We start from the raw sequence: 57,671 nt of genomic DNA, 5'->3' as shown, positions 1-57,671 counted from the left end.
CCTGCCGGCACATACCTTCCCGACCGACGATGGCGGAGTGGACATGAAGTGCCCGACCGAGATCGCGATTTCGGATCGTCGCGAGGCAGAACTGGCGAAAAACGGCATGATGCCTCTGATCCACCGTAAGAACAGTGATTCGGCGACTTTCATCGGCGCGCAATCGCTGCACAAGCCGGCGGAATATGATGATGCGGATGCAACTGCGAACGCCAACCTGGCCGCGCGTTTGCCGTACCTGTTCGCAACCTGCCGATTCGCGCATTACCTGAAATGCATGGTGCGTGACAAAGTTGGCTCGTTCAAAAGCCGTCAGGATATGGAATCGTGGCTGCAGGGCTGGATTAACCAATACGTGGACTTCAACGCCGATATCTCGGCCGAAGCGGAAAAAGCACGTAAGCCTTTGGCCTCTGCCGAAGTGGTTGTGGAAGATGTCGAAGGCAATCCAGGCTATTACACGTCCAAATTCTTCCTGCGTCCGCACTATCAGCTGGAAGGCCTGTCGGTCTCTCTGCGTCTCGTATCGAAACTTCCGTCCGAAAAAGCTGGATAAAGGTCAAAAAAATTGGCGGCATGTGATGTGTTTCACTGCCGCCGTCACGACCCTCCGGTAAACCGGGTTTAGAAACTAGAAAAGAGGAAGGCTAAAATGGAAAACGTATTTGTACAGATGGACTTCCCGGGCGAAGCACGGGAAAAGCAGCACAAAGATTGGATCGCGGTTAAGTCGATCTCGTGGGAGGTTGAGCGGACGCTGGACATGTCCGACATGGGCACCACACAGCGCGGCTATGCCAACGCGAATTTCGGCAAAGTGACCCTGAACACCGAGCTCAGCAAAGCGTCTGCCAAGATCATGACTTATGTCGCGTCGGGCAAGTCGAACTCGGAAATGCTCATCCACATGTGCCGGTCCGGCGATGACGAAAAGAAAGGCATGGAGCCTTATCTGATCATCAAGCTGCGTGACGCAATCGTGGACAGCTACTCGGTCGATGGTGGCGAAGACTCGATCCCGTCAGAAACCTGGACCGTCGCGTATCGCGGCATCTCGGTTAAGTACAAGATTGCCGATTTCAAAACCGGCAAGCTCAGCGACTGCAACGAGTTCCTGTGGAACCTGGAAACCGGCGACGTCAGCTAAGGTTTCAAACAACTACGGGTCCCGGTGGCATTTGCCGCCGGGGCTTTTGCACTTTTTCCATCCTGACTGCGCGAGGGTTACATGACGCCGGAAGAGCATCTTAAATCAGGCGATCTGGCGGCCACATTGGCCACTCTGCAAGATAAAGTCCGTGCCAATCCCGCAGACGCCAAGCTGCGGATTTTTCTGTTTCAGCTGCTCTGTGTAATGGGCGACTGGAAACGCGCCATCACCCAGTTGAAACTGAGCGCGGAGATGGATGAAGCGGCCACGATGATGGCCAAAACCTACCGCGAGGCCATAATTTGCGAGGTTTATCGCGAAAAGGTTTTCGCGGGTGAAAAGACCCCGATGATTTTTGGTGAGCCGGAAGAGTGGCTGGCCCATCTGATCGAGGCACAGAAACTGACAGCTGGCGGGCATTTCGACCAGGCCGCCGAGCTGCGCGCAAAAGCATTTGACGCTGCGCCCACGACATCCGGTACGGTTAATGGCGAAGCGTTCGAATGGATCGCGGATGCCGATATGCGGCTGGGGCCGGTCCTCGAAGTGATTGTGAACGGCCGCTATTTCTGGCTGCCCTTTTCCCAGATCGTGCGGATCGACATCGAACCGCCCAGCGACCTGCGTGACGCGGTCTGGACAGCCTGCACGCTGACCGTTGCCAGCGGAGGAGAACTCGCCGCCCTGATCCCAACACGTTATGCCGGTTCGACTGAGCAGGGCGATGATGCCGCCCGTCTGGCGCGGGCGACCACCTGGGTCGATGCCGGCGGCGAAACTTTTGTCGGGCTGGGCCAGCGTTTGCTGACGACAGATAAGTCCGACATCGCGCTTCTGGACATTCGCGAACTGGTTCTGGACGTGGCGACCGGTGCCGGGGAAACGGCGGGAGATGGCTGAGAAGACCCTTGCCGAACGCCTGCAACCCTCGCTTCTGGATCGGTTGACGGATGACGCGCCGGATCAGTTGAAAGAGGGGCGGGATTCCCGCGTGATTGACGTCGGGCGCCTGCGTGAGATTATACAGCGCGATCTGTCCATGCTGCTTAACACCACGGATCAATCCGATTTGATTGACGAGGACGTCTATCCTTATGCCTCCAAATCAGTCCTGAACTACGGCATCCGCCAGACTTCGGGCTCGTTCTCAACCTTGCGTCAGGCCCAGCGCATTCAAAAGTCCATTGCCGATTCTATCGAGGTGTTTGAACCACGGATCGTGAAAGGGTCGGTCGCGGTCGAATTGCGCTCGGAAAAGCAATCGGGCGAGATGCATGTGGATTATGACATCCGCGCCGTAATGTGGGCGCAACCCATGCCTCTGGAATTGTATCTGCGCAGCCGGGTCGACGTGACCACCGGCGAAGTCTCGATTGAGCGGAGCTAGGCGCGATGGATACACGGCTTCTGAAACACTACGAAACCGAACTGGCCTTCCTGCGCGAAATGGGGGCCGAGTTTTCAAATGCCTATCCCAAGATCGCCTCTCGTCTGGGGATGGAAGGGATCGAGGTTGTCGACCCTTATGTCGAACGTCTGCTGGAAGGCAGCGCGTTTCTGGCCGCTCGGGTTCAACTGGAACTGGACATGCAGTTCCCGACTTTCACCTCGAACCTGCTCGAGATTGTCTATCCGCATTACCTGGCCCCGACACCGTCGATGATGGTGGCGCAGATGGAGCCCGACATCGGGAATGCCGCCCTGAAAGAAGGCTACCCGATCCCGCGCGGCACCACTTTGCGCGCGCGCCTGGCCGAGGGCGAGCAGACCGCGTGTGAGTTCACCACGTCGTCCGACCTCACCCTCTGGCCGATTGAAATCACCGAAGCCGAGTACATTGACGGCCGGGGAGAGCTGGTGGCTGCCGGGGTGGCGCGCGACACCGACGCGCGCGCCGGTATTCGCCTGCGTTTGAACCGTACCGACGGCGAGCCGATGACCGAGCTGGGTATGGACAGCCTCGTGCTGCATCTGGACACCCAAAGCGGAAAGGCCTGGGCGCTGCATGAGTTGCTGGCCACCCAATGCGTTGGTCTGACCGGTCGTTCGACAGACCGCCGCGCCGACTGGACCACCCGGCTGACGACTGCGGATGTCGTGCCCAAAGGGTTTGACGCGGATGAGGCTCTGTTGCCAACCCCGCGCCAGTCCTTCGACGGCTATCGCTTGCTGCAGGAATACTTTGCGATGCCGGAACGGTTCCTCTTTGTGGAACTGACCGGCTTGCGGCCCGCGCTTGAGAAATCAGGGGGCACGGATGTGGATATCTACATCCTGTTGCAGGACGGGATGCGCGATGTCGCTCCCGCCGTGACCCCTGCGGCCTTCGCCCTTAACGCGGTGCCTGCAGTGAACCTGTTCCACCGCCGCTGCGACCGGGTGCATATCACCCAGATGGACACGCAGCATCATGTGGTGCCGAACCGTACTGCGGGTCTCGACTATGAGATTTTTGGGATTGAACGTGTCACCGGTATTCAATCGGATGAAGAGGGGGACATTCCCTTCCGCCCCTTCTATAGCGACACCGATCTGACGGCTGCGGGCGACAATCACTCGGCCTATTACACGATCAAACGCCGGATGCGGCAGCGCAATGAAAAGGAACGGCTGCGGGGCGTGCGGACCTCGTATCTGGGATCCGAGGTCTACCTGACCTTGGTTGACCGGGCGCAGGCACCCTATCCCGGATCATTGGAACAATTGGCGGTCGAGGCGCTTTGCTCCAACCGCGATTTGCCCCTCTTGCTGGCCGCAGGCGGCGATGACGTCTTTCACCTGCCTGACGGTGGTCCGGTAAAGACAATCCGGACGCCGGTGACACCAACGCGCCCGCACGCGACCTTGGCTCAGGGTGATGCTGCGTGGAAACTGATCAGCCATCTCAGCCTCAATTATCTGTCCATCGCAGGCGACGGGAAAGAAGGCGGGGCGGGCGCTTTGCGCGAACTGCTCGGTATTTATGCCCCACTCGGCAACCGCGTGACCGAGAAACAGCTTGAAGGCGTCGTCTCGGTCTCCAGCCGACCCATCGTGCGCCGGATGAGCGACGAAGTCCTAAGCACGGCGGTGCGCGGGTTAGAGATCACGCTGGGCTTTGACGAAAGCTTCTACGAAGGCACCAGCGTCTATGTGCTGGGCGCTGTGCTCGAGCGGTTCTTCCGCAAATACACCACGATCAACAGCTTCACGGAAACCGTGCTGAAAACCGAACGAAGAGGAGAGATTGCCAGATGGCGACCAGCGGCCGGACTGGGCAGGATCATCTGAGCCTGCTGGCCGCGCTGGCGGCTGATCCTGAAAGGCACCATGTCTTTCAGGCGTTACGGGTGATCGAAGCGCACTACACGGATGCGCCGCGTCTTGGTGAATCGCGCCGTCCGCGCGAGGATCGCGTGCGGTTAGGGCAGGACGTCTCACTGGCTTTTCCGCCCAACACGCTGACGCGGTTTGAACCAGCGACGGACGGTGCGCCGGGCAAACTCAACAACCTGTTCTTTGGCTTTTTTGGTCCGCAAGGCCCTCTGCCCCTGCACTTGACCGAGTTCGCCCGAGACCGTCAACGCAACCACCGCGACCCAACTTTCGTGGCGTTTGCCGATATGCTGACGCACCGGATGATGAGTCTGCTCTATCGTGCCTGGGCTGCCGCGGAACCCGCGCCTAGTTTTGACCGGGGTGACGATCCGTTTGAACAGCGCGTGGCGGCTTTGGCCGGGTTCAAGGGTGCAGACTATAGCGACCGCGATGCAATGCCGGATATGCTACGCCGTTTCTTTGCTGGGCATCTCGGGTCAGGGACGAAAACGGTCGAAGGCTTAATCGCGATCCTGTCGGACTATTTCGGGGTCGAGGCGCACGTGCAGCAGTTCGTCGGCTCGTGGTTGGAGTTGGAGCCGGACGACACTTGGCAGCTCGGCTCGCCCGCGCGATTGGGGCAATCGACCAGCATCGGCAACCGCGTCTGGTCACGCGCGGCCAAGTTCCGTATTCGCATCGGGCCACTGTCGCTGGAAGATTACAAACGCCTGCTCCCCGGCGGCGTTTCTCAGGAACGGATGGAGGCGATTATCCGCACCTATGCCGGTGACACCCTGGATTGGGAGGTCAATCTGGTGCTGGCCGGTGATGAGGTGCCGCGCGCCTCGCTGGGTGGAACGACGCAGCTGGGTCATACCAGCTGGATAAGAACCCGCGATGATCCTGAACAGAACCGCCCGGATGCGGATGATCTGATCCTGTATCCCGGATATGTATCACAAGAATTCGAGGCCGAAGAACTGGCCCATAACGAGAGGTATTGAAGATGACGGAAATCAGCCGTGTGTCGCTGTTCGGTAAGCTGAACAAGCTGGGCTATCAGGCCATCGAAGGGGCCACCGTGTTCTGCAAGATGCGGGGCAATCCGTATGTCGAAATCCAACACTGGCTGCATCAGATCCTGAACGGCCAGGACAGCGACATTCACCGCATCATCCAGCACTACGATCTGGATCCGGGCAAGATTGCATCGGAACTGACGCGCAGCCTGGACATGCTGCCGCGCGGGGCGTCCTCAATCTCGGACCTGTCCGATCATCTGATGGACGCGATGGAGCGCGGTTGGGTCTGGGGCTCATTGCTGTATTCCGACAGCAAGGTGCGGACTGGGTATCTTATCCTCGGCATGCTCAAGACGCCTGCGCTGCGCAATATTCTGGCCAGCATGTCGCCAGAACTGGCCAAGATCGGCGCCGATGATCTGGCCGACAGCTTTGGCGAAGCCACAGATGGCTCATCCGAGGATACGCTGGGTGCACAGGACGGTTCGAACGTGGGTGGCGGAGCGGAACCCGGTGAGGCCAGCGGCGCGATGGCCCCCGGCGCGATGGGCAAGGGTGAGGCGTTGGAGCAGTTTTGCACCGACCTGACCGAACAGGCCCGCAACGGTGAGATTGATCCCATCGTCGGCCGAGATGAGGAAATCCGCCAGATCGTCGACGTGCTGATGCGCCGCCGTCAGAACAACCCGATCCTGACCGGTGAGGCGGGCGTTGGTAAAACTGCCGTGGTCGAAGGGTTTGCTCTGCGGATTGCTCGTGGTGACGTGCCGCCTGCGTTGAAAGATGTGCGCCTGTTGGTTCTGGATGTGGGCCTGCTGCAAGCGGGCGCGTCGATGAAGGGTGAGTTTGAAAACCGCCTGCGTCAGGTGATTGATGAGGTTCAGGCCAGCCCGACTCCGATTGTGATGTTTGTCGATGAGACTCATACGTTGGTCGGGGCAGGGGGCGCTGCCGGGACCGGCGACGCGGCCAACCTGCTGAAACCGGCGCTGGCGCGCGGTACGTTGCGCACAATCGGCGCGACCACATGGGCCGAGTATAAGAAATATATCGAGAAAGACCCGGCTCTGACCCGCCGTTTCCAAGTGGTGCATGTGGAAGAGCCCGATATTCCAAAAGCGGTTCTGATGATGCGCGGCATCGCCTCGATGCTGGAAAAACACCACCGGGTGCAAGTGTTGGACGAGGGGATCGAAGCGGCAGTGACGCTTTCGGCCCGCTACATCCCTGCACGACAGTTACCGGATAAATCGGTCAGCTTGCTGGATACAGCTTGTGCGCGGGTCGCGGTGTCTCAGCACGCGGTTCCGGCCGAGGTCGATGACAGCCAGCGGCGGATTGAGGCTCTGACCACCGAATTGGAGATTATCGAACGGGACGAGACCGCAGGCTATGACGTTGCTGACCGCCGCGAGGCGGTGAATGCCGCGAAAGAGGCGGAAGAGGCGCGGCTGGAAGAACTCAACGGCCGTTGGGAGGCCGAGAAGAAAGTGGTCGAAGAAATCCTCGACCTGCGGGCCAAGCTGCGCGCAGGCGGGCAAGAGGTCGAAGGCACCGGCACCGCTGAAGGCGAAGCCGCGACCGAGGAAGCCCCTGAAACCCAGCCCATCGACCGCGAGGCTCTGCTTGCCGAGTTGAAAGCCAAGAACGCCGAGTTGGAAGAAGTGCAGGGCGACAGCCCACTGATCTTGCCTATCGTCGATCATCAGGCGGTGGCCAGCGTAGTGGGTGACTGGACCGGTATCCCAGTTGGCCGCATGGTCAAGGATGAGATCGAGACGATCCTGAACCTGGAAACCCGCCTGGCCCAACGTGTCATTGGTCAGGATCATGCGATGAAGATGATCGCCAAACGGGTTCAAACCAGCCGGGCGGGGCTCGATAATCCGAATAAGCCCATCGGTGTCTTCATGCTGGCAGGCACCAGCGGCGTAGGTAAAACCGAAACCGCGCTGGCCCTCGCCGAGGTGCTCTATGGCGGCGAACAGAACGTCATCACCATCAACATGTCCGAATACCAAGAGGCGCATACCGTCAGCAGCCTGAAAGGCGCGCCTCCGGGCTATGTCGGCTATGGCGAAGGTGGCGTGCTGACCGAAGCGGTGCGGCGCAAGCCATACTCGGTCGTGCTGCTGGATGAGGTCGAAAAGGCCCATCCGGACGTGCACGAGATATTCTTTCAGGTCTTTGACAAGGGCGTCATGGAGGATGGCGAGGGCCGCGTGATCGACTTCAAGAACACGCTGATCCTGCTGACTTCGAATGTCGGTACCGAGATGATCATGGACATGTGCGCCGATCCGGATCTGATGCCTGATCCGGAAGGTATGGCCAAAGCGCTGCGGGATCCGCTGCTCAAGGTGTTCCCGCCGGCGCTGCTGGGGCGTCTGGTGACGATTCCTTATTATCCGCTCAGCCCCGAGATGCTGGGGGAGATCACAAAGCTACAACTTGGGCGAATCAAGAAGCGCGTCGAATCTGCTCATGGTGTACCATTCGAATACACCGACGCCGTGGTGGACGAGATCGTCAACCGTTGTCAGGAGCTGGACAGCGGTGGTCGTATGATCGACGCGATCGTGACCAATACAATGCTGCCGGATATCTCGGCAGAGTTCCTAAAAAGAATGATGGAGGGCGAAGAAGTTTCCAAAGTCGTGATCGACGTCACAGACGGGGACTTCACTTACGGGTTTGATTGAGCGCAACGCATGATGCGTCTGACCGAGAAAGGGGACACTTTATGAAGGCGACTATGACACCGGAACTGGATCAGAAATGGTGGTCCAAGAACAAACCGAAGCTGATGAAGAAGACCGGCCTGGGAGATGCTTTGAAAGCATACCAGGTCGCCGAAGATCAGATGGATTGGGACAAGACTTTGAAAGCCTTGTCCAACGTCAAACGCAAGGTGGCCGAGGCTGTGAAGCTCGCAGGCAGCAAGCACTCGGATACTGTGACGGTCCTGAAAAAGTACCCCAAGATCATCGACAAGAAAGAAAAGGAACTCGAGGAAAAGAAAAAGGACGCAGCGGCTCGGGCCAAGTCGGCCTCGACCGATGCGCCCAAGCAGAAACTGGGTAAGTCGGTTGTCATCTGGAAGAAGGATCTGGGCACCGAGATTACCAAGAAGTACAAGCCCGACTGGCTGAAAGAGCTAAAGGGCTATGCGTTCCAGTTGAAGCTGAACGATGATCTTCTGGATGTTCTGGAAGATGAAGGCGACTATGTCACGCCGCAGCAGATGGTGGATGACGCCAATGCAGTGACCGACAAGCTGGTTGCCTTGATCGCCAAAGAGTTGATGGCGACGGATGCGGCGATCAAGAAGGCCAGCGACGCAAAGAAACGCGCGGCGTTGATCAAAGGGTTCGACGACAAGCTCGCGACCATCATGAACGGTGCCAAAAAGCACTATGAGTCGATCCCGGCCAAGCGCTGGCAGGCCTTTGTGAAGCGCAAGCAGCAGTACAAGGACTATAAGGTCAAAACCGGCTTTGACATCACGCTTGGCGTGTTGGGTGTCGTCGGCGGGGCCGCGGGCGTGGCCGGTGCGGCCGCAACAGGCGGCGCGTCGCTGGCCTTGGGGATCGTCTCGCTGGTGCGGGGCGTTGCGCAACTGGCTGATAAGATCAAGGACGCCGCGCAAGAGGCCGAGAAGGTCGAAAAGAACCTCAAAAGCGATCTGGACACGCTGCTCAAGCGGTATCGCACTGCGGAAGGCGAGGCCAAAAAGCAGGTTCAAGGCGGTGCCGAGGTTGGTGCTTCAGTCCTCAAGGGTATTTTGGGTACCGATACGCCGTTCCTGGCCACTCTGCCAAAATGCGACAAGAACTATGGTCTGTGGCAAAACAAGGTCGCCGGGCTTGAAGTTGGCGGGCGCAAACTGTCTCAGGCGATCATGAAAGGTCTGCAGGAATGCGACAAGCTTGAGAAAGCCATGAAACAGGCGGACGCGAAGAAGGCCGGTAAGTATCTGGATAAGCTCAAGAAAGCCCGTGCCTCGTTGCAGAAGGGTCTGGATGGGTGTTCGGATATGATGAAGCGGGTCTCGGACGCGGATAAGAACGCGCCGAACCTCAAGAAGATGCTGGATGCGCTGAATTCGAGCAATCCGAAATATGCGCAGATCTTCGACAAGGTATTCCCGGTTGTCGTCAACCTGACGCTGGCGGGTGCAAATGCCGGGGTTGGCTTCAAGGAAGCGTCCAGCACGCTCGACACGGTCAACACGGCGCTTGGGCTATTCAACGACATTGCCTCGGAAGGCAAGGATCAGCTGGAAGAAGCGATCGGCTAAGCGGCGGGGCGGCGCCCGTGGCCCAAAGCCACGTGGCGCCGACCTCATCCGGCAGGAACGAAACGGAATATAGGCGCGAAAAAAATGGCAAAGCAGACAGTTACACCTCACAAGTTTTACGTGGTCGATCTCATCCGGTCGAAGCCCAAGCTTCAGTATATTGAGATCCCCAGCTACCGCGTTGACGTCAAATTCGAAGTCACGGCCAAAGGTCCGGTGCCGTCGACCACGCTGAAACGTCTTGAAGCAGCCGGCATGAAAGAGCTGGAGCGCTATGAGACGGTGATCAGCCAAGAGGCCGTCAAGCTCGACAAGAAAGTCGCCGAGCTGATGAAGACGCCGGGTCAGAAATCTCAGGCTGAAGCCGAGAAGATGATCCAGGCCACCAACCAGATGATCAAGAACGCCCTGCGGTCGGCCGAAGGGGCCGCTCAGGTGGCGATCGAAAAGCAGATCAAGGTTGAGGCGAATAAGGACAAACTGCTGAAAGAGGCGCGGGTCAAGACCACGCTGAAGGTGACAGCTGGTGTGATCAAGATCGGCACGGCTGTCACGCGGCTGGTTGCGACCTCGGGCGCGGATGTCATGGCCTACAAGACCATTGTCAAACAGGTCTACGATCTGGGCAAAGAGGTTCAGCAGCAGTTGAAGGGTGAAGAAAAACTGCGCAAGGACCTGGAAGGCGCCATCCAGAAATACATCAAGCTACGCGGCACCTCGATCATGCAGGCGGCCGAGCGGCAGGGTATCACGGACACTTCGGGTATCTCAGTCAAGAAACCGATGGAGGCGATCAAGAAACTGACCGCCAAGGCCCTCGCCATGGGTGATGAGGTCACCAAGGGCCGGGACGCCAAGAAGATCGCCAAGGAAATCGCGGATTTCGCGATCAAGGGCTATCAGGTCTATCAAAAGGACTCGAACAAGAAACGCGCGCTCTATCGTGAGCATACGACGAAAACGCGCCACAAGGTCGATGATCTGGGCAAGGCCGCTGACAAGCTGATGAAGGCCGCGAAGTCGCAGAAAACCCTGAAAGAGGGCGTCAAGCTCGGGGCTGAATGCATGGCCGTCAAGCGTGAGGCCAGCGCTATGGCCGCCAAGCTCGAGGAACGTCAGAAGTTCCTGGCCGAGATGGAGGCTCTGATGGAAGGCAACGGTCTGAAAGTGGATGACACCACGATCATGGACAAGCTGAAGAAGCTGGACAAGATGACGGTTCTGAAAGAGACCAAGACAATGTTTACCTCGGTCAAAGGGGTCTACAAACTGGTGGACGGAATCAGCGACGTCGTTGGTTAAACACGTAAATCTTCGGGTGCGGTTCGCCGTGCCCGACACCCAAAGCAACAGGAGGTGTTGGTGGAACCCGGTATCGAGAAGAGCGAAACGCTCCGCGACACCGTGCGCGAGTTTGTCGAGCGTAAGGCTGTAACCAACACCATTCTTGGTGTGATCATTTTCAACGCGATCACGCTGGGGCTATCAACCTCTCCTTCGGTTCAATCGAGTATTGGCCCGACCCTGGTTGTGATCGACAAGATCGTGCTGGGCGTTTTCGTGGCCGAGCTGTTGATGAAATTCTATGCTTACCGGTTCAGCTTCTTCAACAACGCCTGGAACATCTTTGACCTTGTTGTTGTTACGCTGGGATTGCTGCCCAACCGCGACGGGCTGTCCGCGCTGCGTGGGTTGCGCGTCATCCGGGCGATGCGTTTGCTATCGGTCATCCCGCAGATGCGGGCTGTGGTCCAGGCCTTACTGGACGCGCTGCCGGGGATGGGCGCGGTGATCATCATGATCTCGATCGTGTTCTACGTTTTCGCCGTCATGGCGACGCTGATGTACGGCCCGGATTTCCCGGAATGGTTCGGTTCTTTGGGTAAATCGCTCTATTCGCTGTTCCAGATCATGACGCTGGAAAGCTGGTCAATGGGCATCGTCCGTCCAGTGATGGAGGTTCATCCCACCGCCTGGATTTTCTTCGTACCGTTCATCGTCATCACTGCCTTTTCAGTTCTGAACCTGTTCATCGGTCTGCTGGTCAACACTATGCAATCCGCTGTGGAGGACGAGTCGGTTGAGGAGTTCTCGCATCTGCGAGAACTGGTGCGCAGCGAGACTGATATCGTAGACGATCGCGTCAAGGAACTGCTGGTCGAAGTTCGCGCCCTGCGGCGTGAAGTGTCCGAGTTGAAAGGTCAAACCGATGGCTGACAGCTCTCAGAAATTCATTGCCCGCAATCGTGCTCCGCGCGTTCAGATTGAATATGATGTTGAGCTTTACGGGGCCGAGAAAAAGGTTCAACTGCCCTTTGTCATGGGCGTGATGAGTGATCTCTCCGGCAAGTCCTCGGTTGAAACGCCCGCAGTTTCGGATCGTAAATTCCTTGAAATTGATGTCGACAATTTCGACGACCGTATGAAGGCCATGGCCCCGCGCGTTGAATTTGCCGTGCCCAATACACTGACGGGTGAGGGCAATCTGTCCGTCGATTTGACATTCGAGAAGATGGCTGATTTCACCCCGGCCCAGATCGCGTCAAAAATCGAGCCTCTGCGTAAACTGCTTGAGGCCCGCACGCAATTGTCGACCTTGATGGCCTATATGGATGGGAAGACCGGGGCCGAGACGCTGATCGAAAAAGTGCTGGCCGATCCGGCCCTTCTGGGCGCGCTTGCGGGCAGTACGCTCCCCGAGCAGGACAATGAGGCCACGTTGGACGCCTTGCGGGATATGATGCCCGAGGATGCCCCAGCCGACAATTCTGTGGAGGATGCGCTTGCGTCTTTGCCCGAGGTTGAGGTCGTAGCAGAACAGGATCAATCGGCTGACATCTTGTCTGATCTTGCGGCTGACGCTCCTGAGGACGCGCCTGAAGATACAGCCGTTGCTGATGCCTTGTCCTCTCTGCCCAGCTCGGTTGAGCCCGAGGCGCCTGTAGATGACAGCGCAGATGTCCTGTCGAATCTGGCGGCGTCAGCGCCTGATGAAGCGGCTCAGGACACCTCTCTCTCGGACGCTTTGTCTTCGCTGCCGGAAACCGAGGTTACTGAGGTAGCCGACACGTCGGGCGATATTCTCGCGGAGTTGGCCGACGCGGCACCTGCGGATGAGGTCGAAGACACAGCCGCAGATGACATCCTGTCCAGCCTGCCAGATGTCGAACTTACGGCTGAAGAGGACGCGTCGGATGATATCTTGTCCGATCTGGCCAGCTCTGAGCCTGATGATGAGCCCGAGGATACGTCGGTCGCGGATGCTCTGTCTTCTGTTCCAGAGGTTGAACTGCCCGACGTTTCGGATGACTCTACGGGTGTTCTTGCCGATCTGGCCGATGCTGCGCCCGAGGCGACCGAGGTTGAGGATGTGACCTCCGATATTCTATCTGACCTCAGAGATCTGGAAACGGAAGAGGTCGAAGACAGCTCTGTGTCCGATGCCCTGGCGTCTCTGCCCGAAACTGATGTCGCGGATGAGATTGATGGGTCCAATGACATCCTGTCGGACCTTGCAGATGCTGCGCTGGATATTGAGGTCGAAGACGACATGCTCGGCGATGTTCTCGCCTCGGTGCCCGAGGTTGAGGCAGCGTCTGAGACGGATCAGAGCGACGATATCCTCTCGGAAATAGCCGATCTGGAACTGGAGGAGATGGAAGAGGACGGCGTACTGGATGCGGCGCTTTCGTCGCTTCCGGATGCCGATGAAGAGGCCGAGGAAGATCATTCGGACATTTTGTCCAACCTCGCCGATGCTGTTCCAGATGAAGTGGCGGACGACGTTGATCTGGACGGTCTGTTGGATGATCTGGCGGAGATGGCTCCCGAGGAAGCTGATGAGCCTGCCGCGGACGACATACTCGCCTCGGTGCCCGAACCGGACAGCACGGATGAGGACGATCCGTTGGAGGACATCCTCGGTGATCTGGCCAGTGACGATCAACCTGATCCAGAGGCAGATGCGTCCGGCCTGGATGATTTGCTTGCCGATCTGGCGGATTCTGCTGACGAGGCACAGACCGAGGAGGATGTTCTGGATGACATCCTCGGGGATTTGGTGGAACCCGAAGCTGATGAGGTCGACGAAGCCGACGTAGAAAACGTTCTTGCAGTTTTAGCCGAAGAGCCTGACGGCGATCTGGATGATCTTTTGAATGACCTTGGGTCGGATGAGGATACATCTGCACCGACGGATGAAGCGGCCGATGACCTGGAAGATCTGCTGGGTGATCTCGAAGAGACGTCAGATGATGCGTCTGACGATCTGGATGCGCTTCTGGGTGATTTGGAATCCGAGCCTGACCGCGACGCCGCTTCAGACGATTTGGGTGCCTTGCAGGGTGATCTTGAAGGCGACGATGAGACAGAAGATGCGGATACAGAAGATGTCGATGCGCTGCTGGCGGACCTCGGCGACGATGTTGAGGGTGAAGATGCTGGCGCGGGCGATCTTGACGCCTTGCTGGGTGATCTTGACGGCAGTGATGAGACCGAAGACGTGGATACAGATGATCTCGATGCGCTTTTGGCGGACCTTGGCGACGATGTTGAGGATGAAGATGCAGGCGGGGATGATCTGGATGCCCTGCTGAACGACCTGGGGTCGGATGAGGACAGTGCGTCTGAGGAGGGTTCAGAAGATGATCTGGACGCTCTGCTGGCGGATCTTGGCGACGATGAAACTGGTTCAGACGACCTTGATGATCTGTTGAACGATTTGGGCGCAGATGACGAAAACGAAGAATCCTCTGACGACGCAACAGATGATTTGGATGCCCTGCTGGGCGATCTAGACTTGGACGACGAGGGCGGATCTGATGATCTGGACGCTCTGCTGGGTGACCTCGATGCCGATGACGCGTCAGATGGCTCAGCGGAATTGGACGACGAGCCGCAATTGGCATTTGGCCGCATGAGCGCGGATCGACCTGACCCGGAACGGCTAAATCGCACCCGGTTCCGGATCGCGATCTTTGGCGATTTCTCAGGCCGCGCGGCGCGTGGGCAGATCGAGACCGGAGACGCCTTGGCTGCACGCAAACCTATCATTCTGGATCCCGATACGGTCGAAGAGGTGATCGAGGGCTTCGCAACCGATCTTGTGCTGCCGATTGGCAAGGACGGGGCCGGGATCGAAGTGAAACTGAAAGAGTTGGACGATCTGCATCCCGACGAACTTTATGAAAAGGTTGAATTGTTCGATGGCCTCTCGGGTCTGAAAAGCCAGCTGAGCGCGGGTGGGACTGCAGATCACGCCGCCAAACAGCTGATTGGTTGGGGGGAAGAGTTCGGGCAGGCGGTTGTGCCGCCACGCAAATCTTCGAGCGGTAACACGGTTCGTGCTGACCTTAAACTCAGCGATTTTCAGAAACTAATCGGCGATACATCGGGTGAACTGGCGCAGGCCTCACCCGTTGATGACCTTTTGAAACGCGTGGTCGGCCCGCATATCCGCAAACTGCCCAGCCCCGATGTGCAGGCGATGCAAAAGGCCGTGGATGAGGCGCTGAGCGCAGCCATGCGCATGGTTCTGCACCACCCAGAGTTCCAATCCGTCGAAGCACAGTGGCGCAGCCTCGATCTGATTGCGCGCAGCGTCGAGGATGACGATACGCTCGACGTGGTTTTGTATGACGTCTCGGCTGAAGAGATCGCGGCAGATTTGGCCGCCGAGGAAGATCTGGCGAAAACCGGTCTTGTTCGGTTGCTGACCGAAGAGCCGTTGGACGAAGAAAACGGGCGCGGCGGGTATTCAGCACTGATCGGGCTTTATACCTTTGAGGAAACGCCGCCACATGCGGAACTGCTGGGCCGTATTGGCCGCGTCGCGGCCCATGTTGATGCGCCGTTCATCAGTGCAATCACCCCGGCCTATCTGGATGTGAAGCCCGAGGACCGCCACCCACTGGTGGTTGAAGCCTGGGATACGCTGCGCGCGATGCCCGAAGCCGGGCATGTTGGCCTGGTGTCTCCCCGGTTCCTGCTGCGGCGGCCATACGGAGCGAAGTCCGAGCCGATCTATGAGTTCGACTTCGAAGAATTCACCGAGTCTGAAGGCCTGCGCGGCATGCTTTGGGCCAATCCGGCGGTTCTGGTGACGATCCTGTTGGCGCGGTCCTTCAAGCAAAATGGCAAGGCGATGAATTTGGGCTCGGTCATGAGCTTGGGTGGCATACCTTACCATTTCGTAAATGACCGCTATGGCGATCAGGTGGCGCTGCCCTGTACGGAACGCAATATCACGTTGGCCAAGCACGAACACTCGGTCCAGCGCGGCTATATGCCGGTACTGTCTGTCAAAGGCCGCGATGAAATCCGGCTGGGCTCGTTCAACTCGGTTGCCGGTCAAGAGATTCTGGGCCCGTGGTCCGGTATGCCCGCGCCAGCTCCGTCGCCGGATGTGCCTGCTGCGCCTGAGGCTGATGAGGATGACGATCTGGATTTGGATCTGGATCTTGATACAGGCGATGACGATGATTTCGACCTCGATCTGGACCTTGGAGATGACGACAGCGGCGATCTTGACGATCTGCTGGCGTCATTCGGGGATGATGATGACGGTGACGATAGTGATGATGAAGATATGGACCCCGAACTTGCTGCACTGCTGAACGATTTGTGACGGCGCGGTGAACGAGAATTGGAAGGAACGGTAAATGGCTGAGAGTCTGCAAAGTAAAGAGTGGCCGCTTCGGATAACGGGGTCGTATAGCTATGGTGAGGATGATCTTGTCATCAGGCGGGCCGTCGTCTCAGAAGAGCTTGGGAAACTGACCGAAATTCAGGTCGAATTCCTGTCGGAAAAGACCACGATTGCGTTGGACAAACTGCTGGGCAAGGTGATGACCATTCATCTGGCCGCCGATGGGGCCGAGCGTAAGTTCACCGGCACAATTGTAAGGGTGGAACGACTGGCGCTGCGCGACGGCTATGTACAGTTTCTGGCCGAATTGCGCCCGTGGTTTTGGTTGCTAACGCAGACCACTGACAGTCGCATCTTTCAAGAGATGACTGCCGTGCAGATTATCGAAAAGATTTTCGGTGAATACGGGCTCACGGATTTCAGAAAAAGCCTCCGCGCTACTTACCAGCAACGCGAATATTGCGTGCAATATCGCGAAACGGATTTCGACTTTATCTCGCGCCTGATGCAAGAAGAGGGCATCTACTACTATTTCGATTATACGAATGCCAAAGACAAGAATGAGACGCTTGTCATGTGCGACGGACCAAACGCGCATACGCCGATCGCCGGGGACGCAAAGGTCGAATTCCGGGGCGGGGATGATTACAGCCAACGTCTTGGTGACTCGGTCACCGAATGGGCCGCGTCCGAGACGATACGGCCTGGGGTAGTTTCGCTCGGCGATTTTGATTTCGAAAAGCCCAAAGCGTCACTGGATGCGCGGGCCAAAACGCCGACCGGCGCAAAGCACGGATTCAAGGACAAGCTAGAGCTTTACGATATTCCAGGTCACTACAAGGAAACCGGGCCGGGCAATACGTTGGCCAAGGTGCGGATGACGGCGGAGGATGCTCTGTTCGACCGGCGGCGCGGGCGGGCTTCGGTCCGGGCGCTGGAAACCGGGCGCAAGTTCACGCTGAAGGATCATCCCGACAAGGCGGAGAACGCGGAATACCTGATCACCAAGGCGCGGTATTTTCTTCAGACCACCGAAGGTTATGGATTTGCCAAGAACGACAAGGATCTGGACACCGGAGCACTAGAGTTTCCGGAGGACAGCAATGAGATGTTCATGGTCGAGTTTGAGGCCCAGCCCGGCAAAACCGAATTCAAATCATTGCGCACGATCCCCTGGCCAGAAATCTCGGGTCTGCATACGGCCATCGTGACCGGCAAGGCTGGTGAGGAAATCTGGACTGACAAATACGGTCGCATCAAGGTTCAGTTCCATTGGGACCGCGAAGGCAAGAAGGACGAAAAGACTACCTGCTGGGTGCGGGTTGTCACCCCTTGGTCGGGTAAGAACTGGGGTATGGTCAGCATCCCTCGGATTGGGCAGGAGGTTGTCATCCAGTTTGAAGAGGGTGATCCGGATCGGCCGATCTGCACGGGCATGCTCTACAATGCCGACACCATGCCACCCTATGCCTTGCCTGCAAACCAGACGCAAACTGGGATCAAGACGCGGTCCTCGAAACAGGGCAGCGCCGAGACGTTCAACGAGCTGATGTTCGAGGACAAGAAAGACGCCGAACTCGTGCGCTTTCAGGCGCAGAAGGATCACGAGAAGCTGGTCAAGAATATGTCCACGATTACCATTGGCTATGACAAGCTGGACAAGGGTGGCAATGGCGGTGACGGCTGCCTCAGCCAAGTGGTCAAGAAGAACGTGGATGAGACGATCAAGGAAGGTGACCATACCTTCACCATCGAGAAGGGTAACCAGACGGTCAGCATCAAGACTGACCAGACCGAGACTATCGAGGGCAAGTCCACCCGCACCGTCACCGGCAATCACGCCGAAACGATCAAGGAAGGCGACAAATCCACGACGGTAAAGATGGGTGACATTCAAGTCGATGCCAAAATGGGCAAGATCACAATGACCGCAATGAAGTCGATCGAATTGAAGGTTGGTGGCTCATCGATCAAACTGGACCCGACAAGCATTACGATCAAGAGCACGATGATCAAAGTCCAGGCCAATGCCAAGCTGGATGCAAAAAGCCCGATGACGACGGTCAACGGTGACGCCATGCTGACCCTCAAGGGCGGCCTGACAATGATCAACTAAGGGGGCAACGCGATGACAGACCGATTTTCCGGAATGACCAAAACGCCCCAGATGCCCGCTGCGCGCATGCTGGCCGATGCCAATGCCCGCCTGAGCGTCAAGCTAGAGGCCCCGGCCAGTGCGCCTTTGGATGTGGTGTTGACTGAATTGGAAGAGAAAGGCGCAGTGATCGATATCCTACGCCTTCTGGGGGTGGCCTTGCCTGCCCGAGAGCGCGTGTGGTGGTCTTGTCTGGCCGCGCGCGACTATATCGGTGAGGCCCCGGACAACAACACGCCCGCACTGGCGGCGTCTGAGGAATGGGTGTTTCGCCCTACGCCTGAAAACCGCGACAAGGCGGGCGCGACGATTGATCTCGCCGAACCAGACGATGAGACGGTAAATTGCGCCATGGGCGTGTTATACTCGGACGGAACCTTGGGTTCGGGTGATCTGGCCAACGTTCCGGCCCCTCTCGGTGCGGCCGAAGTTGTGGCCTTTGCGATGAATGTTGTTGCAATGGACAAACATGAAGAGGATTTTGACTCCTACGTGCAGTTGCTGATTGACCGTGGGGTCGATATTGCTCGGGGTGGAAATGGTAAGCTGGACCGCGAGAAGGCCAGCGCTGAGACAGAGGAGTAAGCATGGGATTCCCGCAAGCACGAATCTTGGACTTGCATGCGTGTACGCTGCCTGCTCCTCCGCCAGCCCCGCCACCGCCAGCTCCGGTGCCGATGCCGATCATGCCGCCCTGCTGTACGACGGTTCTGGTGGGAAAACTGCCCGCAGCGCGTCTGTCAGATATGGCGACACCGGCATTTCCGCACCCGATCATCAAGGGTTCGGCCACCGTTCTGATCGGCAAGCTGCCTGCGGCCCGTGTGACGGATACCTGCGCCTGCGGTGGCCCGATCATCAAGGGCGAGTTTACCGTACTGGTCGGAGGATGAAGACAAACGAATGACGGTCACTTTGAAATTCCAATCCACCGGCGTGGTACCGGGCGACGGGCGCCCGGTCTCGATGCAGGGGGGCTCTTTGACCGTGGGGCGTGGGCCGGCCAATGACTTGGTCCTGCCTGACCCTGAAAAGACGCTTAGCAAAAGCCATTTCGTGATTGAAGATCACAATGGAAACGTGGTGATTGTTGATCTGTCGACGAACGGAACTTTTCTGAACTACTCGAAAATACCTCTAGGCCGGACACCGACGCCGCTCAACAATGGCGACGTGCTGGTTGCGGGTGGGTACGAGATGGTTGTCGAAATTGGGGCGGACCTGCCCAGTTTCGAAGAATCGATCCCCCAGCCTGCGCAACAGGCGGGGGTGTCTCCGGGTATGTCCCAGAACGCGCCGGATCCGATGGCGTTGCTGGACGATGCCGCTCCAGGCGGGGATTTTCTTGATGATCTTTTGGGCGGTGAAGCCAAAGGGCCCGGGCAGATTTCCACGCCCGACCCGATGGATGAACTGCTGCCGCCCTTGGAGGATGACGATCCGTTCTTTGCCAAGCCCAAGGATTTGCATGCGGATATGGGCGCAAGCGATGCGATGCATAACCCGTCGGCCAGCGACGCGTTTACCGCACCCTCCGCAGGCGGAGCGAACCTGATCCCAGATGACTGGGATGATGATCTGCTGTCGCCCGCGGGCGGCTCTGCCTCGGACCCGTTTTCCGCGCCTGAACCGGCGCGTCCGGAACCCACCGCGCCGCCTCCGATCAAGCCAAAGCCGGGCGGCCAGGCCGATGTGGCTCCGCCCCCCGAACCGGTTGAGGCAGAGAAACCCGTTCCGACCGGCGGTGGCGATCAATCCGCTGCCCGTGCCTTGCTGGAGGCGTTGGAGGTCGACGATCTGCGCATCGACGATGCCGATTTGCCTGCCACAATGGGCCGTATGGGCCGTGTGTTGCGGGTGATGATCACTGGTTTGCGGGAAATCCTGATGACCCGCACCTCGATCAAGTCCGAGTTCCGTATCGAACAGACCATGATCAATGCTGGCGGCAACAACCCGTTGAAGTTCTCGATCAGCCCCGAACAGGCGATTGAGGCGTTGGTCAAGCCGCGTGTCAAAGGCTACCTAGCCTCGGAAGAGGCGACCGAACAGGCGCTGAACGACATCAAGGCGCATGAGGTCGCGATGGTCACGGGCATGGAGGCCGCTCTCAAGGGCGTTCTGGCCCGGCTTGACCCCGAGGTGCTGGCAGGAAAAATTGAAGGTTCCGGCAAACTTGGGTCACTTTTTAAAGGTAAAAAGGCCCAATACTGGGAAGTTTACGAGAAGATGTATGCCGATATCTCGGATCAGGCAGAGAATGACTTTCACGATCTCTTCAGCCGAGAATTCGCGCGCGCGTATAAAGAACAGCTGGAAAAGCTGAAGTAACGCCCCATTGCGGGCGGCAAGAGCAAGGGAGGGCAGCCATTGTCCTGGGACAGCAAGGTGCTTTGGACCGAAGGGTTGTTTCTGCAGCCCCATCACTTCCAGCAGGCGGATCGGTATACCGAGGCGCTGGTGGCCGGTCTCGCACGCCGGGTCACGCCTTATGCGTGGGGTGTCGGTGCGTTAGAGATCGATGATGAAGTGCTTAAGGTCGGTCAGTTTGCCTTGAAATCCTGCTCGGGCCTGACGCCGGACGGACAGGTATTTCGCGTGCCTCAGGCCGAAGATCACCCGCCTGCGCTGGAAGTGCCCGAGACGATCAAGGATTGCGTTGTTTACCTAACGGTTCCTCAACGACGGCAGGGCGCATCCGAGGTGGATCTGAGCGGGGCCGAACAATCGGTCAGCCGACTGCGTCCGGCCGAGCAGGAAGTCACCGATGTGATGAGCCAGCAGAAAAAGCCTGTCACGTTGGGTGTAGGCAAACTCCGCTTGCAGTTCGCGCTGGAAGTGGATGATTTGGCGGATAAATTGGCGATCCCGATTGCCAAGATCATCGAAGTGCGCCCGGATAAAGAGATCATACTGGATCGCGGTTTCATCCCATCTGTGCTGGACGTACGCGCCGCCGCTGCGCTGGCCGGTTTCATGAATGAGCTTGAGGGGATGCTGTCTCACCGCATGCAGGCCTTGGCAGGGCGTCTTTCGGACGGTGGACCGGCAAAGGGGGCTGCCGAGATTTCGGACTTCCTGCTGCTGATGACCATCAACCGCAACCTGCCTTTGGTGCGCCATTTCGCCAATATTGAGAACGTGCATCCCGAACATGTCTACCGTGTCTGCGCTGCGCTCGCCGGTGAGCTGGCGACCTTCATGAGCACCGAGAAAGAGGCCGTGCAATTCCCGGCCTATCAGCATGACGACCTGACCGCTTCGTTCGCGCCTGTCATTCGGACCCTGCGGCAATACTTGAGTTCCGTGTTGGAGCAGACGGCGGTCTCAATCCCGCTGGAGGCGCGGAAATATGGCATCAGCGTGGGCGTGATTGCCGACCGCAAGCTGATCGGCAATGCCGGTTTCGTGCTGGCCGTGAACGCAGATATCCCGGCCGAGGACGTGCGCCGCCATTTCGCCGGGCAAGCCAAAACCGGCCCGGTTGAGGAAATCCGTCAACTGGTGAACTCGGCGCTTCCCGGTATCACTCTGCGCCCGTTGCCTGTCGCTCCGCGGCAGATTCCGTATCACTCCGGTGTCGTCTATTTCGAACTGGATGCCGCCAGCCCATACTGGGGCAAGATGACCACCTCGGGTGGGATCGCGGTTCATGTATCGGGGCAATATCCGGGACTTGAGATGGAGCTGTGGGCGATCCGCAACCAATAAGAGTGAACGTGATCACTGGCGGCGCCGAAACAATTTGATAGGGCTTGATATGTGGGTCACACTCGTGACGCGGAAGCCTTAGGGGAACAGGTCAAAGAATGTCCGACAAAGATCCATTTGCCGAACCGGACGACACCGACAAGACGGTCATTCGCCCCAATCCTGGTGGGCGACGTCAGGCGGGTGGAATGCAGCAACCGCCGGCTCCGCAGCAACCGGCCGGATATCCCGATCCGATGCAGGTGCCACAGCCCGAGCCCATGGCACAACCGGCGCCGGGCGGCGCTGGATACGGGGTGCCTCAATCCCAGACGCCCCAATCCCGGCCTGCGTCCGGTGGGGAAGAGGTCGCGACTACGGGTATGAACCGGCTGAACGCCTGCGCGGCATCACTGTTTTCGTTGATCAGCCGCATTCGCAATCGCGCGCAGCATATGGATCCGGACAAGCTGCGCCAAAGCGTTGTGGCCGAGGTGCGCGCGTTTGAAAATGCCGCTTTACAGGCGGGTATAGCAGCGCAGACGGTCAAGATCGCGCGCTATGCTCTGTGCGCAACCCTGGACGATGTTGTGTTGAACACACCGTGGGGCGGCCAATCCACTTGGGCGACCCAATCGCTGGTCGGCACCTTCCACCGAGAGACCGTCGGAGGTGATCGCTTCTACGACCTGCTGGCGCGTCTCGAGCAGGACCCGGCCAACAATATTGAACTGTTGGAATTCGTCTACATGTGCCTCTCGCTTGGGTTCGAGGGGCGTTTGCGCGTCGAACAGGGCGGGGCGGACAAGCATATGCAGATCCGTCAGGGTCTGGCGCGGATCATTCGCGCTCAACGGGGTGACGTGGAACGGGATCTCGCTCCGCATTGGGAAGGGGTCGACAAACCCTACCGTGCCCTCAGCCTTTGGAAGCCCGTCTGGATCGCAGTTGGCGTGACCGCTCTGCTGCTGTTGATCGAATTTGGTGGCCTGTCTTATCTGCTGTCCAACAAGACGGAAAACCTTGTGGGGCAGATGTCGGTGATTGATGCTGGTCGGGTGACAGAGCTGCAGCGCCGCGCGCCGCCGCCTCCGCCGCCACCGCCGCAAGCCCAGCCGCAGGTCGAAAAGGTCGTGGCTTTCCTGCAGCCCGAGATTGACGAAGGGCTGGTTGAGGTCTTTGAGAAGGGCAACACGCTGATTATCCGGATCAAGGGATCGGGCATGTTCGGGTCGGGTTCGGATCACCTGCAGGACAAATTCAAGGAGCCGGTGCGCCGCGTGGCTGTTGCGCTAGACAGAGAACCCGGAGGGGTCATCGTGACCGGGCACTCAGACAATGTGCCGATCCGCTCATCGCGCTTTCCGTCCAACCTCGCTCTGTCTCTGGCACGGGCCAAATCGGTGATGAACCAGATGGCGGGTGAGATTTCCGATCCCGACCGCCTAAGCGCCGAAGGCCGTGCCGATAGCGAACCGATTGCCGACAACTCGACCCGCGAAGGCCGGGCCACGAACCGCCGGATCGAAGTCCTGCTGGTTCAGGAGGAGAACTGATGATCCGCCGCGTTTTAAGATATGTTTTCATGTCGATCTACACCGTGCTGTTCTTCACGGCGACGGTACTGGCTGGGTGTCTGTACTATTTCGGCCCGTGGATCGGCTCGGATGAGTGGCGGCCACTGGACGGGGTCGGAACCCGCCTAATCTGGTGCGGGGTGATCTATCTTGTTTTCTTCCTGATTGGTCTGACCATCTTCCTTCTGCGCCGTCGACGCGAAAAGAAACTGACGGAAGAGATCACTGAGTCCGTCGCCGATGGTGGCGACATGATAGACAGCGAGATTTCCGAGCTTCGCGGCAAACTGAAAACGGCGATGGCGGCATTGCGCAAGTCCAAGAACGGGCGGCGCCATCTGAATGAGCTGCCCTGGTACGTCATGATCGGCCCTCCGGGCGCTGGCAAAACGACGGCGATTGTGAACTCGGGCCTGAACTTTCCGCTGGCAGATGAGCTGGGCAAGACTGCGATTGGTGGTGTTGGCGGCACGCGCAACTGTGACTGGTGGTTCACCGAGAACGCCGTTCTGATCGACACGGCCGGGCGCTACACCACGCAGGAAAGCGATGCCGAGGTCGACAATGCAGCCTGGATCGGGTTCCTGAACCTGCTCAAGAAATACCGCAAAAGGCAGCCGATCAATGGTGCGATGATTGCGATTTCGCTGTCTGACCTGTCCTTGCAGGACGAGGTCACGCAGAAAGAACACGCCAAAGCTGTCCGTCGCAGACTGGAAGAGCTGCGTGAAAAGCTCGGTGTGCGGTTCCCGGTTTATATCCTGTTCACCAAGGCCGACCTCATCGCAGGTTTCGCCGAATTCCACGACAATCTGGGCAAAGAAGATCGCGAGCAGGTTTGGGGCTTTACACTGCCATTGGACAAATCGCGCAGCGAACAGTCTCCGGTCGCGGCTTTTGATGAGGAGTTCGCGCTACTTCTGGGTCGTCTGAATTCGCAGTCCTTGGAGCGGATGCAGACCGAGACGGACCCGCAGCGCCGGGCGTTGATTGCCGGGTTCCCGATACAGGTCGCCTCGGTTCGCAAAGTCGCGCATGAGTTCCTGACAGAAGTTTTTCAGGACAGCCGCTATCAGCACCGCCACATGCTGCGCGGGGTCTATTTCACCTCTGGCACGCAAGAAGGCACACCAATTGACCGACTGATGCTGGGCATGGCACGGACCTTTGGGATTGGCCGTCAGGCTATCGGCTCGGGGCAGGGGTCGGGTCGGTCCTATTTCCTGACGCGCCTGTTCGATCAGGTGATCTTCCGCGAGGCTGGGCTGGTCAGCGCCGATGACAAGGTGGAAAAGCGCTACAAGATCACCAAATGGGCCTCGATTGCCGCGACTATTATTGCCGCCGTCACGGTCGGAGCTTTGCTCGTGCGCAGCTTCATGGGCAATACCGATCTGATCGCCGAGGCGCAGGAGGGTGTGTCCGCCTATCAAGCCGCCGCTGCGACTTTGCCACCCAGCCCCGTTGGAGACACCGATCTCGTTCCGGTCGTGCAAGCGTTGAACACTCTGCGCGATCTGCCGGCCAACCCGACGCTATCGGATCCTGAACCTGAAACACGTCTGACCTACGGTCTCTATCAGGGCGACGTTATCGGCACACAGGCGGCGCAAACCTATCGCGCGGCGTTGAACCAGCGCCTGTTGCCGCGTCTTCTGCTGCGTCTGGAAGAGCAGATGAGCGCCAATATCAATAACCCTGATGTGCTCTATGAGGCGCTGAAGGTCTATCTGATGCTGGGTCTGCAGGGGCCGATGAACCAGGATTTGGTCAAGGAATGGATGAACATTGACTGGAGCGTGTCCTTCCCCGGCCCATCGCGTGAGGAATTCCGCGCGGATCTGAACGATCATCTCGACGCCATGTTGAGCCAGCCGATGCAAGAGATCGCTCTGAATGGCCCAATGGTGGATCAGATTCAGGGTATCCTTTCGGAACTCCCGCTGGCGCAGCGTGTCTATAACGGCATCGTCTCCAGCCCTGCGGCCACAGCGCTGCCAGAGTGGCGGATCACCGAAGTGGGTGGCCCCGCTGTCGGGCGCGTTCTGGTACGGTCCTCCGGGAAACCTCTGAACGACGGGATTGAAGGTATTTTCACCTATAATGGCTTCAATAACGTCTTCCTTGGTGAGGCGATTGGCGTCGCCAAACGCGTGCAGAAGGAAAGCTGGGTTTTGGGACCCCGAGGTGAGGCCGAACAGACGGAGCAGGCTCTTGCTGCCCTCAGCCGAGATGTTCTGGACCTATATTACAACGACTACATTGCACGCTATGACGCTATGCTGGGCGATATCGACATCGTCCCGATGGAAAGCCTCAGCCACGCGGTTGAGGTCACCAATGTGCTGTCAGGTCCGACTTCACCGATCGTGAATGTCCTGAATTCGATCTCGGATGAGACGAAACTGACCGAAAACCGGTCAATTCTCTCGGGCAATGATGCGATCAGCGAAGGCGTTTCCGGTGCCGCCGCGATTGAGCTGCAATCCGCGACCTCAGCCCAGACACAGATCCTGTTGGAAGCCTTGGCCAAAACCAGTGGTGTCAATGCCGGCGAACCCGTGCAAGCGCCGGGGCAGTATGTCGAGGACCGCTTCGACTGGTTGCATCAATTGGTTGAGCGGCAAGAGGGGCAACCTTCGCAGCTGGACATGCTGATGGGGTCGCTTACGAGCGTGTATCAGGAGCTGAACAAAATGTCGTTCAGCGGTGTCTCCGGTGGTGAAACCGGGCAGGCCTTGCAGCAGTTCCAGCAGGAAGCCGCACGAATTCCCGGCCCTATGGAACGCTGGGCCCTTCAGATCATCGATGGCTCGTCCGGGATTACTTCGGATAGTACCCGTTCGTCCATCAACGCGCGGTGGCAATCGACCGTTCTGCCGTTCTGCGAGCAGGTTGTCGGGGATCGCTATCCGTTCAACCGCCGCTCGGGCGCGGATGTCGCGATGGGTGACTTTGGCAAGTTGTTCGGTCCGCAAGGTCTGATCGACTCGTTCTTCAATGAAAACCTCGCCAAACATGTGGATATGCGCACGCGACCATGGTCGTGGAAGTCCGGGGTCAATGCGACCGATCTGGGCATCAGCCAGGCGGTTCTGACCCAGTTTCAAAATGCCGCCGAGATCAAGGAGGCGTTCTTTGCGGCAGGCCCGCAGCCGCAAATCCAATTCCAGATTATGCCCGAGGCACTGGACCCAAAGGCCAAAGGCGTCAAGCTTGAGATAGATGGCCAAGTGCTGGAGTTCCAACATCGCGGCGGCTTGCCGTCACCCCTTGCGGTGACATGGCCGGGCTCGGTTGGGCTGGCGCGCGTCAGTTTTGAGCCGGAAAAGCGCAATATCGAAAGCGTTCTGTCCAAGGACGGACCCTGGGCCTGGTTCCGCTTGCTGGACGCGGCCGAGGTACGGCGCACCAATGTGTCTGACCGCAAGAAGGTGATCTTCAATGTTGGTGGTCGCATCGCAATCTTCCAATTGCAGTCGGGTTCGGTCATCAATCCGTTCGCTTTGCCGGCGCTGCAGAAATTCAGCTGTCCCAAGTCGTTCTGATGCAGGCAGGCGGGTTTGGTGCATTCGGCAAGATGCCCTCGGTCGGAGACTTCTTCCGCCTCGGAGTGTCTCAGGCGTTTGTACAGCCGTGGGATGAGTGGATTCAGCGCAGCATGTTGGCTGCGTCAGAAGCTTTGGGTGAGGCATGGGATTCCCGCTACATGTCTGCTCCGATCTGGCGGTTTTGCCTGTCTCCGGGGCTGGCTGGGCCGCAAAAAATGCTGGGGGTTCTGATGCCTTCGGTGGATCGGGTCGGACGGCGGTTTCCTTTGACCCTGGTTGCCGGGGTCTCGAACGAAGGGTCTGCCGCGTTGGCGCATTTTCGGGCAGCTGAGGTCTACCGACAGCTTGAAGATCTGGCGCTTGCCGCGCTCGAAGATGACATGACCCGCGACAAGCTGGCCGAAGGTCTGGCCGCTTTGCCAGCCCCAACGCAGCAACCGACGGCGCCTGTGCGCGCGCATGGGAACACGATGGTTCTGACCCGCGGGGAAGTTTCCGACAGCTTGCTACCTGATCTGGCGGCGGGGTTGATGTCGCAAAGATATCGCACCCCAAGCGTTTGGAGCACTGAAATCGGCGGCGTCCCCCGAATGATGATCTGCGAAGGTTTACCGGATGGGGCAAACATGCAAGGCTTGTTCAACCTACACGCCGCATTGTGGACCGAGGCACGACCAATATGAATTCAAGTCACCGCGTTCGGTACAGCGCACGCAGCCATGTGGGCCTCAGGCGGAAGGTCAACGAAGACGCGGTGCTGGCGCTGCCCGAGGAAAGCCTCTGGTTGGTGGCTGACGGTATGGGCGGGCATGACGCGGGAGACTATGCCAGCCGATTGGTCGCGGATATGGTTGCCGCAATCCCGCCCGGTTTGGCCCCTGCAGATCGGTTGACCGCATTGCGAGACGCGATCCAACGCGCCCATGCCGTGATCCGGCAAGAGGCCGCTGCCCGAGGTGGCGGCACGATTGGTACGACGGTCGCGTGCATGATGCTCGCTAATGGGCACTTCGTCGGGCTTTGGGCCGGTGACAGTCGAATCTACCTACTGCGTGAGGGCAAGATCCAGATGCTAAGCACGGATCACTCGGTCGTAGCGGATCTGGTTCTGGCAGGACAGATGAGCTGGGATGAGGCCGAGCAGCACCCTCAGTCCAATGCGATCACACGGGCCGTGGGCGTTGGAGAAGTTCTCGAACTGGATAAGGTCCGTGGCGAGGTTCAGCCCGGCGACCGTTTTCTGATCTGCTCAGACGGCCTTAGTAAATACGCAACGTTCCCGATGTTGGAGAAAGCGCTGTCGGATATGCCGATCGAGACCGTCTCGGATCAGTTGATACAGGTGGCGCTGGATGGAGGCGGGGCCGACAACATTACCGTGATTGTCGTCGACATCCTTTAACTTCACATTTTGACGCAGGAACGCCGCCGGAGCCTATTGCTCCAGCGTTGTCAGAATGCGGCTGTCCAGAGATAGAATTTGCGTTTCAACATTGCGGTCCTGCTCGCGCAAGGCCTCGGCATAACCTGCAGCGGATTCTGCCGTTGGGCGTATGGTGCTGAACAGTTGATTGTCGGTATGCAGAACGATCACCTTGCTTTTCCCCAGCGCGGTGTCATCGACCTGAAAGGCGATGCCGCCATTGTCTTGGCTTTCATCAATCGAATAGGCCACACGGACGGAAATTGGCCCGGACTCTCCGTCGCGCAGAGAGGCGATATCGTTGTCTTGGCGGGTGACGTTGGGCAGCAGGTGGAACACGTTGCCTGACACATCCAAGACCGAGACGGATAGATACCCATCCTGAACATCATCGGGCAGGTCGACATCGATGACCGGGTTTTGCCCGACAATGAAGTCTCCGGTCGGATTGGGGGCGTTGCCTTGCTCTCCGTTGAAGAACGCGATCGAGATATCGCTGGTAGGTGCCGAGGGCAGGAAATTCTCGATCAGACACAGGGTCGGGTTCAGTAGCGTGACCTGTTCAAGATCGATAGGGCGTGAACCAGCGAGGGCTGTCAGCGCGGTGTCCAACCCGACCAAACTGTCCCTTGAGGCCAGCGTTCCGCCAACCTTGATCGGTGTTTCGGGGCCGTAGCCCGTGCTGGGTGCGTCAATCAGTTTCAACGCGCCGCAATCGGCCAAGCCGGACAGGATGGGTCGGACCTCATCTGCGGACAGGAACAGCGATTCCAACTCGATATCTGCGGTCCCTTGTAGCCCAGCGGGCAGACCGGCGGAGTAGAGCTGCTCTAGCTCGGCATGCAGCGCCTGATCGGTGGTTTGTCCGGTCAGCCGGGCCTCATTGCCTTCGACCACGAAACGCCACTCGTCCAGATCCATGGCGGCGTCGATGACGCCAGTCACCGCTGTTCCCCAGGTGTCGGAAATGTCGCCCGAGGCCAATGTGAGATCAACATCGCCCCCTTCGGATGTGATCTCACCGGTCATGGCGTCCCTCACAGTCTCGGACGGAACAAAGCCTACGGCACGCGGGGCCTGACCGGGGCGCTTGTCAGCCACCAGAGTATAGGGTGATACGGTCGGGTATTGCGGTGCAAGGAAGCTGTCAAACAGTCCGCCGAAATAGCCACCGGCACCAATGCCAACGACCGCAAACGCGCCAACTATAGCCACCAGGCCTCCGCGTGAGGATTTAGCAGGCTCTGCTTTGGCGGGGGTGGCCTTGGGTTTCGGGTCCGGTTGCGTAACCGGGGCGACGGATGGCGCAGCGGCAGGGGCTGCGCGCGGGGCGATTACGGTCGCATCGTCCAGATCGTCTTGAGGCGTGGCCGATCCGTTCCGGGCCGCCGCCAGGGCGCGCAGGACATCGCTAGCGCTTTGGTACCGATCATCCGGGTTCGGAGCCGTCATCTTGTCTAGGATCGACTTCAGCGGTTCCGGTACGTCCTGAGTATTCAGCGGCTCTTTCTTGTTTTCGACCACTTCCAGCAGGTTGCGCCCGGCATCGGCTTTTTGCCCCCGGAAATTGGCCAGCAGCAAGGCGCCCAGTGAATAGATATCGGTGCGCTGATCGGTTTTGCCCGAAAGCTGCTCCGGCGCGGCATAGGCGTATTTCCCGGCAAACTCGCCGCCCACAATGGTTTCGGCCCCGGGGTTTGTGTCCTTGGCGATACCGAAATCAATGATCACGGCCTGCGCCGGATCGCCATCGCGCAGAATGATATTGTCTGGGCTCAGATCGCGGTGAACGATGTTGCGAGCATGGGCGGCTTCAAGCCCCTCGCAGACCCGTTTGCACACAGTCAGCACATCGCCCGCTGACATCGGCCCGGTTTTGAGTTTCTGGTCGAGGCCCGGCCCGTCCACATAGTCCATCACCAGATAGACATGCCCGTCGGCTGTTCGGTTGTTTTCAGAATAGCGGACAACCGCGTCGTGGCGGATGTCGCGGATTTCTTCCTCGCGGGTCAGCAGGACCAGATAGTCATCATTGCTGGAAAACTCCGCTTTCAGAACCTTCAAAGCGGCAAGCCGCCCCGAAATCTCGGAGCGGGCTCGATAGACGTCAGAAGTACCGCCCCGCCCAAGTATCGCTTCGATCCGATAGGTATTGTTCACCAGATCGCCCGGCTGAAACAGGTCGCCTGCGCGGGAGTCCGTCATGCTGTCCTCGGTTTAGTTAGAGTGGTGGTGTAATCAGCCGAGGGCCTGGAATTCAACGCGACGGTTTTCGTCGGCGCGCGGATTGTCCTTGTTCAGAGGTTCGGCTTCGCCCACGCCCAGCACCTCGAGCCGCTGTTCCGAGATACCGCAATCGCCGACGAGGAAGCGTTTGACCTCTTTGGCGCGCAGCAGCGACAGGTTCTGGTTGTATTCAGCCGAGCCTGCACTGTCGGTATGGCCGATGATCTGGAAGACGTTAACGTCCACGTTCTTCATCGCCTGACACAGCGAGGAAAGCTTGGGCTTTTCATCCTCGCGCAGCGCGGCAGAGGCGAAATCGAAACGGATCTGGATGTTGACCTGATCCTCGCTTGCGACCGGCTGGTATTCGGTCGGAGCGGCGGCAACGGTGGTTTCAGCTTCGGCCTCAGCCGTTTCGCCGGAATTCGACGGAACGATGACAAGGCCGCGCGTCTTCTGCTTGTTGAACGCGTCGGTGATTTCGTCTGCCGTCAACTCGCCTGACTGCGCCAGAGCAAACTGAGCGGTACACAGGACGGCGAATGCCGAGGTCCCGATGAACTTCCATGATGCAAATGCGGACATAACCCTAACCTTTCCGTGTTTGAGGGGAAGATTAGCCCCCCACCAGACGACCGACAATGAAGAATGTCACACAAGCGCTGGACATTTTTAGGTCAATAGCGTGACATCATGCGCCCAGCCTTTTAAGTTCATCTTATAAGGTGGCAGAATACAGGAAACATCAGGCAAATGCGCATCGTTCCGGCGATCATTCTGGGAGTGGCCATCATACTGGCTCCGATCATCTGGTACGTCTTTCCTTTGGTCGTTCCGCTTGACGAGAATTTCGAAGGTCCCGCCATCGACTCAGGCGCCCGGATCGAGATCGAGATGCTCAGCCAGCAGCTGGACGACATGCGCGAGCAGGTCGAACGGCTTTCGCTTGAGGTGTCACGCACCCAGAATGGTGCCGGGATCGTCCCGCAAGACAATTCGGCGGCGGATGACTATGGGTTTGATCGCTCGTCGCCCAATGAGATCATTGACGCTTATGCGCAGGTCGTCCTGATCGCCAACCGCAACAAAGTAAACCGGGAACTGGACTTGGCCGGGTCGTCCTTCTTGCGCGAAACATTCGGGCTACCGCGCGAGGATCTGACGGATGAATGCCAGTCGATGACCAACCCGCGGCTTGAAGAGCTTCTGGTGTTGGAAGAGGTCGGGCCGGTTCGGGTGCGGATGCTAAAACCTGCGGTTGATTCACTGCGGGCTGTATTCGAGAACATTCAACGCACCGACCCCGACCTTTATGCGCGTATCAACACGGCCGGTTCTTTGTGTGTGCGCCGTATTCGCGGGGCGACGTCTTCGGCCTCGGCTCATGCCTATGGACTTGCAGTTGACCTGAATATCGACGGTGTTCTTGATACACTGGGCGACGGTAAAACCCAGTTGGGTCTGACGATCCTCGCCGATTTCTTCCGGGAGGAAGGCTGGGTCTGGGGTGCTGCCTGGGGCCGTGAGGACTCGATGCATTTCGAGGTTAGCCGCAACAAGATCGAAGAGTGGCTCGAGGCCGGGATGCTCTGACCGCGCCTTTCTTGCGCTTTGTGAAGTCCGTCACAGACGCAATAGGGTGCAAAGTAAATAAAGCGCTATCTATTCCAAAGGGGGCTGCGGAATGTTGAGAACGACCTTGCCATGGTCCCTTCGATGGGATTTCCTCGATACGTTTCTGGCTCATTGGTTCGGACCGGTACGGGTAAAGGGTGTTTTTCTAGCATGACGCGGATCTGTCGTTTTCTGGTTTTGGCGTCCTGCGTCGCGATCGCGTCGACTGTGTTTTCCACGGTGGCGCAGGCGCAAAGCGCGTCGAACCTTGCCCCGTCCACCTTTCAGCCTCAGAACCAACGCAGCACCGGACCTGTGACCGTAGCGCGCGATCCGGGCGCGCCGGTGCCCGAAGGCGCAGACAGGCTGTTTGTGACTGTTGGTCAGGTGCGGATCGAAGATGGTCTGCCCCAGATGGAGGCGGCAAATGCGGCCTTCATTGAGCGCCTGACCGGCAAACGCGTGGCCGTGTCCGAGATTTTTGCCGCCACCAACCGATTGGAAAGCGCCTATACCAACGCGGGTTTTGTCCTCAGCCGGGTGGTCCTGCCGCAGCAGACCCTGCGAGATGGGGGCACGCTGCGCATCGTCGTGATCGACGGGTTCATCGAACGCATTGATGCCGAGAAAGTGCCGCAGCAGGCGCGTGAGCGGGTGGTGATGATAACCAAACCTCTGATCGGCAAACGGGGCATCAAACTGCAACAGATCGAACGTGCGCTATTGCTGGCCGGTGATACGTTTGGCGTGCGACTGGCCTCGACCCTGTCGGCGGGCGATGCGCGGGGCGGTACCATACTTACGCTGGATGGTGAGTTCAAAGAGATCACCGGCTCTTACGGCTTTGACAACACACTGTCGGATGAGCTTGGCCCGGGCAACCTGAACCTCGGCCTTGAGGTCAACGGCGCGCTGGAGATGGGAGAGACCTTCTATTTCCGCGTCGGCGGTTCGCCCAAGCGGTTCTTCTCAAGCGATGCGCAGTACCGGATCGCGGCAGCGGGGACGGTTTTTCCGATCGGTTACGATGGGATGACGTTCAACGCCGAATACACGCTGAGTGAGGCGCAACCGGATGCCGAGCTGGTACCAAATACCAGTAAATTCGAACGCTTTTCCCTGCGTCTCTACTATCCTTGGGTGCGCACACGGCGTCACAATCTGTCGTCGCAACTGATCCTGGACCGGATCAGCGACTCGCAGGATCTGATTGCCAGCTCAGGGTCGCTGCCGGTCTATGACGATGACCTCAGCGTCTTGCGGGCCACACTGGATGCAAGCTGGACCTATGACAATGGCGCGTTTCTGTCTGCCGGGGCAGTTTTGTCGCGCGGGTTGGACGCCTTCGGAGCCAGTGCCTCGGTCGGGGCGGGGGATACCCCTTTGTCACGGCAAGGTGCCAGCGCGCAATTCACCAAGCTTGTACTGTCCGCGCAGTATCAGCGCCCGTTGAATGCCAATTGGTCCGTGAACTTGAATGGCCGGATTCAATCCAGCTTCGGCGATCCGCTGGTCACGTCGGAACAGTTCAGTGTTGCCAGCTCCAGCGAGCTATCGACCTTCGACGCGGGCGACCTGCGCGGAGATGACGGCTGGGTCGCGCGGGCCGAGCTTGGCCGGTCGCAGCAGACGCAAGTGGCCGGCTTTCCGATCCTTTTCAAGCCCTATGTTTTTGGGGCCTACGGCGTGTTAGGTTTAGAACAACCCACTGTTCTTGAACAAGGCACAACCCGGGCATATGCCTACGGTTTGGGCTTTGATGTGTTTACGATTGAGGACTCGACCTATCGGTCCGGGTCAGTACGAGTGGAATATGGGAGGGGGGAACGTGATGACCTCGGGGAAGATGGAAACCGGTTCAGCATCACTGCCAGCCGCCGCTTCTGATGGTAGCGCAGCCATGACAGTCTCACGCCGCATTCTTGTGTCGGCCTCGGCCGTGCTATGGGGCACGACCGCGCTGGCGCAATCCCTCCCGACGGGAGGGACAGTGGCTGCGGGTGATGTTGCGATCAGCCAACCTAGCGGCAATCAATTGAACATCACGCAGGGGTCCAATGCGGCCATCGTGAATTGGAACGGGTTTTCGATCGGCTCCGGCTCGACCGTGAATATCAATCAGCCGGGTGCGCAAAGCGTGATCCTGAACCGGGTGACGGGGAATACGACGAGCCAGATCCACGGCCAACTGAACGCCAACGGGCAGGTGCATCTGGTCAACCCGAACGGCATTTTCATCGGTCCGAACGGCCATGTGAATACTGGGGGCTTTGTAGCCTCGACCCTGAACATCACGGATGATGACTTTCTGAACGGTCGTTATCACTACAACGGCAACGGAGCCTCAGCCGGGGTCGAGAATGCGGGTACGATTCAGGTTGTGCCCGGTGGCTACGCGGCCTTGATCGGCGGTAAAGTGTCAAACTCGGGTGTGATCCGCGTGCCGATGGGCAAAGTGGGACTCGGCGCGGGTGAGCACGTTACGCTCGACGTGTCCGGCGACGGGTTTCTACAGGTTGCGGTTCCTTCGAACAGTGATGACGCCGCGATGGAGGCTCTGGTCACCAATTCGGGCCGGATCGAGGCGGATGGCGGTGTCGTTCACCTCAAGGCCGCCAGCGCCCGTGATGCAGCGCGTCGGGTCGTGAACATGTCTGGCGTGATCGAGGCGCGCTCGGTCGGTGGCGTGTCTGGAGCAGTTGTTCTGGGCGGCAGCGGCGGGGCCGTACAGGTGACGGGCCGCATTGATACCTCGGCACGGGTGACACTGGTCGAGGCCTCTCCGCGCCCGGTGGCTCGAGATCAGAACGGTGGGTCGATCACAATTACCGGTGAAGCCATCGAATTGGCAGGTGCGGCTCTGAGCGCAGACGGTGCGGGCACTGGAAATGGCGGAGAGATCCGCGTCGGCGGTGACCTGCAAGGCGGCGGTGATCTGCAACGGGCCAGTACGACGCTGGTCGACAGCACAACGGTAATCAGTGCCAATGGCGGAGATCAGGGCGATGGCGGTCTGATCATCGTCTGGTCGGATGACTACACATCGTTCTCGGGGTTCAACTCTGCGCGCGGAGGTGATCTTGCCGGGGATGGCGGTTTTGTCGAAGTGTCGGGCAAGCTGGCCCTGAATTACGATGGCCTGACTGATACGCGGGCACCCTTTGGTGCATATGGCACGCTGCTGCTGGACCCCACGAATATCACGGTGTCTGACACGGCAACCGGTCCGGGTTCAGTCACGCCGGGTACAATTGAAACGAACCTTGGCTTCGGCAACGTCACTCTGACGACCGCAGGAAGCGGCACTCTCCAGCCGAACGGAGACCCTATCGACCTTGGTGGCGACGATTCACAGGTTGGCACGATCACCGTCGACGATCCGATCACGTGGGGCAACGGCTCTCGGCTAACGCTGCTTGCCAATGATTCGATCACGATCAATGCTGCAATCACCGCGACAAGCGGGGAGCTAGAGCTGAACGCCGCCACAACGATTGGTACCGGCACAGGTGGTACAATCAACGTCGATACCTTTACGCTTACGAATGGAGCCTGGTCACAGGTAAGTTCTACGCTTCCGAGTTTCTCGGCGGCAACGCTTGATATTGCGTCCGGCGCAACATTCACCCGTGCGCTCGGTGGCACTGGTGCCGCCGGGTCGCCATTTCTCCTGACGGATGTGTTTGGCCTTCAAGGCATTTCGGACGGCAACAGCTACGCCCTGGCCAATTCTATCAGTGCCGCGCCACTTAGTTCGTTCGATCCAATCGACTTTGCGGGTGGTACACTTGAAGGCAACGGCTTTTCGATAAACGGCCTCACCATTTCGACCAGTTCGTTCGGTGGCCTGTTCAACAATCTTGATGGCAACGTTCAAAACCTGCGCATCAACGGGGCCAGCGTTTCCTCTGGGGGCGGTGGTATCTTAGCGGGCACAAACGGCGGCACAATTTCCGGCGTTTCGGTATCCGGAAGCTTTTCCAGCAGTGACGAACAGGCCGGTGGTCTTGTTGGTTTCAACGATGGCACAATCATCGACAGTTTCTCGACAGCCAGTGTGACCGTCGCCACGACCGAGGCCAACTTGGTCGTCGCGGGCGGTTTGGTCGGCGAAAACAACGGAACCATAACTCGGTCTCACGCTACAGGAACCGTCAGTGGTTCTACGGCGGGTGATTTTTCCGTTGGTGGCTTGGTGGGTGACAACAACGGCCTTATTCAGGATTCCTATGCAACCGGAAGTGTCTCAGGCAGCAACCAGAGTTCAGCGCCCGGAGACTCGGCGACGCTCGGAGGCCTCGTAGGCTTCAACAATGGCGGCACAGTTGCCCGAAGCTATTCAACGGGCGGTGCCAGTTTTTCAGGTCCCAACACACCAACACTCGGTGGGTTAGTCGGTTCAAACTCTGGATCTGTTTCAGGTTCCTTCTGGAATACCGATACCTCTGGTCTGGCCACCAGCGCCGGGGGCACAGCACTCACCACAGCGCAGCTTCAGGATACCGTTGGGTTCTTTAACCTTGCGTCGGCTCAAGGTTGGGACTTTACCAACACGTGGGCGCCTGGAGCGAGCGGGTCAGAAGGCGGGACAAACCCACTTCACTACACGACCTCACCAGTCTTGTTTGTGGTGCCTGACACGCTTCTCATCCCCGAAGGTGAGGCTGAAACGACGACCGGCACGGGTACAATTTCTGGTGGCCCGTCTGTCTTTCGGTTCGGGCCGTCGGGTGACTCGCTGGATACGTCGCCGATCTTTGAGACTTTGACGTTTGCCAGCACCGAAAATGGGACCACGACTTATACCGTGGATACAAGTTCCCTCCTGAGTATCTCGGAGGTGTTCTATACCGTTTCCGCGCTGCCTGGCACGGCAATCATCGGGAACACTGTCATTCCGACCCCGCCGACCCCAACCATTGAAATCACCCCGACCGTGGATACAACCATCACCGGCGGCGGAGGTGGCGGCGGTGGCACTACGACCACAACGACAACCGAAGCAGAAGCGGCGCTAGGCACGGTCGAGAATGCGTCGCAGGACTTTGACGAGGTAATCTCTTCCTGTGCGGAACAGGGCAACAATGTCAGCGCCTATCTGGCCTGTATTGCCGATGCGATGGACGAATACGCCTCGGACCTCGATGCGATCGTTCAGGGTTTGCCGCCGGGTCTGGAATCCGTTGGCGATATCATCCGAGGTGCTAGTGCTGGTATTCGCGCAGCGGGCGAGGATGCGAACCGTCGTCTGGCACTTGCCACCACCGCTGAGGAGCGGGAGACGATCCGCCGCGAGGCAGTGCAGGAAGCCCGCCGTCAAATCCGTCAGGCGCAGCGCGAAATCCGCAAGGCGATCACATTGATACGAGCAACCGACCCCGAGCTTGTCAGTATCCAGAACCAGCAGGTAGATACAATCGTGGCAGCGGTTGGTCAGGCCGAGATTGGCCTGTCGCGCGCCATCGGTCTTTAACCCCATGGAGGCTCTGCGCCCATGTTCCTGATCCGTCTTTGCGCGGCCATGCTTTTGACCCTGTTCAGCGCTGTTGCGGCGCTGGCAGACAAACGTGTGGCGCTAATCATCGGGAACTCGGATTACCAGACCGTCGGGGCGCTCGACAATCCGATCAACGACGCCTCGGATCTGGCCATCGCGCTTGAGGGGCTTGGGTTCGACGTGTTCCTGGGTACAGATTTGACTCGGGATGAGATGCTGTCTCTGGCTGAATCCTATGGCGCGACGGCTGCGGATTCCGATGTCTCGCTGCTGTTTTATGCAGGGCACGGGTTTCAGGTGGACGGGCGCAATTATCTGGTTCCGGTCGATGCCAATCTGACCAGTGCCGCGGATATTCCGGAGCAGACCGTTGCGATGGAGGAGTTCGTATCGAGGATGGAGCGGTCCGACGGTATTCGTCTTGTGTTTCTCGACGCCTGCCGTGACAACCCGTTCGAAGACGGTGTGCTGAGCGTTGACGAAGGGCTAGCCCGTGTCGGCAGCGCGGCGGATTTTCTGTTCGCCTACGCCACGCAGCCTGACAACGTGGCCTTTGATGGCACCGGGCGGAACAGTTTTTTCACCGAAGCCCTGTTGAGCCATATTTACACGCCGGGACAGGATATCTCGGACCTGCTGATCTCGGTCCGCAAGGATGTTCTGGCGGCGACTGGCGGGCGGCAGATCCCGTGGGACAATTCCTCGCTGACGCGGCAGTTCCGGTTTGACAACAGCCCGGTGACGGCATCGGAAGAGACATTGCTGTGGCAGGTGGCGGCCAATGCGCAGGATGCCTCACTGATGCAGCTCTATATCGACCGCTACCCACAGGGCGCGCATGCCAATGAGGTTTTTGCGTTTCTGGATGAGGCCGGGCAGGGCGGCACCCAGACCCGCGCGCTGAGCGTCGAAGATCAGGACGAACAGGCCGAGCGTCTTTGGAAGCTGGCTCAACGCAGTCGGATGCGGCCTCTGCTTGAATTCTACCTAGAGCAATACCCCGATGGTAGCCACGCCGCGCAGGCGCAGCGGCTGATCGCCTCAATCCCACGACCCGAGGACAGCACGCCGGGCGGCATTTGTGAACGCCTCGCGACCCATCCCCGCGACCGCACGGCCAGTATCACGGGCGTTCCTTTCAGCCGGTTGCAGGAAAATGCGCTGACGGCCATTCAGGCGTGCAGCGCGGCGGCGGCCCAGTCGCCGGAGCTGTCGCACTATGTGGCGCTACTGGCGCGCGCGACGATTGCTGCGGGGGATGTGGAGCGTGCCGTGACCCTCTACAAACAGGCTGCTGCCGAAGGGGATTTACGGGCGATGGTGTCTTTGGCGCAACTGCATGAAAGCGGCACCGGCGTCCCTCAGGATATGGGTGCAGCGCTGGACTTGTACGAGCGCGCGGCGGCAGGGGGCAGCGCGGATGCCATGATCAACCTCGCCGTCACCCTGTTTGAAGGCCAGATCGTTCCCAAAGACGATGCGCGCGCCGTCGCGCTTTTGCAGCAAGCCGCTGACGGTGGGTCGGCCAAGGCGACGTTCAATCTTGGGGTGCTGGCGCAAGATGGTGCCGCAGGTGAGCCCGAACAGGCATTGGGCTACTTCCAGAAAGCTGCGCGTGATGGCGAATATCAGGGCTATCTCGCGGCCGCGATCCTTCTGGACGAAGGGCGCGGCGTGCCTCGTGATCCGTTGGAGGCCGCGCGCATGCTTCTGCGCGGCGCTGCTGAGGATAACGGAGCGATCCTCGATCAGCTGTCCCTCGCCTCAGACCAATGGTCGCGCGATACCCTGATGGAGGTTCAACGGCTGTTGCAAAAGGCAGGCTATTACAACAGCACCATCGACGGTGTGCCGGGGCCGAATTTCATTTCGGCCCTGCGGCAATGGCGCAGTGGTGGGTTCGACCCGATCATTCTGGCCGAGAACTGAGTCTAGTTTACCGGCACAAACTCAATCCGCCGGTTGCGGCGTTTGCCGTCTGCGGTGTCATTCGACACAACCGGGCGGCTTTCACCATAACCAACCGTCAATAGACGTTCGGGCGCGATCCCCTGATCGACCAGATAGGTGTTGACCGCCTGCGCACGACGTTCACTGAGAACGCGGTTAGCCTCATCCGAGCCATCGCTATCCGTGTGTCCGCCGATCTCGATCTTCAGGTCCGGGCAACGGTCGACAATGTCATGCAGATTGCTCAGCAGCGGGATCGAGTCATTGGTCAGCCGCGCACTGCCCGAGTTGAAGTAGATATTGCCGGTCCGCGACAGGATCTCCATCCGCCCCTCACAGGCCTCACGATCCAGATCACCTTTGGTTTCCAGCGCAGCAGCCCCCGGTGTCGCCGAGGCGACCTCAAGCTGAGGCGGCGTGCCGGGTTGGGCGCGGTCGAAAACGAAGCCAAAACTGACAAAGCCGAAGGGCAGGATATCTACACCGGCGGCCTCTTCGAGCTTGCCGCGTCCTTCCTCAAGGTTGAAGTCGGGCAGGGCAATCGCAATTGGCGTCGTATTCGCCACGGCCACCCGGTCATTGTCGACCAGAGTGATGGCCACCTGCGCCACGCTGTCTTTTGTCACCCCATGCAGCGACAGGCTATAGGGCAGGTCGATGATCTTGTGCCGGGCCTGGTGCAGATCAACCAGCTGCTCGGGCGGCAATTGGGCTGTGATCACAGCCTCGGGGAAGTTGAAGGTCTCGAAAAACAGGAACCGCATGCGCACATTGCGCAGGTCAATCTTGGTATCAACGCTGTCCATCTGAACCCGAATATCGGCGCCACCTTCAGGGCTGATAACGCCCGTCAGGGTTGCAAAACCGCTGTTTTCGGCAATCGCGTTCTTCTTGACCGACAGAAACTGCAGCTCCGAGGCTTCGGAGTCCAATTTCCAGCCATGCTCAAAAGGATCGGCGCTTTGACCCCACGCCGTGTTTGCAAATACCAGTGCCGTCATAGCAAAAGCATTTCGCACCAAGTTTAAACGCGGCATGTGTGAACCTCTTCCTAGTCTTGATACTTTAATTGGGATATTTCAGGCCACGGCCATAAGAAAGCCAAAAAACAATATCAGAATATTTCGGGGCTGAGTGGTGCCCAAGGGGTCACGGACCATGAGACCAGAAAAAGGCAAAGAACCAAAGGTGCAACGCGTACTTAGAACCCTTATTGCGATGATCGCTATGCTCTGGACCGGTTCGGCTTGGGCCGAGCCGCGAATCGCGCTGGTGGTTGGAAACTCCGACTATGGTTCGGTCTCGGCCCTAGACAATCCAATCAACGATGCGCGGCTGATGGCGGAGAAGCTGACCGCGCTCGGGTTCGAGGTGCGGCATCTGTCCGACAGCACCCAGATCGAGATGAAACGCGCGATTGCCCAGTTCGGGCGAGATCTGCGCAAGGGCGGCGAAACCGCCGTGGGCCTGTTTTATTATGCGGGTCACGGGGTTCAGTCTTTCGGATCGAACTACCTGTTGCCCGTGGATGTTTCGCTGTCCGATCCGGCCGATCTGGATCTGATGGCGGTTGAGGCCCGTTCGGTCCTGCATCAGATGGCCTCGGCCAACAACAAGACGAATATCGTCATTCTGGACGCTTGCCGGAACAACCCGTTCGAGGATCTGGCAGATATGGATGACAACGGTCTGGCCGAGATGAAAGCCCCGACCGGCACTTTTCTCGCCTATGCCACCGATCCCGGCGGCGTTGCGCTGGATGGCGAAACCGGCAACAGCCCATTCACGCTGAGCCTTGCGCAGCATATCGACACGCCCGGCATGGCGATCGAGCAATTGTTCAAGAAGGTGCGCGTTGATGTTCTCAGCGAAACGCGTGGGTTGCAAACGCCTTGGGATACCTCGTCCCTGACGCAGGATTTCGCCTTTGCGCGCGCGAACGAAACCCTGATCGCGAAACCGGAGCAAACCGAAGAAGAACAGTGGCAGGAGGCTGTGAACAGCCGCGACCCGGTGAAGATCATGCTGTTTCAGCGGGCCTATCCAGACAGTGTTCATGCATCGCAGGCCAATGATCTGCTGCAGACGATTTTGGCCGAGTCCTTTGGAACTCTGCCCACGCCAACGCCATCGCAAGAGGCCCCGGAAGCGACCGAGACGGACCGTCTGATGTATGAACTGGCGCAGGTCGACGATTCGATCCATTCTTATGAGGTTTACCTGCACAGCTTTCCCAGTGGCGCATTCGCCGATCAGGCGGTCGAGCGTCTGGCGGCCCTGCAGTTGGAAAGCGAGACCGTGACTCGCAAAGCCGAAGCCAATGTCGAGACACCCGAGGCGCAGAATTCGGGCAGCATCGACGCCGGCGCAGCGGTCACCATGAAATCCATCCTGACTTTTGGCAACACCCATGTCCGGGGCAAGTCGATCGAGGAACTGGTCGCGGGTTCACCTCAGTTCCCGCCGATTGATGGGTTGCCGGATGAATTGTGGAAAGATCAGAACTGTTCGAGTTGCCACCAGTGGACGCATGAGGCCCTGTGCGATCAGGCGCAGACCTATGTCAAACGCCCAGCGGCAGGCAATGTGGCAAAGCAGCACCCGTTTGGCGGTGGTTTGAAGGTCAACCTACGCCGGTGGGCGATGGGCGGCTGTCAGGGTTAAGTCTGCCCTAAAGTCTAGATCAGCGACCGGACTTGGATGCCCGGCCTTTCGAGAAGATTTTCCCATGCAAGTTGGGAAAGCTAGTCATCCAAATGGAAAACCCCTTGTGAGTGGTCGGAAATAGCCGAAGAATGCGGGTATGAAGCCCAAACCTGTCACATCCGATCCCGATGATGAGGCCGAAGACCTCGGGCCGCGCAGCATCTATGATGGTGACCCGGAGGATGAGGATGATCTGTGGTTTCTCCCGCCCGAGGATGACTCGCCACAGGATGATTTCCTGACCCCTGGCCCTCGGGCAGATCAGCGGCAATTGTTCGATCCCAGAGAGTGGCAGGCCGCGCAATCCGGGCTGTCATCCGAGCTTGCCGATCTGGCGGTAACCTTCGGCGCATTGGATGAACGGCTGCGGGCAGGACCAGACGGGTGGACCCATCGTCTGGCCTTGATGGATGTATCCGATCTGGGCTGGTGGACGGGTGACCGGATCAGTGTCGAACGCTTGGCGCTTTGGACAAGTCTGCGGATCGGCGCGACCGGCGATGACGTGCAGTCCCTGTATCGGGCAGGTTGGGCGGTGCGCCGCCTGTCATCGGGCGCGGCCCCTTCCCATGACGGATGGGAGGCTGGTTTGACCGCCTTTCTGGACCGGATGGCGCAAGGGATCGAAGAGGTGCCGGAGGCCATTGCAGACCTGTCGGACGTGATGCGCAGCGTCGAGGCGCTGCACCCCGTCACTCAGGCCGCGATCGCCTTTCATGCATGGCGGGCCGTGTCGCAAGGACCCGGTCAGGATACGGAAGCAGCTGTTGTTGCCGCCCGGCATGCGGCCTCGATGGGGCGGGGCGGGGCGCTTTTCATGCCGTTGGCCCTGTCCGGGCCGGGCGCGCTGCGTGGAGTCGGATCGCCTGAGGAAAAACTGTCCGCCTGGATTCGCGGGGCCGGACAGGCGGCGCTCGCAGCCTTGTTGCATCTGGACCGGATCAACGCGTGGGAGGCGCGGGCGAAGGAGGCAACAGCCGATCTCAGCGGTCGAACGCCGCCTTTGCTGATTGAAGCGCTGCGCGCCTGGCCAATGGTATCCGCCCCACTTGCCGAAGAACTGACCCAAGCCTCGCGCGCTGCAGTACAACGCAACATCGACCGCTTTACCCGCCGCGGTTTGGTCCGCGAAGTCACCGGTCAGGGACGATACCGCGTTTGGACGGCAGCGCTGTAGTCCAGCAGCCAGTCGCGAAACAGGCAAGCCGGCCGGCGCAAATCTGTACGAGAGGGATAGATCAGGTGATAAGCCTCTTGCCCGTTGACCTGCAGGTCGGGCAGGCAAGGCACCAGTCCTGAGCCCTCCATAATACGGTCAGATGCGGGCGCGCGGGCCAATGCGATTCCAAGTCCGCTGGCGGACAGCTCAGCCGCCATGATCGAGTTGTCGGCAAAGAAGAACCGGGCCTGTCCGGTCGGCAGACGCAGCGCTTCGAACCAGTAGAGCCAGCTGGCACGGTGGGTCGAAACTTCGATCAGGGTGAAACGCAGCAGGTCCTGCGGTGTGTGGATCTGGGCTGCAACCTCAGGCGGGGCGACGGGAAACAGAACCTCGCGCAGCAGTTCATCTCCTTCGGTGCCAAATAGCGCAGGGTTGCCAAACACGATCTGTAGATCGGTGAACTGGTTGGTGAAATCCGAATTCGCATTGCCGGTGGTCAGCGAAAGATTGATCTGAGGATGCGCGGCCTGAAACGCGGGAAGGCCTTTGGCCAAGACGCCATGGGCAAACAACAAAACCGACTGAACGTATAACCTCTGTTCCCGCGTCTCCCCGAACAACCCGGTGGTGGCCGTTTCCAGCATCAGAAGGGATTGCTGAACTGAGGGCAGATAGGCTCGCCCCGCTTCTGTTAGCGTGACGGCATGGGCATGGCGGTGAAACAGAGGTGTGCCCAGCCGGGTCTCAAGCGCCTTGACCTGTTGGCTGACGGCCGCTGGTGACATGTTCAACTGCGATGCGGCCCGGGAAAAGCTCTCTGTACGGGCGGCTGCTTCGAACACGCGTAGCCAGTTGAGGGATGGGATGCGGGGCAACATGTAGCGCAGGCTAAGCTAGACTTATTCTGACAGGCAAGAGGTTTGGTTTTGACCTGTCTCTCCTCGCGGATACCCTTTGCGCATAGAGCGAATAGGTGACCCCATGGCGACGACGTTAACGCAGCAACAATCCAACCAGTATTGGGAGGATGGCTATCTCTTTCCCCTCTCCGTCTTTTCCGAAGCTGAGGCTGCTGGTTTCCGGACCGAGTTGGAACAGATTGAGAGCGACTGGCTGGATGCGGATCTGCCCTTGCCTTTGAACACCTATAAGCGGGTCAATGCGCATCTGGTCATGCCACTTGCGGCGCGCATCGCTCAGGATCCCCGCGTTCTCGATGTGGTCGAGGGCGTTCTGGGCCCTGATATCATGATCTGGTCGGCCGAGTTTTTCATCAAAGAGGCCAACACCGTGCAAACTGTTGGTATGCATCAGGATCTCACCTATTGGGGCATGGGGGAAACGCCGGATCAGGTCACGGCCTGGATTGCTCTGTCCCCCGCGACAGAGCGCAGCGGGTGCATGGATTTCGTGCGCGCCAGCCACAAGAACCCGATCTTGCCGCATACCGATACATATTCGGAAACGAACCTGCTTTCCCGCGGGCAAGAGGTGGCTGTCGAGGTTGCGGAGACCGACAAGACCCATATCGAGCTCGCGCCAGGTCAGATGTCGCTGCATCACGGGCTGACGATCCACGGTTCGGGGCCGAACCAGTCCGAGGACCGGCGGATCGGGTTGGCTATCCGCTATCTCAGTCCCGGAGCACAACAGCTGGTGGCGGACCGGGACTATGCGCTGCTGGCGAGAGGCTCGGACAAACACAGCAATTTCGTGCCGGTTCAAGCACCTACAGAATTGTTCTCATCCGATGCATTAGCAACGTATGAGCAAGTGCGGCGGGATCAGAGCAAAGCACTGGCCGAAGGGGCAGACGCGTCGGTTCCGCTCTATGCAGATTGAGGCGGGCGGTTAACGCCCGACCCCCACATAGGTTTCAAAACCCGCTTTTTCGACACTGTCCTGAGAGTAGACGTTGCGCAGATCCACCATGCGCGGCGTCTTCATCGCTCCACCAAGTTCGCTTAGGTTCAGGGCGCGAAACTCGTTCCATTCGGTCAGAAGAACAACGACGTCGGCATCTTTGGCCGCCGCGTATGGGTCATCAAACCAATCAACGCCTGGCAGCAGCGCCTCGCCCTCAGCACGGCCTTGCGGGTCGACCACGCGTACTTTGGCCCCACCACCGATAAGGGCTGGAATGATGGTCAGGGACGGAGCATCGCGCATATCGTCGGTGTTGGGTTTAAACGTCACCCCCAGCACGGTCACGGTCCTGCCGTTGAAACTGTCATCGCAGGCGTCGCGGATCTTTTCAATCATTCGCTTTTTCACACCGTCATTGACGCGGATCACGGTCTCGGTGATCTGCATCGGATGCGCGTGTTCCTGCCCGATCCGAGCCAGAGCGGCGGTATCTTTGGGAAAGCAAGAACCGCCATAGCCAGGTCCGGCATGTAGGAATTTATTTCCGATCCGGCCGTCCAACCCGATCCCGCGGGACACCTCCTTGACGTCGGCGCCCACTTTTTCACAGAGGCCGGCGATCTCGTTGATGAAGGTGATCTTGGTCGCGAGGAACGCGTTGGCGGCGTATTTGATCATTTCGGCGCTTTCCAGATCGGTGGTCAGGATCGGAAAGTCTCGCAGATAAAGCGGGCGGTAGATCTCGGCCATCACCTCGGCAGCGCGGTCGTTTTCCACGCCGACCACAACCCGGTCAGGACGCATGAAGTCGTCGATCGCGGCTCCTTCACGCAGGAATTCCGGGTTCGAGGCCACATCGAACTGCGCATTCGGATTTGCGGTGGTGACGACCTGCTGCACCTTGCGGTTGGTGCCGACGGGCACGGTAGATTTTGTCACGATCACCGCATAGTCGGTCAGCGCATTGGCGATCTCTTCGGCTGCAGCCATGACATAGGTCAGATCTGCGTGCCCGTCCCCGCGTCGCGTCGGTGTGCCGACGGCGATGAAAACCGCATCCGCTCCGTCTACCGAGTCTTGCAGGTTGGTCGTAAAACTAAGCCGCCCGGCGGCCACATTCTTGGCCATGAGGGTGTCCAGCCCCGGCTCATAAATCGGAACCTCACCGGCTTGCAGCAACTGGATTTTATGCTCGGACTTGTCGACGCAGATCACATCATGGCCGAAGTCCGAAAAACACACTCCTGACACCAAACCCACATAGCCGGTGCCTATCATCGCTATACGCAAGCTCGAATTCCTCTTTTTGTCTCGGCCGAAATGCGCCTGCACAATCAAAGAAATCGTGGTCAGGTGCAATGCCAGATTGTCGCCTTGGGTTGCATTCCATACGCTCTTACTGTTTTTGAGACTTCGAACAGAAGCATTTGTGGAAACGAGGCACAGTTATGACCAAAACGGCATTGATCACCGGCATTACCGGTCAGGACGGATCGTATCTGGCCGAGTTCCTTCTGGAAAAAGGCTATGAGGTGCATGGGATCAAGCGGCGTGCCTCCTCGTTCAACACGCAGCGGATCGACCATATCTATCAGGACCCGCACGAGCCGAACCCCAAGCTGCATCTGCACTATGGTGATCTGAGCGACACGTCCAATCTGACGCGTATTATCCAGCAGGTTCAGCCTGATGAGGTCTATAACCTTGGGGCCCAATCGCATGTGGCGGTTAGCTTCGAGTCCCCTGAATACACGGCTGATGTGGATGCGATTGGGACGCTGCGCCTGCTCGAGGCGATCCGGTTTCTGGGGCTGGAGGAGAAGTGCCGCTTCTATCAGGCCTCCACGTCCGAGCTTTATGGGCTGGTGCAGGAAACGCCTCAGCGTGAGACGACGCCGTTCCACCCGCGCTCGCCCTATGCTGTGGCCAAGCTTTATTCCTACTGGATTACCGTGAACTATCGTGAAGCCTACGGGATGTATGCTTGCAACGGCATCCTGTTCAACCACGAAAGCCCGCGTCGAGGAGAGACATTTGTGACCCGTAAGATCACGCGCGGTCTGGCGAATATCGCTCAGGGCCTCGAAGATTGCCTTTACATGGGCAATATCGACAGCCTGCGGGACTGGGGCCATGCAAAGGATTATGTCCGCATGCAGTGGCTGATGCTGCAGCAGGACGCGCCCGAGGACTTCGTGATTGCGACTGGGGTGCAATACTCCGTGCGCCAGTTCATCGAATGGTCCGCCGCCGAACTGGGCGTGACGCTGGAATTCACCGGCGAAGGCGTAGATGAGATTGCAACCGTCAAGGCGGTCGAAGGCGACAGTGCTCCGGCGCTGAAGCCCGGGGATGTGGTGATGCGGATCAACCCCCGCTACTTCCGTCCGGCTGAGGTGGAGACCCTGCTGGGTGATCCGTCCAAAGCCAAGCAGAAACTGGACTGGGTGCCCGAGTTGACGGTACAGGACATGTGCGCTGAGATGGTGCGCGAGGATCTCAAAACAGCGCAGCGCCATGCATTGCTCAAGCAACACGGCTATGAGATGCCCGTGAGCTTGGAAAACGGCTGAGGAACCAATCATGCGTAAAATCTACGTAGCAGGGCATAGCGGTATGGTTGGCGGCGGTATTCTGCGCAAATTGCAGGACCGGCAGGCGGCTGGAGAGGCCCTGAACCTGATTACCCGCACGCATTCCGAACTGGACTTGACCGATCAAGCTGCGGTGCGCGCCTTCATGCAGGCCGAGAAGCCCGATATTGTTGTACTGGCTGCGGCCAAGGTCGGTGGCATCAATGCCAACAATACCTACCCTGCGGATTTCATTTACAAAAACCTGATGATCGAGTGCAACGTGATCCATCAGGCGTTTGAGGCTGGTGTCAAATACCTGTTACAACTTGGCAGCTCGTGCATCTACCCACGCGCGGCGGAACAACCGATGCGCGAAGACGCCCTGCTGACAGGTATTTTGGAACCTACCAACGAACCCTACGCGGTGGCCAAGATCGCCGGGATCAAGCTGTGCGAAAGTTATAACCGGCAGCACGGTGTTGACTATCGCTCGGTCATGCCGACCAACCTCTATGGGCCGGGCGACAATTTCCATCCCGAAAACAGCCATGTGCTGCCCGCTCTGATCCGCCGTTTCCACGAAGCGCAGAGGGACGGTGTAGATGAGGTTGTGATCTGGGGTACCGGCAAACCCCGCCGTGAATTCCTGCACGTGGATGACATGGCCGAGGCGTCTCTATTCGTGCTGGACCTTCCGCGCGACGTCTACGAGGCCAACACGCAGCCGATGCTCAGCCATATCAACATCGGGTGCGGGTCTGACATCTCGATTGCCGAGCTTGCGGCGCTGGTGGCGAAGGTCACGGGCTTCAAGGGGCGGATCACGCAGGATACCTCAAAACCCGACGGGACCCTGCGCAAGTTGATGGATGTGTCACGTCTGGCGGATATGGGATGGACGGCCTCGATTGGGCTTGAGGACGGTATTCGCGAAACCTACGCTTGGTTCCTTGAACAGTCTCAGGGCGATCTTCGCGCGAAATAGAGGCCCGAACCCCAAGGTCCGGGCCATTTTCCTCAGCACCAACGCCCAATCGCGGTCAGAGACGGCACGTGGACTGTTGCATTTGATGTGGTGGAAAGAACTTTGCAAACGACTTGGCTGGTCGAAGGTTCGTCTACCCCGACGAACCGGCCCGCGCTACCACCGCTGCCGCTGACAGACGGGGTTGCCGCAAATGCGACCGGGAAGGTCCACGTCTCCGTGTTGCTAGCAAACAGCGCGCCTTCAGCAGTGGTACAACCTGTGGCGGTCAAGGTTGCGGTACAAATCTGAGTGCCATCAGCGAAACGGACATAGTCGCCTGTTTCAGTGCTGCCGCGTTCGATCACTGCACCCGTCGGCGCACCTGCGTTTTCCGACACCGACCCCAGCAGATTGCCAGGCCCGTACCCATAGTCGGCCCGCATCAAGCGCCCAGCCGTGGTATCCGTCGGGCTGTTTTGAACGGCGGCGCCGCTGGCGATACCCGTGGCGGGATCAAGCCGCAGGGCGTCTGTCCAACTGCCGCCGTCCGGTGACACCTTGATCGAAAACCCGGTGCTGCCGGAAAGGCCCATCTCGGCGTGACCCGTCCAGTTGGATTGAAACAGCAGCGACGCGGTTTCGCCAGAGGCGGACTTGTTGATCTTCAGCTGATGGCCTCCGCCCTCATGGCTCAGCAAAGTTGCAGGGCCACGAACGGATAGGCGGTTGGTGCTGTCATAGCCAGTGGCAACGCCTATACCGGGCAAGTTCGTGGTCTCGACCGGAGGGGTGATCCACGCGCTACCGTCCCACAGTTTCACCTGCCCATCTGCCTGGTCCCAAGCGCGCCAGCCTGTCTGTGGGGCTAGGAAGTGCCAGGCGGCATCAATCCAGGCGGCCAATTCCCCTGCGTGACCGTCCCAATCTCCGGTCGGGTTGGCGCTCAGCCCATGAATCTCACCTTGTTCCGGGGCGACGGGTGGACTTGTGCTGCTGGTCGACACAACGCTCAGCTGCACCACGAGGTCCAACTGGCGCAGGGCGTCGTTATGGGTAACATGTTTCTGCGCCTGAGACGGCTGCAAAAACGGCAGGTTCAATCGGGGAGAGGTCTGAGACACGGGCGTCCTCCTTAGGCTGTCGGTCCGACATTTCGTTGCGCGCTACCCTGCCGCAAGACGCATGAAATCTATCTGACCGCAGCGAACGCCCGGAGGTGTTTCTGTTTACCTTTTCACCTGAATCTCGTGCAAGAAACTGAATTCAAACAGTTTAACTGCGTGAATATATGTCCTCATAGCGGATGATGTCATCCTCACCCAGATACGTGCCTGTCTGGACCTCGATCAGCACCATGGGCACCTTGCCGGGGTTTTCCATCCGATGGACCGCACCCAAAGGAATGTAGACAGACTGATTTTCAGAAACCAGACGCTCTTCCTCGTCGATTGTGACCTTGGCAGTGCCTTCCACCACGATCCAGTGCTCCGACCGGTGGTGATGCGACTGCAGGCTAAGCGCCGCGCCGGGGTGGACGTGGATGCGCTTGACCTGAAACCGGTCGCCGATCACGAGGCTTTCGAACCAGCCCCAAGGGCGATGGTCCACGGGCAGGGATTCGGCTTGTTTCGCACCTTTGGCCTTCAGCGCGGTCACGGCCTTTTTGACATCCTGCGCCTTGTCCATGCTTGCGACCAGAACTGCGTCGGGCATGGCGACGGCGATCACGTCTTGCAGACCCAGCGCAACAACTTCCTGCGCCGGAGATTCCGAGCGGACCAGCACGTTTTGACAGTCAATCGCCGTGACCTCACCCGAGGTAGCGACGCCATCTGCGTCGGGATGGGTCAACTCTTGCACCGCGGACCAACTGCCAACATCCGACCACCCGGCCGCATAGGGCACGACGCTCAGGTTGTCCGCTTTCTCCATCACGGCATAGTCGATCGAGATATCTTCGACCTGAGACCATGCCTCGGCATCCAGTCTGAGGAAACCAAGGTCACTTTTGGCGTTTTCGACAGCGTTTTTGACAGGGCTCATCAGGGCAGGAGCGTGCTGTTCGAATGCTGCGATGATGTCGCGAACGGCAAACAGAAAGATGCCCGAGTTCCACAGATAGCTGCCATCGGCCAGCATGGATTGGGCAGTTTCGAGATCGGGCTTTTCAACGAACCGATCCAGAGGGACCGCGCGGGTTTCGGGCGTTTGGCTCAGTTTCAGGTAGCCATAGCCGGTTTCCGGCCGATCCGGAGTGATGCCGAAGGTCAGCAGATCACCACGCTCGGCAATCGCGCGTAAACCTTCGATGACTGCGTCGTGAAAGGCGCTGGAATCGGGGACGACGTGGTCAGAGGGGGCCACCAACATAACCGCATCCGGGTCGATTTCATTCAGGAACAAGGCTGCGGCCAGAACGGCGGGCGCGGTGTTGCGTCCTTCGGGTTCGATCAGAACCGGGCCAGGGTCTATGCCGATCTCGGTCAATTGCTCTGGCACAACGAAGCGAAACGCCTCATTCGTGAGGATGACAGGTTTGGCGTAAGGCGCAGCTTCAGGCCCACGCATTCTGAGGGCGCAATCCTGCAATAGGCTGTTTTCGCCCAGTAAGGGTACAAACTGCTTGGGATAGCTTTTCCGGGAGAGCGGCCACAAACGGGTTCCAGACCCCCCGCATAGAATTACTGGATATACGGTTGTCATGATCGCGCAGCGTCTTTCATTTGTGTGTCTTATCGCCCGTTTACTGGGCGGCTTTCTCAGCCGAGACAAGGTCGTGCAGATACGCGCTCAGGTCATCGCGCAGATCATCGCGGGCCAAGGCAAATGCGACGGTTGCTTGCAGGAACCCAGCTTTAGATCCGCAATCAAAGCGTTGACCGTCAAATTTGTACCCAAAGACAGGAACACCGTTGCGGATATCTTCGGCGATGGCGTCGGTCAGCTGTATCTCTCCGCCGCTGCCCTTCTTCTTTTGGTTCAAATTATACAGAACTGACGGCCCAAGCACATAGCGTCCGATTACGGCGAGGTTTGAGGGCGCATCCTCGGGCTTGGGTTTTTCGACCATGCCGCGCGTACGCACGACCGTGCCCACATTGTCGCCCACATCCAACACCCCGTAGGAGCTGGTCTGTTCGGGCGGAACCTCCATCGCGGCAACCATATTGCCGCCGGTTTCTTCATACGCTTCGATCATCTGCTGCAAACAGGGCTTGTCGGCGGCGATAACGTCATCGGGCAGCATGACGGCGAAAGGCTCATCCCCGATCAGGCGGCGCGCGCACCAGACAGCGTGGCCAAGCCCAAGCGCCTTGTGCTGGCGGATATAGGCGATGGCGCCGCTTTCCATGTTTGTCGCATTGAGCGTATCCAGCAGCTTGTCCTTGCCTTTGGCTTTAAGCTCTTGTTCCAGAACAAGGTTATGGTCGAAATAATCCTCAAGCGCGGATTTTCCGCGCGACGTGACAAATATGAACTCGGTGATCCCAGCAGCGCGGGCCTCGTCGATGGCGTACTGGACCAGAGGGCGGTCAACCAGCGTCATGATCTCTTTCGGGACGGATTTCGTCGCGGGCAAAAAGCGTGTTCCAAGTCCTGCTACGGGGAAAATCGCCTTGGTGACCTTGCGTGTCATAGTGCCTCTCAATCTAGTTGCCCCTCGTGGTCGAAACCAATCGGGTTATTCCTCTTAGGCTTTGGGGCCAGATCATTCAATATTACCCGAAGGGCCTGAGCTTAAATCGGTCAGATCGTGCCATGGCGGGAACCGCAAGTCAAAAGACAGTTATGTTGCCAGTTTCTGGTTGCTTGGGCTGGCATCTCAAGCCGCGAGGTCGCTTCGTTGAAGCGCTCCAGTATCGCGTTCTTGGCGATGTATCCATAACGGGTTGATTCTAAACAGCCGCGCCAAGCCTGTGCGATACGTCCGGACAATGGAAAGACCGTGCATCAAGCCAATTTGGGCAAGCCTGTCAATTGACCTTAAAAAAGCAACGATAGTGATGAACAATAAACATTGTTGACTTAGACTGAGGATGGTTACTGCCCAAGTTCAGAGACAAGCGCATTGTTAGGGAAACACGTCTCGGCCCGACCTTGCGTTTTCTGCCAGCGCCCGATTGAGCGCCGCGTTTTGAAACCTGGCAGCCCATCTGCACCGCCGACATCATGGCCAAGGTGTTCCAACCCTCTTTGCATCGCTGCAATTTCTGATCGGTATAGTGTGTCAACCCGACCCCAGCGCGCCGTGAAGTCTCCGACACCGAATGCAATCCGATCCCCGACATGACCCACGAACAGGGCGTATAGATCGCTCTTGTTGTATTCTTTCAGGACATAGAAATTCTCGGTCACCAAAAACGCCGGTCCGGTTCGACCTGCGGGCATCATTAGGAACCCTTGGGCAGGCAGTTCATGCGCTGGAAATGGACGGCCCGAAGCGCGCGTGATCCCCATCGAGGTCCATTCCTCGATCTTGCGACCCTGATCAGGACCCTCCAATGCACAGCTGACTGTATCAGGCACAAAAACCTCAAATCCCCAATCACGGCCCGAAATCCAGCCATGCTTCGACAAGTAGTTGGCGATCGAGGCGATCGTGTCCTCTTCGGATTGCCAGATATCTGCGCTGGAATCGCCATCTCCGTCCACGGCGTAGGTCAGAAAACTCGAGGGCATGAACTGCGGCTGCCCCAGCGCTCCGGCCCAGCTGCTTTTCATCTCACGACCGTTCAAATGCCCTGCTTCTGCGATTTGCAAGGCGGCCAGCAACTCGGCTGTGAAATATTGCGAGCGGGAGCTCATGAATCCCTTTGTCGCGAGGACCTTAAACGCGTTGTGAGGGATCGCCACTTGACCATAGCCGCTTTCACGTCCCCAGATGCCGAGGATGATGCGGGCTGGAACGCCGGTTTCGGCCTCGACACGGGCAAGCACCGCGGCGTGCCGTTTGGCCATTTTGCGCCCCTGAGCAGTCGCGCCCTGCAAAGAGCCTGCTTTGAAATAGCGCGCCGGTGCTCCGAATTCGGCCTGGGATTGTGGCTTTGATGACTGCGGCGGGCTGCCCGGCGGCACCAGATCGGGAAGGTCCCATTTCAATGTCACGCCGGACAGAGCCTGTGTCATGGTCTGGCGCGAAACGCCTTTGGCACGGGCTTGCGGCCACACCGTTTCCTGCAACCAGTTTTGAAACTGGCGCTCAACCTTGGCGCGATCTTGCGCGTTGGCCGCCAGGGGTTGGACGGCAAGGCAAAAAATCAAAATGAGAATACGCATCTTAGCCAAGCTGTGTCCCGACGATGCCTGCAAGTCAACCGAAACCAGAGCACCATTGGCGCCAGCTTGAAGGCTGCGATCAAAAGCCTTGAGAAATCTCTTGCCTTTGTCGATAGTTGCACTGAAACGGATGCGAAAGAGGACAGTCGCCTATGACCAAGGTCAGAACGGCCCTCATATCGGCGGCGATGCTGATGGCCCTTGTGGTGGTGGTGTCATCGGCCCGGACCGCAGGCGCCAGTGACAGCTTCATGGACCCTCAGGGGCCGATCGCGGCGGTGCAGAAGGCACATCTTTTGCGGGCAACTTGGTTGATTTTGATCGCTGTTGTGCCTGTTCTTGTTCTGGTTCCGCTTATTGCGCTGCGATATCGTCGTCGGAAGGGCGGTACAGCTGCCTATAGGCCAGATTGGGACTTCTCGCCCCGGCTCGAGATGGTGATGTGGGGCGTTCCTGTGGTGATCGTCACGATTTTGTCGATCTACTTATGGAAAGCAACCCATCGCCTGGACCCTTACGCGGCACCCTTTGGGGATGAACCTGCCGTTCAGGTTCAGGTCGTTGGTCTCGATTGGAAGTGGTTGTTTATCTATCCCGATCTGGGGATCGCGACCGTGGGTGAGATGGGAATTCCCGTCAAACAGCAAATCGCTCTGACTCTGACGACGGACACGGTAATGCAGTCTTTTATGATCCCTGCCTTGGCCGGGCAGATTTACGCGATGCCGGGCATGACCACTCAGCTGCATTTAGTCGCAGATCAACCCGAACAGATGCAGGGCGAGAATACGCAATACAATGGGCGCGGTTTCACGAAACAGAAGTTCGAAACGCTTGCCCTGTCGGCAGAGGATTTTGACACATGGGTCGAAACTGTGCGCCGGAACGGCATCGTGTTGGATGACGCGACGTATAGGACCGTCGCCATGCGCTCGGACCGGGATGAGGTGCAGCAGGCCCTCGGAACCTCAGATATGCCTGAAAACGCCTTGTATTTCCGCTTGGATGACGGCGATTTGTTTCAGTCGATCTTGCATCGCTATCACTCTGGCCAAGCCCTGCCGCACGATCAGCAACCGGGCACGACATCATATGGGCAGGGGGTCGGCCAATGACATCAGACACCGGTTTCTTCGGCCGCCTCAGTTGGGACGCGTTTCCCATTGCCGGACTGATCCAGAACCCCAACGCAAATGAGATCGTCGCCAATGCCGCCGCCGCCGTTGTGCTTGTCGGAGCGGCAGCGGTTGTCTTTCTGCTGTCCTGGTTTCGGCTGTGGGGGCCGCTGTGGCGCGACTGGCTGACCAGCGCCGACCACAAGAAAATCGGCATCATGTATATCGTCTTTGCCATCGTCATGCTGGCCCGAGGTGTGTTGGAAGGCGTTGTCATGCGTGCCCAACAAGCGGCCGGACCGGGCGACGGTTTTCTTGAGGCCGAGCATTTTGCCGAACTCTTCAGCACGCACGGCACGATCATGATTTTCTTTGTTGCTGTGCCCTTTGTCTTTGGCATCGCGAACTACGTCATTCCACTGATGATCGGCGCGCGGGACGTCGCCTTTCCAGTGATGAACCAGATCAGCCTAGGGCTGACGGTTTCGGCGGGCATGATGCTGATGGTTTCTCTGGTGGTCGGAGAGTTCTCGACCGGGGGATGGACCGCTTATCCGCCCTATACCGGGGCTGCGTTCAACCCTGGTGTGGGGCCCGATTACTGGATCTGGGCAATAGTCGTTTCGGGAATCGGAACGACACTGACCGGGATCAACTTTGCCGTCACGATCTACAAGCTGCGCGCACCGGGTATGACGTTCATGCGGCTGCCGATGTATTGCTGGACGATCATCTGCAGCTCAATCCTCATCGTCTTTGCGATGCCGCCGCTCGGGGTCGCGGCCTTATTGCTAGCCGCTGATCGCTATCTGGATTTTCATTTCTTCACCAACGACCTCGGCGGCAACATGATGAACTACGCCAACCTGTTCTGGCTGTTCGGCCACCCCGAGGTCTACCTGCTCGTACTGCCCGCCTATGGCATCTATTCCGAGGTCTTTGCGACCTTCTCGGCCAAGCGCATCTATGGCTATACCTCGCTGGTGATTGCCACCATGTCCATCGCGGTCCTGTCCTTCACCGTCTGGCTGCACCACTTCTTCACCATGGGCCAAAGTGCGCTGATCAACGCCGTGTTCGGCATCGCGACCATGCTGATTGCCATTCCCACCGGAGTGAAAGTTTATGACTGGATGGCAACTCTCTGGCGGGGCCGTATCCGGTTTTCGGTCCCAATGCTCTATGGGCTGGCTTTCCTAATGCTGTTCGTGATTGGCGGCCTTAGCGGAGTGATCCTGGCCAACCCAACCGTTGACTATCAGGTCCACAACACCCTGTTTTTGGTAGCGCATTTCCACAATGTACTGTTGCCAGGCGTGCTGTTTGGCTTGCTCGCGGCCTATAACTACTGGTTCCCCAAGGCGTTTGGGTTTCGCCTAAATGAAGGGTGGGGCAGGGTGACGGTTGCGCTCTGGACTATTGGGTTCATGCTGACCTTCCTGCCGCTCTACTTTGTCGGCCTAATGGGCATGCCACGCCGGTCGTTCAGTTGGGAGGACCCGAGCTTTCACCCTTATATGATCGTCGCTGTGGTCGGAGCGTTGGTCATCACAGCCGCGCTGCTATCGGTTCTGGTCCAGCTTTGGGTCAGCATCCGCGACCGCGAAAAAACTCGCGTTCCTGTGGGCGACCCGTGGGATGGCCGCTCGTTGGAGTGGTCGATCCCAGCACCGCCACCGCCCTATAACTTTTTCATCATCCCGCAAGTGACCGCGCGGGATGACTTCGCCACCGCCAAAGAGCGCGGCTCGGCCTATCCCACCCCTGACGCCTATGAGGATATCGATATGCCGCGCAATACCGGGATCGGGTTCATCCTCTGCGTGACCAGCGGTATCTGGATGTTTGCGCTGGTCTGGTGGATCTGGTGGCTGGCAGCGCTGATGACGGTTGCGATGATT

The 57,671-nt window shown here is 58.6% G+C and carries 40 protein-coding genes and 1 pseudogene (2 of these 41 running past the window's edge); 32 read left to right on the top strand and 9 right to left on the bottom strand.

The genetic code is table 11. The annotated features are described in order from the left end of the window. The 21 genes and pseudogenes from tssC to ACR0C3_RS15060 form a co-directional block, all read left to right on the top strand. A protein-coding gene (tssC, locus tag ACR0C3_RS15160; RefSeq protein WP_170378432.1) for a type VI secretion system contractile sheath large subunit crosses the window boundary here: on the top strand, positions 1-556 show its 3' portion. It extends 941 nt beyond the left edge of the window; 556 of the gene's 1,497 nt are visible here — the last part of the coding sequence; its start codon lies off the left edge, out of view; it ends in the stop codon at positions 554-556. A gap of 96 nt (positions 557-652) precedes the next feature. Then, complete coding sequence (locus ACR0C3_RS15155) at positions 653-1,147, top strand: Hcp family type VI secretion system effector (protein WP_170378430.1); 495 nt, start codon at positions 653-655, stop codon at positions 1,145-1,147. An 81-nt stretch (positions 1,148-1,228) separates the two neighbouring features. Next, positions 1,229-2,050 (top strand): type VI secretion system accessory protein TagJ, encoded by an 822-nt coding sequence (locus ACR0C3_RS15150; protein WP_170467428.1) that lies wholly within the window; start codon positions 1,229-1,231, stop codon positions 2,048-2,050. After that, positions 2,043-2,537 carry a type VI secretion system baseplate subunit TssE gene (gene tssE, locus ACR0C3_RS15145; protein WP_170378426.1) on the top strand — a complete coding sequence of 165 codons (495 nt, stop codon included), beginning with the start codon at positions 2,043-2,045 and terminating at the stop codon, positions 2,535-2,537. Before ACR0C3_RS15150 ends, tssE begins: the two co-directional genes overlap by 8 nt. Before the next feature lie 5 nt (positions 2,538-2,542). Beyond that, positions 2,543-4,420, top strand: a complete 1,878-nt coding sequence (gene tssF, locus ACR0C3_RS15140) for a type VI secretion system baseplate subunit TssF (RefSeq protein ID WP_480759220.1) — start codon at positions 2,543-2,545, stop codon at positions 4,418-4,420. Continuing rightward, on the top strand, positions 4,384-5,454 hold the full coding sequence (gene tssG / locus ACR0C3_RS15135; RefSeq protein ID WP_480759219.1) for a type VI secretion system baseplate subunit TssG: 1,071 nt from the start codon (positions 4,384-4,386) through the stop codon (positions 5,452-5,454). The genes tssF and tssG overlap by 37 nt, the downstream gene beginning before the upstream one ends. Before the next feature lie 2 nt (positions 5,455-5,456). After that, the gene (gene tssH, locus ACR0C3_RS15130; RefSeq protein WP_480759218.1) at positions 5,457-8,174 is read left to right on the top strand and encodes a type VI secretion system ATPase TssH; all 2,718 of its coding nucleotides are present in this window, start codon (positions 5,457-5,459) and stop codon (positions 8,172-8,174) included. A 53-nt stretch (positions 8,175-8,227) separates the two neighbouring features. Further along, positions 8,228-9,772 (top strand): hypothetical protein, encoded by a 1,545-nt coding sequence (locus ACR0C3_RS15125; RefSeq protein WP_170639710.1) that lies wholly within the window; start codon positions 8,228-8,230, stop codon positions 9,770-9,772. Positions 9,773-9,856: 84 nt separating this feature from the next. Then, positions 9,857-11,074, top strand: coding sequence for a hypothetical protein (locus ACR0C3_RS15120; RefSeq protein WP_170549437.1), 1,218 nt, complete (start codon positions 9,857-9,859; stop codon positions 11,072-11,074). Positions 11,075-11,131: 57 nt separating this feature from the next. Beyond that, complete coding sequence (locus ACR0C3_RS15115) at positions 11,132-11,989, top strand: ion transporter (protein WP_480526118.1); 858 nt, start codon at positions 11,132-11,134, stop codon at positions 11,987-11,989. Continuing rightward, positions 11,982-12,482 (top strand): annotated as a pseudogene (gene tssB / locus ACR0C3_RS15110) (type VI secretion system contractile sheath small subunit); the annotation flags it as partial. The gene ACR0C3_RS15115 and the pseudogene tssB, both read left to right, overlap by 8 nt. A gap of 27 nt (positions 12,483-12,509) precedes the next feature. Next, positions 12,510-16,397 (top strand): type VI secretion system contractile sheath domain-containing protein, encoded by a 3,888-nt coding sequence (locus ACR0C3_RS15105; protein WP_480759366.1) that lies wholly within the window; start codon positions 12,510-12,512, stop codon positions 16,395-16,397. A gap of 34 nt (positions 16,398-16,431) precedes the next feature. Continuing rightward, positions 16,432-18,534: a type VI secretion system tip protein TssI/VgrG gene (locus ACR0C3_RS15100; RefSeq protein ID WP_170643323.1), complete on the top strand. Its 2,103-nt coding sequence runs from the start codon at positions 16,432-16,434 to the stop codon at positions 18,532-18,534. Positions 18,535-18,546: 12 nt separating this feature from the next. Next, positions 18,547-19,158 carry a DUF6931 family protein gene (locus ACR0C3_RS15095; protein ID WP_170461472.1) on the top strand — a complete coding sequence of 204 codons (612 nt, stop codon included), beginning with the start codon at positions 18,547-18,549 and terminating at the stop codon, positions 19,156-19,158. Between the two features lie 2 nt (positions 19,159-19,160). Continuing rightward, the gene (locus ACR0C3_RS15090) at positions 19,161-19,466 is read left to right on the top strand and encodes a PAAR domain-containing protein (protein ID WP_170467447.1); all 306 of its coding nucleotides are present in this window, start codon (positions 19,161-19,163) and stop codon (positions 19,464-19,466) included. Between the two features lie 10 nt (positions 19,467-19,476). Next, entirely contained in the window at positions 19,477-20,904 is a 1,428-nt protein-coding gene (tagH, locus tag ACR0C3_RS15085) for a type VI secretion system-associated FHA domain protein TagH (RefSeq protein WP_480759216.1), read from the top strand. A 39-nt stretch (positions 20,905-20,943) separates the two neighbouring features. Continuing rightward, a complete protein-coding gene (gene tssK / locus ACR0C3_RS15080) occupies positions 20,944-22,284 on the top strand; it encodes a type VI secretion system baseplate subunit TssK (RefSeq protein ID WP_480759215.1) in 1,341 nt (446 codons plus the stop codon). Positions 22,285-22,382: 98 nt separating this feature from the next. Then, on the top strand, positions 22,383-23,819 hold the full coding sequence (icmH, locus tag ACR0C3_RS15075) for a type IVB secretion system protein IcmH/DotU (protein ID WP_480759214.1): 1,437 nt from the start codon (positions 22,383-22,385) through the stop codon (positions 23,817-23,819). Further along, positions 23,819-27,388 carry a type VI secretion system membrane subunit TssM gene (gene tssM, locus ACR0C3_RS15070; RefSeq protein ID WP_480759212.1) on the top strand — a complete coding sequence of 1,190 codons (3,570 nt, stop codon included), beginning with the start codon at positions 23,819-23,821 and terminating at the stop codon, positions 27,386-27,388. Before icmH ends, tssM begins: the two co-directional genes overlap by 1 nt. Continuing rightward, complete coding sequence (tagF, locus tag ACR0C3_RS15065; RefSeq protein ID WP_480759211.1) at positions 27,388-28,074, top strand: type VI secretion system-associated protein TagF; 687 nt, start codon at positions 27,388-27,390, stop codon at positions 28,072-28,074. The genes tssM and tagF overlap by 1 nt, the downstream gene beginning before the upstream one ends. Beyond that, positions 28,071-28,793: a PP2C family protein-serine/threonine phosphatase gene (locus ACR0C3_RS15060; RefSeq protein WP_480759209.1), complete on the top strand. Its 723-nt coding sequence runs from the start codon at positions 28,071-28,073 to the stop codon at positions 28,791-28,793. Before tagF ends, ACR0C3_RS15060 begins: the two co-directional genes overlap by 4 nt. Positions 28,794-28,826: 33 nt before the next feature. Here the strand turns inward: ACR0C3_RS15060 and ACR0C3_RS15055 are convergent, their stop codons facing one another. Next, the gene (locus ACR0C3_RS15055) at positions 28,827-31,019 is read right to left on the bottom strand and encodes a serine/threonine protein kinase (protein ID WP_480759207.1); all 2,193 of its coding nucleotides are present in this window, start codon (positions 31,017-31,019) and stop codon (positions 28,827-28,829) included. A gap of 33 nt (positions 31,020-31,052) precedes the next feature. Further along, a complete protein-coding gene (locus ACR0C3_RS15050; RefSeq protein ID WP_170639701.1) occupies positions 31,053-31,625 on the bottom strand; it encodes an OmpA family protein in 573 nt (190 codons plus the stop codon). 168 nt (positions 31,626-31,793) lie between these two features. Between ACR0C3_RS15050 and ACR0C3_RS15045 the strand changes: the two genes are divergently transcribed. The 4 genes from ACR0C3_RS15045 to ACR0C3_RS15030 all read left to right on the top strand — a co-directional run bounded on the left by ACR0C3_RS15045 (position 31,794) and on the right by ACR0C3_RS15030 (position 40,080). Further along, the gene (locus tag ACR0C3_RS15045) at positions 31,794-32,633 is read left to right on the top strand and encodes a M15 family metallopeptidase (protein ID WP_170675837.1); all 840 of its coding nucleotides are present in this window, start codon (positions 31,794-31,796) and stop codon (positions 32,631-32,633) included. A gap of 192 nt (positions 32,634-32,825) precedes the next feature. Beyond that, positions 32,826-34,541 carry a ShlB/FhaC/HecB family hemolysin secretion/activation protein gene (locus ACR0C3_RS15040; protein WP_480759205.1) on the top strand — a complete coding sequence of 572 codons (1,716 nt, stop codon included), beginning with the start codon at positions 32,826-32,828 and terminating at the stop codon, positions 34,539-34,541. After that, positions 34,486-38,127 (top strand): two-partner secretion domain-containing protein, encoded by a 3,642-nt coding sequence (locus ACR0C3_RS15035; RefSeq protein ID WP_480759203.1) that lies wholly within the window; start codon positions 34,486-34,488, stop codon positions 38,125-38,127. The genes ACR0C3_RS15040 and ACR0C3_RS15035 overlap by 56 nt, the downstream gene beginning before the upstream one ends. Positions 38,128-38,148: 21 nt before the next feature. Continuing rightward, complete coding sequence (locus ACR0C3_RS15030; protein WP_480759202.1) at positions 38,149-40,080, top strand: caspase family protein; 1,932 nt, start codon at positions 38,149-38,151, stop codon at positions 40,078-40,080. A gap of 2 nt (positions 40,081-40,082) precedes the next feature. On the opposite strand, the gene ACR0C3_RS15025 is transcribed toward ACR0C3_RS15030, so the two are convergent. Then, entirely contained in the window at positions 40,083-41,138 is a 1,056-nt protein-coding gene (locus ACR0C3_RS15025; RefSeq protein WP_170549489.1) for an OmpA family protein, read from the bottom strand. A gap of 121 nt (positions 41,139-41,259) precedes the next feature. Between ACR0C3_RS15025 and ACR0C3_RS15020 the strand changes: the two genes are divergently transcribed. Next, entirely contained in the window at positions 41,260-42,765 is a 1,506-nt protein-coding gene (locus ACR0C3_RS15020; RefSeq protein ID WP_480759200.1) for a caspase family protein, read from the top strand. Between the two features lie 139 nt (positions 42,766-42,904). Continuing rightward, positions 42,905-43,984 carry a helix-turn-helix domain-containing protein gene (locus ACR0C3_RS15015; protein WP_480759199.1) on the top strand — a complete coding sequence of 360 codons (1,080 nt, stop codon included), beginning with the start codon at positions 42,905-42,907 and terminating at the stop codon, positions 43,982-43,984. Here ACR0C3_RS15015 and ACR0C3_RS15010 read toward each other — a convergent pair. Then, positions 43,948-44,847 carry a LysR family transcriptional regulator gene (locus ACR0C3_RS15010; RefSeq protein ID WP_480759197.1) on the bottom strand — a complete coding sequence of 300 codons (900 nt, stop codon included), beginning with the start codon at positions 44,845-44,847 and terminating at the stop codon, positions 43,948-43,950. The genes ACR0C3_RS15015 and ACR0C3_RS15010 overlap by 37 nt on opposite strands. A 103-nt stretch (positions 44,848-44,950) precedes the next feature. Between ACR0C3_RS15010 and ACR0C3_RS15005 the strand changes: the two genes are divergently transcribed. Next, positions 44,951-45,811 carry a phytanoyl-CoA dioxygenase family protein gene (locus ACR0C3_RS15005; protein WP_480759196.1) on the top strand — a complete coding sequence of 287 codons (861 nt, stop codon included), beginning with the start codon at positions 44,951-44,953 and terminating at the stop codon, positions 45,809-45,811. Between the two features lie 9 nt (positions 45,812-45,820). Here ACR0C3_RS15005 and ACR0C3_RS15000 read toward each other — a convergent pair whose 3' ends face one another. Beyond that, the gene (locus tag ACR0C3_RS15000; protein ID WP_480759194.1) at positions 45,821-47,125 is read right to left on the bottom strand and encodes a UDP-glucose dehydrogenase family protein; all 1,305 of its coding nucleotides are present in this window, start codon (positions 47,123-47,125) and stop codon (positions 45,821-45,823) included. A 158-nt stretch (positions 47,126-47,283) separates the two neighbouring features. Here ACR0C3_RS15000 and gmd point away from each other — a divergent pair, with 158 nt between their 5' ends. Then, positions 47,284-48,408 (top strand): GDP-mannose 4,6-dehydratase, encoded by a 1,125-nt coding sequence (gene gmd / locus ACR0C3_RS14995; RefSeq protein WP_170720189.1) that lies wholly within the window; start codon positions 47,284-47,286, stop codon positions 48,406-48,408. A gap of 10 nt (positions 48,409-48,418) precedes the next feature. Beyond that, complete coding sequence (gene fcl, locus ACR0C3_RS14990) at positions 48,419-49,396, top strand: GDP-L-fucose synthase (RefSeq protein WP_480759193.1); 978 nt, start codon at positions 48,419-48,421, stop codon at positions 49,394-49,396. 32 nt (positions 49,397-49,428) lie between these two features. Here fcl and ACR0C3_RS14985 read toward each other — a convergent pair whose 3' ends face one another. The 4 genes from ACR0C3_RS14985 to ACR0C3_RS14970 all read right to left on the bottom strand — a co-directional run bounded on the left by ACR0C3_RS14985 (position 49,429) and on the right by ACR0C3_RS14970 (position 54,655). Next, positions 49,429-50,499: a DUF2793 domain-containing protein gene (locus ACR0C3_RS14985; RefSeq protein WP_480759192.1), complete on the bottom strand. Its 1,071-nt coding sequence runs from the start codon at positions 50,497-50,499 to the stop codon at positions 49,429-49,431. Positions 50,500-50,650: 151 nt separating this feature from the next. After that, positions 50,651-52,081, bottom strand: a complete 1,431-nt coding sequence (locus ACR0C3_RS14980) for a mannose-1-phosphate guanylyltransferase/mannose-6-phosphate isomerase (protein WP_480759190.1) — start codon at positions 52,079-52,081, stop codon at positions 50,651-50,653. Between the two features lie 40 nt (positions 52,082-52,121). Continuing rightward, positions 52,122-53,015, bottom strand: coding sequence for a UTP--glucose-1-phosphate uridylyltransferase GalU (gene galU / locus ACR0C3_RS14975; protein WP_170643338.1), 894 nt, complete (start codon positions 53,013-53,015; stop codon positions 52,122-52,124). Between the two features lie 404 nt (positions 53,016-53,419). After that, the gene (locus ACR0C3_RS14970; RefSeq protein ID WP_480759189.1) at positions 53,420-54,655 is read right to left on the bottom strand and encodes a lytic murein transglycosylase; all 1,236 of its coding nucleotides are present in this window, start codon (positions 54,653-54,655) and stop codon (positions 53,420-53,422) included. A 152-nt stretch (positions 54,656-54,807) separates the two neighbouring features. Between ACR0C3_RS14970 and ACR0C3_RS14965 the strand changes: the two genes are divergently transcribed. Together ACR0C3_RS14965 and ACR0C3_RS14960 are read left to right on the top strand one after the other, a co-directional pair. Further along, positions 54,808-55,770, top strand: coding sequence for a cytochrome ubiquinol oxidase subunit II family protein (locus tag ACR0C3_RS14965; RefSeq protein ID WP_480759187.1), 963 nt, complete (start codon positions 54,808-54,810; stop codon positions 55,768-55,770). Next, on the top strand, positions 55,767-57,671 hold the 5' portion of the coding sequence (locus ACR0C3_RS14960) for a cbb3-type cytochrome c oxidase subunit I (protein WP_480759185.1). The gene runs 183 nt beyond the window's last position; only the first 1,905 of its 2,088 coding nucleotides appear in the window; it begins with the start codon at positions 55,767-55,769; the stop codon falls past the right edge of the window. Before ACR0C3_RS14965 ends, ACR0C3_RS14960 begins: the two co-directional genes overlap by 4 nt.

This window comes from Ruegeria sp. CK3, assembly GCF_056536565.1.
Note: the sequence above shows the minus strand (reverse complement) of the source record. Positions and strands in the feature narration are given on the sequence as shown.

Bases quoted from the DNA above. Each gene is read 5' to 3' on its own strand.
- ACR0C3_RS15155 (WP_170378430.1), top strand. From the start codon at position 653: ATGGAAAACGTATTTGTACAGATGGACTTCCCGGGCGAAGCACGGGAA.
- ACR0C3_RS15150 (WP_170467428.1), top strand. From the start codon at position 1,229: ATGACGCCGGAAGAGCATCTTAAATCAGGCGATCTGGCGGCCACATTG.
- tssE (WP_170378426.1), top strand. From the start codon at position 2,043: ATGGCTGAGAAGACCCTTGCCGAACGCCTGCAACCCTCGCTTCTGGAT.
- tssF (WP_480759220.1), top strand. From the start codon at position 2,543: ATGGATACACGGCTTCTGAAACACTACGAAACCGAACTGGCCTTCCTG.
- tssG (WP_480759219.1), top strand. From the start codon at position 4,384: ATGGCGACCAGCGGCCGGACTGGGCAGGATCATCTGAGCCTGCTGGCC.
- tssH (WP_480759218.1), top strand. From the start codon at position 5,457: ATGACGGAAATCAGCCGTGTGTCGCTGTTCGGTAAGCTGAACAAGCTG.
- ACR0C3_RS15125 (WP_170639710.1), top strand. From the start codon at position 8,228: ATGACACCGGAACTGGATCAGAAATGGTGGTCCAAGAACAAACCGAAG.
- ACR0C3_RS15120 (WP_170549437.1), top strand. From the start codon at position 9,857: ATGGCAAAGCAGACAGTTACACCTCACAAGTTTTACGTGGTCGATCTC.
- ACR0C3_RS15105 (WP_480759366.1), top strand. From the start codon at position 12,510: ATGATGCCCGAGGATGCCCCAGCCGACAATTCTGTGGAGGATGCGCTT.
- ACR0C3_RS15100 (WP_170643323.1), top strand. From the start codon at position 16,432: ATGGCTGAGAGTCTGCAAAGTAAAGAGTGGCCGCTTCGGATAACGGGG.
- ACR0C3_RS15095 (WP_170461472.1), top strand. From the start codon at position 18,547: ATGACAGACCGATTTTCCGGAATGACCAAAACGCCCCAGATGCCCGCT.
- ACR0C3_RS15090 (WP_170467447.1), top strand. From the start codon at position 19,161: ATGGGATTCCCGCAAGCACGAATCTTGGACTTGCATGCGTGTACGCTG.
- tagH (WP_480759216.1), top strand. From the start codon at position 19,477: ATGACGGTCACTTTGAAATTCCAATCCACCGGCGTGGTACCGGGCGAC.
- icmH (WP_480759214.1), top strand. From the start codon at position 22,383: ATGTCCGACAAAGATCCATTTGCCGAACCGGACGACACCGACAAGACG.
- tssM (WP_480759212.1), top strand. From the start codon at position 23,819: ATGATCCGCCGCGTTTTAAGATATGTTTTCATGTCGATCTACACCGTG.
- tagF (WP_480759211.1), top strand. From the start codon at position 27,388: ATGCAGGCAGGCGGGTTTGGTGCATTCGGCAAGATGCCCTCGGTCGGA.
- ACR0C3_RS15060 (WP_480759209.1), top strand. From the start codon at position 28,071: ATGAATTCAAGTCACCGCGTTCGGTACAGCGCACGCAGCCATGTGGGC.
- ACR0C3_RS15055 (WP_480759207.1), bottom strand. From the start codon at position 31,019: ATGACGGACTCCCGCGCAGGCGACCTGTTTCAGCCGGGCGATCTGGTG.
- ACR0C3_RS15050 (WP_170639701.1), bottom strand. From the start codon at position 31,625: ATGTCCGCATTTGCATCATGGAAGTTCATCGGGACCTCGGCATTCGCC.
- ACR0C3_RS15045 (WP_170675837.1), top strand. From the start codon at position 31,794: ATGCGCATCGTTCCGGCGATCATTCTGGGAGTGGCCATCATACTGGCT.
- ACR0C3_RS15040 (WP_480759205.1), top strand. From the start codon at position 32,826: ATGACGCGGATCTGTCGTTTTCTGGTTTTGGCGTCCTGCGTCGCGATC.
- ACR0C3_RS15035 (WP_480759203.1), top strand. From the start codon at position 34,486: ATGACCTCGGGGAAGATGGAAACCGGTTCAGCATCACTGCCAGCCGCC.
- ACR0C3_RS15030 (WP_480759202.1), top strand. From the start codon at position 38,149: ATGTTCCTGATCCGTCTTTGCGCGGCCATGCTTTTGACCCTGTTCAGC.
- ACR0C3_RS15025 (WP_170549489.1), bottom strand. From the start codon at position 41,138: ATGCCGCGTTTAAACTTGGTGCGAAATGCTTTTGCTATGACGGCACTG.
- ACR0C3_RS15020 (WP_480759200.1), top strand. From the start codon at position 41,260: ATGAGACCAGAAAAAGGCAAAGAACCAAAGGTGCAACGCGTACTTAGA.
- ACR0C3_RS15015 (WP_480759199.1), top strand. From the start codon at position 42,905: ATGAAGCCCAAACCTGTCACATCCGATCCCGATGATGAGGCCGAAGAC.
- ACR0C3_RS15010 (WP_480759197.1), bottom strand. From the start codon at position 44,847: ATGTTGCCCCGCATCCCATCCCTCAACTGGCTACGCGTGTTCGAAGCA.
- ACR0C3_RS15005 (WP_480759196.1), top strand. From the start codon at position 44,951: ATGGCGACGACGTTAACGCAGCAACAATCCAACCAGTATTGGGAGGAT.
- gmd (WP_170720189.1), top strand. From the start codon at position 47,284: ATGACCAAAACGGCATTGATCACCGGCATTACCGGTCAGGACGGATCG.
- fcl (WP_480759193.1), top strand. From the start codon at position 48,419: ATGCGTAAAATCTACGTAGCAGGGCATAGCGGTATGGTTGGCGGCGGT.
- ACR0C3_RS14980 (WP_480759190.1), bottom strand. From the start codon at position 52,081: ATGACAACCGTATATCCAGTAATTCTATGCGGGGGGTCTGGAACCCGT.
- galU (WP_170643338.1), bottom strand. From the start codon at position 53,015: ATGACACGCAAGGTCACCAAGGCGATTTTCCCCGTAGCAGGACTTGGA.
- ACR0C3_RS14970 (WP_480759189.1), bottom strand. From the start codon at position 54,655: ATGCGTATTCTCATTTTGATTTTTTGCCTTGCCGTCCAACCCCTGGCG.
- ACR0C3_RS14965 (WP_480759187.1), top strand. From the start codon at position 54,808: ATGACCAAGGTCAGAACGGCCCTCATATCGGCGGCGATGCTGATGGCC.